Annotated in this window: 47 protein-coding genes and 1 pseudogene (2 of these 48 cut by a window edge); 30 read left to right on the top strand and 18 right to left on the bottom strand. The window is 47.3% G+C overall.

The window, feature by feature from the left end; translation table 11 throughout:
• From brxF to JD108_RS14960, 13 genes are all read left to right on the top strand, one after another.
• A protein-coding gene (gene brxF, locus JD108_RS15020) for a BREX-3 system P-loop-containing protein BrxF (protein WP_198826838.1) crosses the window boundary here: on the top strand, positions 1 to 212 show its end. It extends 247 nt beyond the left edge of the window; only the last 212 of its 459 coding nucleotides appear in the window; its start codon lies off the left edge, out of view; its stop codon occupies positions 210 to 212.
• Positions 213 to 235: 23 nt separating this feature from the next.
• Complete coding sequence (locus tag JD108_RS15015) at positions 236 to 3,916, top strand: DUF6079 family protein (RefSeq protein WP_198826837.1); 3,681 nt, start codon at positions 236 to 238, stop codon at positions 3,914 to 3,916.
• Positions 3,909 to 6,770, top strand: a complete 2,862-nt coding sequence (locus JD108_RS15010) for a DNA methyltransferase (protein ID WP_198826836.1) — start codon at positions 3,909 to 3,911, stop codon at positions 6,768 to 6,770. Before JD108_RS15015 ends, JD108_RS15010 begins: the two co-directional genes overlap by 8 nt.
• A 13-nt stretch (positions 6,771 to 6,783) precedes the next feature.
• Positions 6,784 to 8,670, top strand: a complete 1,887-nt coding sequence (pglZ, locus tag JD108_RS15005; RefSeq protein WP_198826835.1) for a BREX-3 system phosphatase PglZ — start codon at positions 6,784 to 6,786, stop codon at positions 8,668 to 8,670.
• Positions 8,671 to 8,677: 7 nt separating this feature from the next.
• Positions 8,678 to 9,388: a hypothetical protein gene (locus JD108_RS15000; protein ID WP_198826834.1), complete on the top strand. Its 711-nt coding sequence runs from the start codon at positions 8,678 to 8,680 to the stop codon at positions 9,386 to 9,388.
• A gap of 58 nt (positions 9,389 to 9,446) precedes the next feature.
• Entirely contained in the window at positions 9,447 to 12,656 is a 3,210-nt protein-coding gene (locus tag JD108_RS14995; protein ID WP_198826833.1) for a DEAD/DEAH box helicase, read from the top strand.
• A gap of 21 nt (positions 12,657 to 12,677) precedes the next feature.
• Positions 12,678 to 14,435 carry an ATP-dependent nuclease gene (locus tag JD108_RS14990; RefSeq protein WP_198826832.1) on the top strand — a complete coding sequence of 586 codons (1,758 nt, stop codon included), beginning with the start codon at positions 12,678 to 12,680 and terminating at the stop codon, positions 14,433 to 14,435.
• 82 nt (positions 14,436 to 14,517) lie between these two features.
• Complete coding sequence (locus tag JD108_RS14985; RefSeq protein WP_198826831.1) at positions 14,518 to 16,257, top strand: UvrD-helicase domain-containing protein; 1,740 nt, start codon at positions 14,518 to 14,520, stop codon at positions 16,255 to 16,257.
• A 133-nt stretch (positions 16,258 to 16,390) separates the two neighbouring features.
• The gene (locus JD108_RS14980; protein WP_025848869.1) at positions 16,391 to 16,723 is read left to right on the top strand and encodes a transposase; all 333 of its coding nucleotides are present in this window, start codon (positions 16,391 to 16,393) and stop codon (positions 16,721 to 16,723) included.
• Positions 16,714 to 17,505, top strand: coding sequence for a DDE-type integrase/transposase/recombinase (locus tag JD108_RS14975; RefSeq protein ID WP_198826830.1), 792 nt, complete (start codon positions 16,714 to 16,716; stop codon positions 17,503 to 17,505). The genes JD108_RS14980 and JD108_RS14975 overlap by 10 nt, the downstream gene beginning before the upstream one ends.
• A gap of 93 nt (positions 17,506 to 17,598) precedes the next feature.
• On the top strand, positions 17,599 to 19,110 hold the full coding sequence (istA, locus tag JD108_RS14970) for an IS21 family transposase (RefSeq protein WP_007780157.1): 1,512 nt from the start codon (positions 17,599 to 17,601) through the stop codon (positions 19,108 to 19,110).
• On the top strand, positions 19,107 to 19,826 hold the full coding sequence (gene istB / locus JD108_RS14965) for an IS21-like element helper ATPase IstB (RefSeq protein WP_007780154.1): 720 nt from the start codon (positions 19,107 to 19,109) through the stop codon (positions 19,824 to 19,826). Before istA (JD108_RS14970) ends, istB (JD108_RS14965) begins: the two co-directional genes overlap by 4 nt.
• A gap of 77 nt (positions 19,827 to 19,903) precedes the next feature.
• Positions 19,904 to 20,074, top strand: coding sequence for an IS3 family transposase (locus JD108_RS14960; protein WP_198826829.1), 171 nt, complete (start codon positions 19,904 to 19,906; stop codon positions 20,072 to 20,074).
• A 69-nt stretch (positions 20,075 to 20,143) separates the two neighbouring features.
• Here JD108_RS14960 and JD108_RS14955 read toward each other — a convergent pair whose 3' ends face one another.
• Positions 20,144 to 20,554, bottom strand: a complete 411-nt coding sequence (locus JD108_RS14955; RefSeq protein WP_198826828.1) for a hypothetical protein — start codon at positions 20,552 to 20,554, stop codon at positions 20,144 to 20,146.
• A 982-nt stretch (positions 20,555 to 21,536) separates the two neighbouring features.
• Here JD108_RS14955 and JD108_RS14950 point away from each other — a divergent pair.
• Positions 21,537 to 22,757, top strand: a complete 1,221-nt coding sequence (locus tag JD108_RS14950; RefSeq protein ID WP_198826827.1) for an IS110 family RNA-guided transposase — start codon at positions 21,537 to 21,539, stop codon at positions 22,755 to 22,757.
• Between the two features lie 113 nt (positions 22,758 to 22,870).
• On the opposite strand, the gene JD108_RS14945 is transcribed toward JD108_RS14950, so the two are convergent.
• The 5 genes from JD108_RS14945 to JD108_RS14925 all read right to left on the bottom strand — a co-directional run bounded on the left by JD108_RS14945 (position 22,871) and on the right by JD108_RS14925 (position 28,671).
• On the bottom strand, positions 22,871 to 23,611 hold the full coding sequence (locus JD108_RS14945; RefSeq protein WP_198826826.1) for a hypothetical protein: 741 nt from the start codon (positions 23,609 to 23,611) through the stop codon (positions 22,871 to 22,873).
• Positions 23,599 to 25,176 carry a sigma 54-interacting transcriptional regulator gene (locus tag JD108_RS14940; protein WP_198826825.1) on the bottom strand — a complete coding sequence of 526 codons (1,578 nt, stop codon included), beginning with the start codon at positions 25,174 to 25,176 and terminating at the stop codon, positions 23,599 to 23,601. Before JD108_RS14940 ends, JD108_RS14945 begins: the two co-directional genes overlap by 13 nt.
• 323 nt (positions 25,177 to 25,499) lie before the next feature.
• Complete coding sequence (gene sigK / locus JD108_RS14935; RefSeq protein ID WP_198826824.1) at positions 25,500 to 26,045, bottom strand: RNA polymerase sporulation sigma factor SigK; 546 nt, start codon at positions 26,043 to 26,045, stop codon at positions 25,500 to 25,502.
• Positions 25,981 to 27,642: a recombinase family protein gene (locus JD108_RS14930; protein ID WP_198826823.1), complete on the bottom strand. Its 1,662-nt coding sequence runs from the start codon at positions 27,640 to 27,642 to the stop codon at positions 25,981 to 25,983. Before JD108_RS14930 ends, sigK begins: the two co-directional genes overlap by 65 nt.
• Positions 27,643 to 27,912: 270 nt before the next feature.
• Positions 27,913 to 28,671 carry a hypothetical protein gene (locus JD108_RS14925; protein ID WP_198826822.1) on the bottom strand — a complete coding sequence of 253 codons (759 nt, stop codon included), beginning with the start codon at positions 28,669 to 28,671 and terminating at the stop codon, positions 27,913 to 27,915.
• Between the two features lie 275 nt (positions 28,672 to 28,946).
• Here JD108_RS14925 and JD108_RS14920 point away from each other — a divergent pair, with 275 nt between their 5' ends.
• A complete protein-coding gene (locus JD108_RS14920; RefSeq protein WP_198826821.1) occupies positions 28,947 to 29,108 on the top strand; it encodes a hypothetical protein in 162 nt (53 codons plus the stop codon).
• Positions 29,109 to 29,193: 85 nt separating this feature from the next.
• On the opposite strand, the gene JD108_RS14915 is transcribed toward JD108_RS14920, so the two are convergent.
• The 3 genes from JD108_RS14915 to JD108_RS22380 form a co-directional block, all read right to left on the bottom strand.
• Positions 29,194 to 29,994 carry an ExeA family protein gene (locus JD108_RS14915; protein ID WP_198826820.1) on the bottom strand — a complete coding sequence of 267 codons (801 nt, stop codon included), beginning with the start codon at positions 29,992 to 29,994 and terminating at the stop codon, positions 29,194 to 29,196.
• Positions 29,987 to 31,339, bottom strand: a complete 1,353-nt coding sequence (locus JD108_RS14910; RefSeq protein WP_198826819.1) for a DDE-type integrase/transposase/recombinase — start codon at positions 31,337 to 31,339, stop codon at positions 29,987 to 29,989. The genes JD108_RS14915 and JD108_RS14910 overlap by 8 nt, the downstream gene beginning before the upstream one ends.
• A 322-nt stretch (positions 31,340 to 31,661) precedes the next feature.
• Positions 31,662 to 31,844 (bottom strand): DUF6431 domain-containing protein, encoded by a 183-nt coding sequence (locus tag JD108_RS22380; protein WP_267459278.1) that lies wholly within the window; start codon positions 31,842 to 31,844, stop codon positions 31,662 to 31,664.
• Positions 31,845 to 32,034: 190 nt separating this feature from the next.
• On the opposite strand from JD108_RS22380, the gene JD108_RS14905 reads away from it, so the two are divergent.
• From JD108_RS14905 to JD108_RS14880, 6 genes and pseudogenes are all read left to right on the top strand, one after another.
• Positions 32,035 to 33,387 (top strand): ISLre2 family transposase, encoded by a 1,353-nt coding sequence (locus JD108_RS14905; protein WP_198826639.1) that lies wholly within the window; start codon positions 32,035 to 32,037, stop codon positions 33,385 to 33,387.
• A 497-nt stretch (positions 33,388 to 33,884) separates the two neighbouring features.
• Entirely contained in the window at positions 33,885 to 35,435 is a 1,551-nt protein-coding gene (gene istA, locus JD108_RS14900) for an IS21 family transposase (RefSeq protein WP_144083832.1), read from the top strand.
• A gap of 2 nt (positions 35,436 to 35,437) precedes the next feature.
• A pseudogene (gene istB / locus JD108_RS14895) lies at positions 35,438 to 36,204 on the top strand (IS21-like element helper ATPase IstB).
• A 369-nt stretch (positions 36,205 to 36,573) separates the two neighbouring features.
• A complete protein-coding gene (locus JD108_RS14890) occupies positions 36,574 to 38,070 on the top strand; it encodes an IS5 family transposase (RefSeq protein ID WP_198830144.1) in 1,497 nt (498 codons plus the stop codon).
• Between the two features lie 145 nt (positions 38,071 to 38,215).
• The gene (locus JD108_RS14885) at positions 38,216 to 39,712 is read left to right on the top strand and encodes an IS5 family transposase (protein WP_198826818.1); all 1,497 of its coding nucleotides are present in this window, start codon (positions 38,216 to 38,218) and stop codon (positions 39,710 to 39,712) included.
• Between the two features lie 714 nt (positions 39,713 to 40,426).
• Positions 40,427 to 42,157, top strand: a complete 1,731-nt coding sequence (locus JD108_RS14880; protein WP_228728161.1) for an IS1182 family transposase — start codon at positions 40,427 to 40,429, stop codon at positions 42,155 to 42,157.
• Here JD108_RS14880 and JD108_RS14875 read toward each other — a convergent pair.
• Positions 42,152 to 42,835, bottom strand: coding sequence for a GNAT family N-acetyltransferase (locus tag JD108_RS14875; RefSeq protein ID WP_228728160.1), 684 nt, complete (start codon positions 42,833 to 42,835; stop codon positions 42,152 to 42,154). The genes JD108_RS14880 and JD108_RS14875 overlap by 6 nt on opposite strands.
• Before the next feature lie 429 nt (positions 42,836 to 43,264).
• Here JD108_RS14875 and JD108_RS14870 point away from each other — a divergent pair, with 429 nt between their 5' ends.
• The 4 genes from JD108_RS14870 (at position 43,265) to JD108_RS14855 (ending at position 46,437) form a co-directional block, all read left to right on the top strand.
• Positions 43,265 to 43,768, top strand: a complete 504-nt coding sequence (locus tag JD108_RS14870) for a YhcN/YlaJ family sporulation lipoprotein (RefSeq protein ID WP_228728159.1) — start codon at positions 43,265 to 43,267, stop codon at positions 43,766 to 43,768.
• Between the two features lie 282 nt (positions 43,769 to 44,050).
• Positions 44,051 to 44,410 carry a hypothetical protein gene (locus JD108_RS14865; protein WP_198826817.1) on the top strand — a complete coding sequence of 120 codons (360 nt, stop codon included), beginning with the start codon at positions 44,051 to 44,053 and terminating at the stop codon, positions 44,408 to 44,410.
• Between the two features lie 253 nt (positions 44,411 to 44,663).
• Complete coding sequence (locus JD108_RS14860) at positions 44,664 to 45,158, top strand: cation:proton antiporter regulatory subunit (RefSeq protein WP_198826816.1); 495 nt, start codon at positions 44,664 to 44,666, stop codon at positions 45,156 to 45,158.
• Between the two features lie 55 nt (positions 45,159 to 45,213).
• Positions 45,214 to 46,437 (top strand): cation:proton antiporter, encoded by a 1,224-nt coding sequence (locus JD108_RS14855; protein ID WP_198826815.1) that lies wholly within the window; start codon positions 45,214 to 45,216, stop codon positions 46,435 to 46,437.
• A 73-nt stretch (positions 46,438 to 46,510) separates the two neighbouring features.
• On the opposite strand, the gene JD108_RS14850 is transcribed toward JD108_RS14855, so the two are convergent.
• From JD108_RS14850 to JD108_RS14840, 3 genes are all read right to left on the bottom strand, one after another.
• A complete protein-coding gene (locus JD108_RS14850) occupies positions 46,511 to 46,999 on the bottom strand; it encodes a cation:proton antiporter regulatory subunit (RefSeq protein ID WP_198826814.1) in 489 nt (162 codons plus the stop codon).
• 83 nt (positions 47,000 to 47,082) lie between these two features.
• Positions 47,083 to 47,436 (bottom strand): LOG family protein, encoded by a 354-nt coding sequence (locus tag JD108_RS14845; protein WP_267459275.1) that lies wholly within the window; start codon positions 47,434 to 47,436, stop codon positions 47,083 to 47,085.
• 85 nt (positions 47,437 to 47,521) lie between these two features.
• On the bottom strand, positions 47,522 to 48,223 hold the full coding sequence (locus tag JD108_RS14840; RefSeq protein WP_198826813.1) for a DUF2306 domain-containing protein: 702 nt from the start codon (positions 48,221 to 48,223) through the stop codon (positions 47,522 to 47,524).
• A gap of 594 nt (positions 48,224 to 48,817) precedes the next feature.
• Here JD108_RS14840 and JD108_RS14835 point away from each other — a divergent pair.
• Together JD108_RS14835 and JD108_RS14830 are read left to right on the top strand one after the other, a co-directional pair.
• A complete protein-coding gene (locus JD108_RS14835; RefSeq protein ID WP_198826812.1) occupies positions 48,818 to 49,807 on the top strand; it encodes a C40 family peptidase in 990 nt (329 codons plus the stop codon).
• A gap of 126 nt (positions 49,808 to 49,933) precedes the next feature.
• A complete protein-coding gene (locus JD108_RS14830) occupies positions 49,934 to 50,290 on the top strand; it encodes a transporter (RefSeq protein WP_198826811.1) in 357 nt (118 codons plus the stop codon).
• Between the two features lie 116 nt (positions 50,291 to 50,406).
• Here the strand turns inward: JD108_RS14830 and JD108_RS14825 are convergent, their stop codons facing one another.
• The 4 genes from JD108_RS14825 to JD108_RS14810 form a co-directional block, all read right to left on the bottom strand.
• On the bottom strand, positions 50,407 to 50,847 hold the full coding sequence (locus JD108_RS14825) for a GreA/GreB family elongation factor (protein ID WP_198826810.1): 441 nt from the start codon (positions 50,845 to 50,847) through the stop codon (positions 50,407 to 50,409).
• A gap of 282 nt (positions 50,848 to 51,129) precedes the next feature.
• The gene (locus JD108_RS14820; RefSeq protein WP_198826809.1) at positions 51,130 to 51,948 is read right to left on the bottom strand and encodes a FixH family protein; all 819 of its coding nucleotides are present in this window, start codon (positions 51,946 to 51,948) and stop codon (positions 51,130 to 51,132) included.
• Positions 51,949 to 52,183: 235 nt separating this feature from the next.
• Positions 52,184 to 52,651: a thioredoxin family protein gene (locus JD108_RS14815; RefSeq protein ID WP_198826808.1), complete on the bottom strand. Its 468-nt coding sequence runs from the start codon at positions 52,649 to 52,651 to the stop codon at positions 52,184 to 52,186.
• Positions 52,652 to 52,654: 3 nt separating this feature from the next.
• Positions 52,655 to 53,083 (bottom strand): disulfide oxidoreductase, encoded by a 429-nt coding sequence (locus JD108_RS14810; RefSeq protein ID WP_198826807.1) that lies wholly within the window; start codon positions 53,081 to 53,083, stop codon positions 52,655 to 52,657.
• 192 nt (positions 53,084 to 53,275) lie between these two features.
• Between JD108_RS14810 and JD108_RS14805 the strand changes: the two genes are divergently transcribed.
• Positions 53,276 to 54,331, top strand: coding sequence for a DUF4198 domain-containing protein (locus JD108_RS14805; protein WP_198826806.1), 1,056 nt, complete (start codon positions 53,276 to 53,278; stop codon positions 54,329 to 54,331).
• Positions 54,332 to 54,457: 126 nt separating this feature from the next.
• Positions 54,458 to 56,389, top strand: a complete 1,932-nt coding sequence (locus tag JD108_RS14800; protein WP_198826805.1) for a copper resistance protein CopC — start codon at positions 54,458 to 54,460, stop codon at positions 56,387 to 56,389.
• On the opposite strand, the gene JD108_RS14795 is transcribed toward JD108_RS14800, so the two are convergent.
• Positions 56,386 to 57,246: a metallophosphoesterase family protein gene (locus tag JD108_RS14795; protein ID WP_228728157.1), complete on the bottom strand. Its 861-nt coding sequence runs from the start codon at positions 57,244 to 57,246 to the stop codon at positions 56,386 to 56,388. The genes JD108_RS14800 and JD108_RS14795 overlap by 4 nt on opposite strands.
• Positions 57,247 to 57,308: 62 nt before the next feature.
• Here JD108_RS14795 and JD108_RS14790 point away from each other — a divergent pair, with 62 nt between their 5' ends.
• Positions 57,309 to 57,671 carry the 5' portion of an NAD-dependent deacylase gene (locus JD108_RS14790; protein ID WP_198826804.1) on the top strand. It continues 357 nt past the right edge of the window, so 363 of the gene's 720 nt are visible here — the first part of the coding sequence; the start codon lies at positions 57,309 to 57,311; the stop codon falls past the right edge of the window.

Genomic DNA, 57,671 nt, shown 5'->3' with positions numbered 1-57,671 from the left:
ATGTAGTTTTTCTTGACCATATTGAGTATTTATTTGATACCGAATTGAAGCAGAACCCTATTCGGTTGTTCGAAAATTTGAGCGGGAACAAGACGCTCGTAATTCACTGGCCAGGCACATTGGAGAACGGCGCTTTAATATACGCAACACCCGAACATCCTGAATATTATCAAAGCGATAACTCGTATTCAAGTTATGTTATCGAAATCTAATATAGAAGGGGTTATTGTGAAGTATGAAGTATCGCGAACTTGTTCAGTTTGAACCCATTCGCTCCATTATCGAATTAAGAACCGCTGATGATAGCATTATTGATAATTATGTCATTTCTAACCGGATGGCAGAAGTACTAAATGATATTATTATCGAACAACTACAATTTGATCGTCCTATTGACCATAAAGGGATTATGGTTGTCGGAAATTATGGAACGGGTAAATCGCATTTGATGAGTGTGATTGCTGCACTAGCTGAACATCCGGGTACGAGTGGCCGTTTGCAAAATCAGACAGTTGCAGCCAAGGCCAAAGAAATCGAAGGAAAGTTTAAAGTGCTTCGAATCGAATTCGACGGTATTGATATGCCGTTTCGCGAAGTGCTGTTTCGGGAGATGACGGAATACTTACAAAGCATTGGTGTTAACTATGAAATGCCAGAGCTTTCTCAAGTTGTCAGCAATAAAGATGAGTTCGTCAAATTGATGTCTGTTTTCCACGAGACATATCCGGACCATGGATTTCTTCTCATTATAGATGAATTGTTGGATTACTTGCGCAGCAGGAAAGAACAGGAACTGATGCTGGACCTTAACTTCCTCCGGGCCATGGGCGAGATTACACAGTCGACAAGGTTCCGCTTTATGACCGGCGTGCAGGAAATGCTGTTTGATAATCCGCGATTTGCCTTTGTAGCTGAGCAATTAAGAAGAGTTAAGGAACGTACGGTTCAGGCTATTATTGCTCGTGAAGATATTGAATTTGTCGTTTCGCAGCGGCTACTTAAGAAGAACGATACTCAAAAAGCTTATATCCGCGAACACTTGCAAAAGTTCGCTCCATTGTATGATAAGTTAGGGGAGCAACTTGAAAAGTATGTAGAACTGTTCCCGATTCATCCGGCTTATTTAACTGCGTTTCAGAAGGTCAAGATTGCGGAGAAACGCGTTGCTCTAACGACCATTAGCGATGAAATTGAAAAACTTCTCGATCAAGATGTTCCGGCAGACAGCCCCGGGATTGTTTCTTTTGATAGCTATTGGACCTATATACAATCCGATAGCACATTGCGTTCAGATCCGGATGTTCGGGAAGTCATGGAGAAAGCAGATGTCCTGCTGGACAGGGTCGAATATGCATTCCAAAAACCGTCATACAAACCGATGGCCAAACGAATCGTTCAGGCTCTATCTGTCTTCCGACTTACAACGGATGATCTGAGGGTTCGAATTGGAATGACACCATCGGAAATGCGGGACCAATTGTTCTTGTTCGATAAAAACTGTGATATGGACGTAGAGTTTCTCGATACTACCATTGAGTCAACACTGAAAGAGATATTGAAGTCTGTTAGCTATCAATTTATTTCCACGAATCAAGAAAATGGACAGTATTATCTTGATCTAGACAAGGATGTTCCTGTAGATGATCACATTGCAAGTAAAGCGGAAACGTTAAGCGGAGAGCAGTTAGATCGTTATTATTTTCAAGTATTAGAACGAGTGCTTGAATGTTCACCGTCTACATATGTTACGGGATATCGAATCTGGCAACACGAACTGGATTGGTATAGTCACAAAGCAACAAGGCCAGGTTATCTTTTCTTCGGTGCACCTAATGAACGTTCCACGGCTCAGCCGGAGCGGGATTTCTATATCTATTTCTTACAAGCATTCGATGTTCCAAAATTTAAGGATGAGAAGAAGCCGGACGAAGTTTTCTTCGTGCTTGATACGAAGGATCAGACGCTGTTCCATAATTTGAAGCAGTATGCCGGGGCTAAGGAAATGGCGTTAACGGCTTCAACCGCTACGAAGGGGTTATACGAAGAAAAAGCTAACCATTACATTAAGGAATTAACCTCGTGGTTCAAGGTAAATATGCCAACCGCGTTTAAAATGACTTATAGAGGTATTACGAAAAAGTTGGCAGATTGGAGCTTTACTGCACCCGCGCAAGCGACAGTTCGTGAAATCGTGGACACCGCGGCCGATGAATGCTTAACACAATGGTTCGAGGAGAAATATCCGGATTACCCTGTATTTCGAACAGACAGGACATGCCTGAAATGGGATGTATTAAAGACTACTTATATTCCGGAGGCGTTAAGCTCGATCCAATCAGCTACAAAAACTAAAACGGCTAGGGCGATTCTGGAAGGACTTGTATTGCTCGATGGCGATAAATTGAACGTTCAAAAATCCGGATATGCGAATTGGATTATGCAGCTTGTGAACTCCAAAGGTCATAATCAGGTTGTTAATGCTTCTGAGCTGCTGCATACGGAACGAATCGCCGGCGGGATAGAAGTAAAGAGAACGGTACAGTTTAAATTAGAGCCGGAACTGCTGGCGGTATTGTTGGTTACGCTTGTATATAGCGGAGATATCGTCATCACAATCAACGGCACGACTTATGATTCAATGAAACTCGATGAATTAATTCGTCTAAAGGCAGAAGGCATTATGGAGTTTTCTCACATTAAGAAGCCATCTGATTTGCCGTTAGCAGAATTGCGAGCATTATTTGATCTGTTTGCAATCAGTCATGGACTTCTCCAACCCCAATCCCAAACAACTGGGGTCGCACAGTTACAAGTGGAAGTGGAGAAGTTGTTAAAAGAGATCGTAAAGTTGGAGCAGGATATTAAATCCGGGATTCCGACATGGGATTTTCCGTTGCTGTCAGAGAACGAAATTAAAGAAAATCAACAGAAACTACGGAAGCTTAACGAATTTTTACAAAGCTTGAGTGTATATAACACACCAGCTAGATTGAAAAATTTCAAATACTCGATCGCCGATATCGAGACAATGCAAGAGCATATACAACTGGCTAAACAGTTAAGAGCATTAGAGCAAAAGGCGATCGATGTAACGCAAAAGGCGCAGTATATCGTAAATGCGCTCAATCACGTACAAGTGAAACATGAATGGCATGCGAAAGCCGAAGGGGCATTAGAAGACGTTCTCCATGCTCTGAAAGTGGGAGGAGATTGCCAGAAAGAGATTCAAAGCTTACAGAAGCTGAAAGAACAGTATATCGATCTGTATTACGCGATGCATAGCAGCGCTCGATTCGGTATTACCGATCAGAACAAGAAGGATCAACTATTGCAAGATGGCAGATATGCAACTTTGCGTCAATTAGCAAGCATCTCTATCCTGCCTTCAAGACAGCTGGAGGAATGGAAGTCCAAGTTGGATCAGCTAAAGTTCTGCTGGAATTTGAAGAAAGATGACTTGGAACATGCGGTGATTTGCCCTCATTGCCGATATCGCCCGAAGGATGAACCTTACATTCAGCAAGTCAGTATTTCTAAACTGAATGAAGAACTCGAGGAATTACTGACATCTTGGACGGAGACTGTAATCAGCACATTGAATGATGCCGAGATAAAAGAAAGTATTTCGTTACTTAATGCTGAACAAAGACAGTTAATTGAACAATTTGTCCAAGAAGGGAAATTCTCTTCCCCCGTAGACTTAAAACTAGTCCAAACTTTGAAGGACTTGTTTGAGGGGATTCGTAAAGTTGAGCTATCAGTAGATCAATTGGTCCAGATGGCTGGGAATGGCCATCCATTAACAGTGGATGAGTTGAGAAGCCGATTTGAAGCACTTGTCAGAGATCATATAGGAACCGGCAACGGTAATCGAGTTAGGATTTTACTGCGGAAAGGTGATATACAGAATGGCTGATAAGGTTGAACAACTTGAGTTCCCCGATGAAAATCAAACAGCCCAAACAGGTCCTGTGACCTGTTTGGGTATGACTTTTGAAAATGATGAAGCTCGCCGCGCTTACTTTATAGAAGAATTGAGAAAGAAGCTGCCGGAGCTCAGAAAGATAGAAGGATTCCCCATCGGTGAGGATGAGGATATACTTGCTCTGTCTGATCCGCCGTATTATACAGCGTGTCCGAATCCTTGGATAAATGAATTTGTGAAGTATTGGTCAAATGGAAGCAACAACTATCGGTTGTATAAACCTTATGCCGCAGATGTGACGGAAGGTAAAAATGATCCGATCTATAACGCTCATAGTTATCATACAAAAGTTCCACATAAAGCAATAATGAGATATATTTTAAATTTTACTGCTCCAGGAGATATAGTTTTTGACGGCTTTTGTGGTTCTGGGATGACTGGAGTAGCAGCACAGCAATGTGGAGATCTAAATGCAATTAAAGAATTAGGTTATAAAACAGATGATTTGAACAATGTATATTCATATAACGAAAGCGTTAATGAGTGGGAACTATTTTCTAAAGTCGGTAGAAGACATGCAGTATTAATGGATCTCTCTCCTGCTGCTACATTTATCGCATATAACTATACAAAGCCTTATAATGTCAGCAATATTGAATCTCAATTTAATAGAGAATTATTAAAACTAGACAACAATTACAGTTGGATGTATTTAACCCTCCATCAAATAAATGACGAAAATATTATTGATGGAATTTGTAGTAAGGTTGCAAGTGCTCAGGTTAAAGACATACCCGATATTTTGAATTCCAATAAATATACTTTTGGAAAAATAAACTATGTTGTTTGGAGTGATGTGTATTATTGTCCAAATTGTGGGGCTGAATTGGATTATTATTCATTAACATGGAACTATGAAGAGAAAAAATCGAAAACTAAAATAGTATGTGATTCTTGTGCAGCTACTTTTCGCAATCACAATGATTTAGAAAGAGTTTGGAATACTTATTACGATCATGCTATAAATGAAATTGTTACACAAATAAAGCAGGTTCCAGTTCTAATTAATTATTCTGTTGGCAAAAAAAGGTTTGAGAAAAAACCTGATTCCTTAGATATAATCCTTTACAATAAGGCCGGTCAATTATTAAGGGATTTAGAATTTCCAACAGATCCTCTTACTGATGGAGGTGAGATATCTCGCCCCAAAAAATTAGGTTTTACCCATGTACACCATTTTTATAATAACCGTTCACTTGCAATGTTATCACTTTCAATGAAAGATTTACAGGTAAATCAATCGGCAAAATTCTTTCTGCACGGTAGTATATTGCCGAAAATCAATAAAATGAATCGATATATGCCTCAGCATGGAAGTCGTGCATTAGTTGGGCCGATGGCAAACGCATTATATTTTCCGCCAATGCATGTTGAAAACAATGTCTTGGATCAATTACACTTTCAAGCAAAAAAAATCATAAAAGCTTTAAACGAAATGTCAGGAAGTATTATTTCTACTCAAAGCTCAACTTCTATACCTTTAGAAGATTCAACTATTGATTATATTTTCGTAGATCCTCCTTTTGGGGCAAATATAATGTATTCCGAATTAAGTTTTGTAAGAGAGTGTTGGCTAAAGGTAATAACAAATAATAGTAAAGAAGCTATTGAAAATAAGCACCAAAATAAGGATATTAATTTATACAGAAAACTAATGACTGAATTTTTCAAGGAAGCATATCGTATTTTAAAACCTGGTAAGTGGATAACAATTGAATTTTCTAATACACAAGCAAAAGTATGGAATGCAATTCAACAAGCTTTGCAAGACTCTGGATTTATTATAGCAAGTGTAGATGTGCTAGATAAAAAGCGTGGTGGCTTCCATGCCATGATCACAACGACCGCAGTAAACCAGGACCTTGTTATATCTGCATATAAGCCAACTGCTCATTATGAAAGTAAAATTATTAATGGACGTCAAGATGAACAATCAATTTGGGCATTTATAGAACAACATCTTGCTATGCTTCCCATTTACAACGGATCTAAAGGAAATGCTGAACAAATAATAGAAAGAACTCCCAGGGTTCTTTTTGATAGAATGATTGCTCATCTTATTAGACATGGCATTAATGTTAATTATTCATCTACGGAGTTTCAAACAATTCTTCAGCAGCGGTATCCAGTTAGGGATGGGATGGTTTTTCTTGACTCACAAGTCGCAGAATACGATAAAAAACGGATTCAAGCGAAAGAATTTGTCCAACTTAGCCTTTTCGTCTCAGATGAGAACAGTGCGATTGAATGGCTCCGTCAACAATTGCTCAAAAAACCACAAACACGGCAAGATTTGCATCCGAACTTCATGAAAGAAATACAACATATCGCCAAGCATGAACTTCTGCCGGAATTGGATGTTCTTCTTGAGCAAAATTTTCTGAAGTACGACGGCGAAGGAGAAGTACCGAGTCAAATCCATGCCTATTTAAGCAGCGACTATAAGGATCTTCGCTGTCTAGATAAAAACGATCCGAAATTGAAAGAGAAGGCGAAGAATCGGTGGTATGTACCTGATCCGAACAAACAAGCAGATTTGGAGAAACTGCGGGAAAAATCACTGTTGAGAGAGTTCAATCAGTATGTTGAAGAACTTTCGAACAGTAAGAAAAAATTAAAGCAATTCCGTACGGAAGCGATTCGAGTTGGGTTTCATAAGGCTTGGACCGAGAAAGACTATAAAACTATTGTCGATATTGGAAATCGTCTGCCTGAATCGATTCTGCAAGAAGACGAGAAGCTCCTGAGATATTATGACAATGCGCAGACGAAGCTTGGGCTATAAGGAAGTGAACGGATTGAACGGTTGGCGTCAAAAGGTGCTTGAATGTTTTCAAGCACCTTTCCCCCATCTTACGATCGTTAGCGATCCGGACCAATTGCTTGAAGATGAGAGCATCCTTTCCACATTAACGGGGCAAGGATTAGAAATTATAAAGCTTCAGGATCGAGCGTCATTTCGTTACGAAATGGAAAGCCGATTTAAGAACAAAGATCAACATGTAAATTGCGTTGTTGTCAGCCAATTGGAAGACTTAAGAGAAATCCCCTTTGATATATGGAGCAATGCACAGAAGGTTGAATTGCGGAAAAGCGGTCTGTTCCCCGGACTTTCTGCTCATATTGTACGCCAGTTGGATACACGAACATTGGACTTGTTATCCGGTATAACCATCAGTGGCACGGTATCTTCCGAACGGGCAACGATTGACTTTATCTTAAGACAAGTCTATGGGATATCCTATGATTCCGTGCATTCTCTATCCGATTGTCTGATGCTAGCCATGCGATATCATCGACTTCAGTGTGAAGTTCCAGAAGTGATACAACAATATCTGATTGACGATCTGAAACATCGAATAACGGATGTTCCTATTCAAGATTGGATATCCTCACATCACGCTTTTGTGCAGTATCTGCAGCAGGAGTGGCATGGATTTGTTGAAGACCATTTTCCGGAATCACATGCTTTTTGGGACCCCGAGGTACGTGCAGTGTTAAGCATGCTTTTCATCGAAGGCGATCTGTCCCCTGTTCCGATTAATCTCGATTCTTTCCCGGATGTGTTCTTCTGGGGCGTATCTTATGATGATAAGCGACAGAAAATCGAAATGCTGAAAGAAATAGAGCGACAGGTGGAGACGTTACTTTCTTCCTCACCAGATCGCCGCACCTGGATACAGATCGCTCGTCTCTTTGGGAAGGCAAAAAGTATCTTGTTAGAAGTGCAGCTTGAGGATGAGGACAGCAACCTATTAGTAGACATGGAGGAAAGAGTTGAGGCAGGTTTTGAACAGTGGTTATCGGATCACTATGGATCATTGGCTACGTTAACGGATCGAAATGCTCCGGTAATGGTGCATAAAACGGTTGAGGTGCTCAGGCTGAAGGGACAAGAGAAGGTTGCGCTTATTGTCTGTGATGGGCTGAGTTTTGTTCAATGGGCTCAAATGGAGCGGGAATTAGTGAAAGATTTTCAGTGTGAGGTCTATGGTTCATTCGCGTGGATTCCTACCCTAACTTCTGTATCCAGACAGTCTATTTTCTCTGGCGAAATTCCGCGATTCTTCTACGATTCCATTAACACAACGTCCAAAGAGGAAAAAGCCTGGAAGACAGTCTGGGAAAGAAATGGCGTTCCCTCAGTTTATGTTACTTACGAACGCGGTTTAGGACAAGGAGAATATGATCGATCCAATATTGCAGCATTGGCCAAATCGAACACCAAAGTTGCCGGCCTTGTTATCGATACGATCGATCAACTCACTCACCATACCATACAAGGCCAGTTAGGCATGTATGCTGCAATTGACGTGTGGTTGAAACAAAGATATTTGCAAACCCTTCTTTTGGACTTGTTGAACGCGGGTTTCAATGTTTATCTTACCTCCGATCATGGAAACAAGGAAAGTAAGGGGGTAGGGCGAACAAATGATGGGACACTTCCTGAAACCCGTGGGGAGCGCGTAAGGGTATATCGCGATGTTGTCCTAAGGGATCAGGCCGCAGTACAATATTCAAGTAAACGATGGTCAGGTACGGGATTGCCGGATGACTATTACGTCCTAATCGCTCAATCAGGAGAAGCCTTCGTTCGTGAAGGTGAGATTGTGGTAAGTCATGGCGGTGCAAGCATAGAAGAGGTTATTGTCCCTTTTGTCCACATTCAAAAAAAGATAATGTAGGTGTACGATGAAAAAAGCAGTCGGTTTCGATCAAAAAATTCAACTTCATCAGCTTGATTTTATTGCGAATGAAATCCCTAGAATGTCATCAAGGGATGCATTGTACCAATTGGTTGATGAACGGCTCATGGCCGATATTGGAGGAGCAAAATCGCGTGCGAATGCCCGTTCGATTTTGTTTAAAATTTGGTTCTTAGTTTCAGACGAGCATATCGAGCTTCGTGACAGGGCGTTGGAGATGTTTCAACATGCAACGCGGGAAGAAAAGATTGTGCTTCATTGGGGCATGTGTCTCCTTGCGTATCCTTTCTTTAAGGATACGGTAGAGCAGCTAGGCTACTTGTTTCACTTGCAAGATGAGGTGACTAGCGAACAGATCGGCCGTAAGATCAAAGGGCTGTACGGTGAACGGCGGCGGGTTGAAGTATCTGTGAATGCCGTACTTAGTTCACTTCGCTCCTGGGGAGTCCTAGAAATGGGGAAGCGTAATTCTCATACCATGGCAGCGAAAATAAATATTTCATCGACGGAATTAAAGAAATGGCTCGTACAAGTCATACTTATCGTTACAGGTAAGACCGTCATTGAACTAAATCATTTATCTGGAGAGCCCTGTATTTTCCCATTCGAACTAAGTGTACTGGAATCTGAGCTTTCGGGTAATCATTTGGAGATTACACGTCAAGGAATTGGACGGTTATTAGTTGGGCTTAAATAAACGCTAACTCTGCTCGCGTGCGCCGCGGCAGAGTCTTTTTGCAAAGTGGGTGATGATTATGCTAGTCAAAGGCGATATTGTACGTGCTCCCCAGTTTCCGGAAACGGTGGAGATTAACAGCGTTGAACTGGTAGACGAGTATTTTGTTAATATTTCAGCTATTGGACGGGAATCGAATCAATATTACGAATTGATGATCGAACGAAGCGATTTGGAAAACTTTAAGAGGATAAATGAGTCTGTTACATCAGAAATAGTAAACGCGCAAGAGTTGCAACAATATCTACAGTATTTTGTTTTCTCAATGGATACAAAGTATTCCTCCAAGAGGGCTTTGGGGAATAAAAAATTGATCCCGCTCCCTCATCAAATCGAAGCTGTATATAGTCGTATGCTTCAAACTCCTCAAATTCGTTTTTTACTTGCGGATGATCCAGGGGCAGGCAAAACGATCATGTCCGGCATGCTCATAAAAGAGTTGATGGCTCGTGATCGTATCCAAAGGGTTCTGATTCTTGTTCCGCCACTTGTACTAAAGCAGTGGCAAGAGGAACTCAGTGAGAAGTTTGGGGAGCAGTTTTTTATTATCAATCGTTCTACCGTCAAACAATATGGGTCTGAAAATCCTTTTTTTAAGCATGACTTATGCCTGTCCTCCGTATATTGGGCGGCACGAGAAGAAGTGAAAAGTATGCTTAGCGAAGTCGATTTTGACCTTGTTATCGTGGATGAAGCACATAAAATGGCTGCATATACACACGGTACGATCAATAAAAAGACGTCCAAAACGAAACTCTATCAACTTGGTGAATTGTTGTTGCGCCGTAGTGAACATTGTGTTTTACTCACCGCTACTCCGCATAAAGGCGATATGGAAAACTTTCGTCACTTGATGAAATTGGTTGATGGAGATATTTTCTCGAGTCTATCTGTCAATGAAACGTTGAAGGAGAAAGCTAATCCATTTATTATTCGAAGATTGAAAGAGAATATAAAGAATTTTGACGGGACACCACTATTTCCAAAGCGTACAGTGAAAACGATTCAATATGAACTCTCTAAGCCAGAGTTACAGCTATATGAGGATGTAACGAACTACGTACGACATTATTTTAATCGGGCTATTAATTCTGGAAGCAATAGTACAGCGTTTGCTATGATGCTTCTTCAACGCCGTCTTAGTTCGTCTATTGCGGCAATCGATTTGTCACTACGACGTCGCAGAAAACGATTGCAGCATTTATTAGAGCTGACAGTAAAAGAACGTAAAAAATTTATCGATAAAACAAAAACTATAAATATAGACGAGTATTCCGATGAAGCATTGGATTTGCAAGAAAAGATAGAACAACAGCTTGAGCAAGCCGTAGACCAAGTTGATACGGAGGAGCTTCAAATTGAGATCGACCAATTGTCTCGATTAATCAAGCAAACAGCTTACTTGAAGTCTAATGCAATCGAACGAAAATACGATGAATTGGAACGGACTTTATTTGGTTTAAATGGTTTGCTGAACCAAGGGGAGAAACTGCTCATCTTTACGGAGTCTGCCGATACACTGGAGTATTTGGAGAAGAGACTACTAGAGAGACTCCCAAGAGTGGCCAAGATCATTGGTAAATATTCAATGGATGAGCGAAGAAAGCAAGTAGAACTATTCCGTAATGAATGTCAAGTAATGATTGCCACGGATGCCGGCGGCGAGTCGATCAATCTGCAATTCTGTAATCAGATGATTAATTACGACATCCCATGGAATCCGAATCGATTAGAGCAACGAATGGGTAGAATCCATCGTATCGGCCAGAAAAACGACGTAGCTGTATTTAACTTGGTGGCATCCAATACTCGGGAAGGCGATGTCATGATTCGTTTGCTGGATAAGATGGATCGTATGCGCAACGACCTTGGATCGGATCTTGTATATGATTTTATCGGTGAGATATTTAATGGTGAAGATCACGATCTTCCTTCACTCATGCAAGCTGCAATTTTAGAACGCGAAAATCTAGATGACATAATAGCATCCATGGAACGATCGATATCGGAAGAGCACCAAAGATTGCTAGAGTTTGTCCAACAAGAGCGATTAGCCGAAGATGCATTTGATTTGCCGAAAATGAGACGTGAACAGCATGACATAGCCGTATCGAAACTGTCCCATCGTAGTTATGCTGAATTTGCCGAACAGGTGTTGGTCAGGAACAACATTCGGGTATATTCATCACAACAGGAGAAAGTAAAGCGGATTGATCGGTTTCCTAAGTACATCAGGGACTTATGCCGAATCCATAACTTACCATATAGTCAAATGAATGAGGCAGTTCGTTTTACACCGTACTCCGAATATAGTGATGAAAATGTAATGCTGCTGTCCGACGATCATCCATTATTTCGACTGTCTATGTTACTAGCTCAGAAAGATCAAAATAAATTGACAGTTCAGCGGTTTATGGTCTCATACCCCATTCCAGAGCCGATGACAGTGGACGTTTATTCAGTCAATGTCGTTGATGGAACTGGTAAAGAGCTTGATGGTGAAGTCATCTGCATCGCTAGAAAAGAAGATGGCTCGGTGTTTAGACTCGATAATTATTGGCTATTTCAGCAGCAGTTTATTGGGGAGCCAATGGTATTGGATGTCATTGATGATAAGTCCATGCGTTCAGCGGCGGTTCAGCAAGCCATTGAGATTAGAGATCATGTAAGGGCTAAGCGCAATCAATATTTAAACCGCGTTCATCAGTATCTTGATCAAACATTTACGAAGCAAATACATGAGCTGATGGACCGCAGAGCTGAATATGAACGAGATAATCATGATAATCGCAACAGTGCTTTAATCAATCAATTGGATGCAAGTCTTATTGATATCGAATTGCGAAAAGAAAACCGGCTAACCCAGGTTGAACGACAAAAAAATATTACCATGAAACCGCCGAAACGAATCATGCAGCTAGAAGTAGTTCCAAGAGGAGTTTCGGAGAGGCTTTTATCTGTGGACTACAAAGAGGTTGTAGAAGCCTACGAACGCCAACATGGTCGGAGCAATGTGAAAATGTTTGATCCATTGGCGAGAGTCGATTTCTATAGTGAGCGTTTTAACGGTGAGCCGCGCTTCATTATTTTGACGGACAATAGAGACTTCTTTCCGTCAGAGGAATACCTTGAGGATTTGGCGGACATTGCTGAGTATACGTATGTTTATTATATTCAAGGTTACATGGTGTTGGGTGAGCAAAGACTGGCTCGTCGTATCCTTGTATAACCCCTAATTGGAGGTAGTGGGATGAGAATAGCAAAAATAAAAATTGAAAGATACAGGGGAATTAAAGAGTGTGAAATTTATTTAACTGGTCGTACAGTTCTAGTAGGAGATAACAATATCGGAAAATCAACAATATTAGAAGCGATTGATCTTGTTCTTGGTCCTGAGCGGTTATCAAGGTCACCTGTCATTGATGAGCATGACTTTTATGCGGGTGAGTACTTGGATAAGGAAGGAAATCCGGTTGAGATAAATATTGAAGTTATTATTGTTGATCTAAGTGATGAACAACAAAGGTATTTTCGAAATCATCTCGAGTGGTGGGATAATGAAAATAATTTATTAATTGACGGCCCTCCGCCGGAATCAACAGATAAAGAAAGCGTAGTAGCAGCTATCAGATTGGGTTTCAAGGGGAATTACGATGCTGATGAGGATGACTTTACGGGGAGAACATACTTCTTATCTCCTAAAAAAGACGATGGTACATATGAACCGTTCAGAACAAAAGATAAGAGGGTATGTGGATTTCTATTCCTAAGAACACTTCGTACAGGTTCTCGGGCATTAAGTTTGGAACGGGGCTCGTTACTTGATATAATTCTACGCTTGAATGAATTGCGTCTTCCTATGTGGGAAGATGTCTTGAAACAGCTGAGAGATATATCAGTTGCTGAAAATCCTGAACTAGGTATTTCTGGAATCTTGGAATCTGTACAAAATTCCGTGCAATCATTTGTTCCATCGGATTGGGCTGATAATCCTCATTTGCGAGTTTCAGATTTAACTAGAGCGAACTTAAGGCGAATACTTACTGTCTTTATGGCTACAGGCTCAATTCGCGATGATGGAACAGAATATGCAGCTCCATTCCAGCATCAAGGTACTGGTACCATTAATGCTTTAGTCCTTACGCTATTATCCATGATTGCGGAATTAAAACAAAATGTAATATTTGCTATGGAGGAACCTGAAATTGCGATACCGCCATATACCCAAAAGCGTATCATACAAAGTGTAAGTTCTAAGTCAGCACAAGCTATATTTACCTCGCATTCTCCATATGTACTTGAAGAATTTGATCCTTCGGAGATATTAGTCATCAATCGTGTAGGTGGGAAATTGACAGGAGTTCCAGCTAAATATCCACCATCAGTCAAACCTAAAAAGTATCGGGATGAATTCCGAAGACGATTCTGTGAAGCACTGTTGGCCCGCAGAGTATTAATTACTGAAGGTCGCACGGAATATGATTCTTTCCCAGCTGTTGCAAGAAGATTACAGGAACTGCATGGAGAAGAATACAAGACATTTGAAGAACTTGGTGTTGCTATAGTAAATGCTGAAGCAGAGTCGCAAGTAGCACCGATCGGGGAGTATTTCCGAAAACTTGGTAAAACGACATTTGCAGTTTTTGACAAGCAAAGTGATGAAAATAGAAGGGCTATTGAGAGCGCAGTGGACTATCCCTTTGAAGCACAAGAAAAAGGATTTGAGGATGTCATACTTGAAGGGTCTAAGGGAGAAGCACTTCGTCGTTATGCCCTCATGTTAGTTAACGATGGAGACTGGCCTTCACATATGAGCGCCCAAAAACCCACTGAAACAATTCCACTTGATGATTTAAAAAAAGCACTCAGAGAATTCTTTACAAAATCGAAGGCAAATGGAAGTGCGGCTGATTTTCTAGGTCAATGCTCTAAAGATGAAATGCCAGAATTTCTTGTGAGCATAGTAAAATCAATTCAAGTTATAATCGAAAAGAGATCTAAAAGGTAAAACTATCGTGGATGTTGACGGGGAAGATGTAGATGAAACATCAGAACATATAGAAACAGAGTAGGAAAGGGGGCTTCTAACTATGTTTGAACTCTCAGAGCAGAAAAAACAATTATTAAAGACTGAGGGGAATCTTTTAGTTCTGGGAGGCCCTGGTTCAGGCAAGACTACGATTGCATTACTGAAAGCAAAACGGATAATTGAAGAAGAAGGAATTAAAAGAGGTCAGGTTATATTATTTTTAAGTTTTGCAAGGGCGACTATTTCTCGTGTTGAAGAACAAGTTGGTCTTCTTATTTCTGATAAAATACGAAGCCACCTCGAGATTAATACATATCATGGTTTTATATGGAATTTGCTAAAATGCCATGGTTACCTAATAAATTCCAATGCCCCAATTCGTCTCCTCCCTCCGCCAGAAGCAGCATCAAGATTTGCAAATATTTCGGGTAAACAAGCTCGTGAGGAAGAGAAGTATAGGCTTTTCAAAGAAGAGGGAATTCTTCATTTTGATTTGTTTGCGAGAATTGGTGCCGATCTCCTATCTAGAAGTAATGCATTAGCTAAAGTTATATCGGCTGCCTATCCGGTTGTTATTCTTGATGAATTCCAAGATACAAATTCAGATGAATGGGAGTTTATTAAAGCTATTGGGAAAAGGAGCAGGCTAATTGCCCTTGCTGATGCCGAGCAACGTATCTATGAATTTAGAGGAGCAGACCCTGCACGAATTGGAGAATATATTAAAGAATTTCATCCAACTCAATTTGATTTCGGTATAGAGAACAATCGTAGCAAAGACACGGATATAGTGCAATTTGGAAATGATATTTTAAGTGGCAAAAATATAGGTAGGAAATATAAGAATGTGCACTTTTTAGGATATCCTTTTCGTCAAGGATATCCTCACATAGATTTAAAGTTTACAGTTTTAAAGGCACGTAAAAAAATAATCGATGCTGGTCGGAAGGATTGGTCAATAGCAGTTTTAGTACCTTCTAAGAGGTTGATGTTGGAGATTTCAAGCTGTTTTAGTACAGTTCATACTCTTGCCAATGGCAATGTAATACCCCAAATTAAACATGAGGTGGCACTCGAAACAGCTGGCCCATCTTTAGCAGCGATATTGATTGCGGGGGTTCTTGAATTGGGCTCACAAAAGCAAACAAATGCAGATAGACTTATTGGTGATTTATGTGAACACATTCGAGGAAGAAAAGGAGATGAAACTCCAAGTAAAGCTGATCTTGATTTTTCATCAGCACTTCTTGAATATATTAAATCAGGAAAGATCCGCGGCAAGAATAGACAGTTGGCAATTCAGGAATGTCAAAGAATAATGTCTGAAAGTACCAAGATTGAGTTTACTGGAAATCCAGGTGGAGATTGGATAACTGTACGGAATTTAATTAAAAGTTCCACATCCGGTTACCTTAAACAGGTGGAGAATGATGCTCATTTTTTAAGATTGTTGCATAAGGGTTCGATTCTATCAATAAACTTGAGTAATCTATGGAAGGATTATGGAAACTATTCAGGGGCGACAGAAGCCGTCCGAAATGCTCTTCTTCAAGAACATTTTTCAACTTCCACAAGGGTATGGAAGGGTGTTCATGTAATGACAATTCATAAGTCCAAGGGTAAGGAGTTTGATGAAGTTTTTGTATACGAAGGGCGTTACCAAGGCAAGATAGTTCGACATGATGCAAGTAAAAAAGAAATGGATCAAGCACGCATAAATCTAAGAGTTGCGGTTACTCGTGCTAAACAGAATGCAACTATCGTAACACCGAGCGATGATGTATGTATTTTATTGAAATAGTATTGCAATGTGCCTAAGGGATGTCATCACTAGCGGCTAGTGGAGGGAATTCTTTTAAGCCCCAAAATTGGATTTGAGTCATACCCCCTTATCTTGTTAAGCTGATATCAGAAGAACAGAGGGGGATATTTTTATGCAACGGAGACGCTATTCAATCGAGTTCAAACAACAATTGATCCAGGAAGCCCACGAAGTAGGAAACGCTAGCCAAGTAGCCAGACGGCATGGGATAGACCCTAAAATGCTGTATCGATGGATACGTGACTCCAAACACGCAGATTGGCAGAATACGTCTTCCGAAGCTAAAGCTGTAACAAGCTATACACCAAGTCCAGGAGAGTTTCGGGAACTGGAAACGGAGAATGATAAACTGAAGAAATTACTGGGAGAAAAGGACTTGGAAATCGCGATCCTTCGTGATCTTGTAAAAAAGGTGAACCCAGCTTATCGGACAAAATGGAAATAGCCGACAAGTGGATACAGCTGGGGTACACAGCCAAACTAGTGCTACGTATTGTCGGCATCCTGGAAGCAACCTACTATTACCGAAAAAACAAAGCCTCCCAAAAACCTCGCGTTTATCACGGAGGAAGACCTATACCCGGTTATTCGTTGTCAAAAGACGGACAACCTGTCAGTGACGAACAAATCAAAGAATGGCTATCCGAGCTGATTGCCGATGAAGAATCTGCTTATGGATATCGAAAGCTTACCGTCTGCCTACGGCGAGACCACCAACTGGTCATCAACAAGAAAAAGGTTTACCGCTTGCTGAAAGAAGAAGAACTCCTGCAACCACAACGACAAAAGAAAAGGAAACATCCTCGAAAGTTGGCAAACAACCGAGAGATTACCGCTCCGAATCAATTGTGGGAGATGGACGTAAAATACGGATTTATCGTAGGAGAACAGCGTTTCTTTTTCCTGATGAGTCTCATTGATGTCTATGATCGAGCGATCGTGGACTACCATTTCGGACTGACCTGCGAAGGAAAACATGCTGCTCAGATTCTCCAACGTGCTTTGTGGAAACGGCAGCAATTCAATTGTGATGATCGCCCTGTTATCCGTACGGATAACGGTCCACAGTTTATTAGCCATGCCTTTGAAGAAGCCTGTCAGCATTTCCAAACGGTGCATGAGCGAATTCCTCCAAAGACACCCAATAAAAACGCTCACATTGAGTCATTTCACAGTGTTTTGGAGAAATGTTTATGGCATGATTTAAATGTACTAAATGGCAGCTAATTTATGCTCATATTAAAAAGAGCCACTTGCCAACATCTATTAAAAAACATACACTCCCCGTTGGGCATAACGTTCATGGGAGGTATATAGGAGATGTTAGCAATGGCTGAAGTCAATTATATCAGACATGAAACAAACACAAAAGGTCGCTCCTACTCTTCTGTTGCAAGACAGATGAATATGGATCGCAGGACAATCAAGAAGTATTCGGAGATGGAGGATTTCAATCAGGAGGTGAAGTCTGTACAGACAAGGAAAGCCAATGTAATGGATCCGGTTAAACCAATCGTTGATCAATGGCTACTTGAAGATATGGGGAAGAAAAAGAAGTTCAGAAGAACCGCAAAGCGAATCTATACTCTTCTCGTTTCGGAACATGGATTCCAAGGCTCTGACCGTACGATTCGTGCCTATGTGGCGAAAAGGAAAGCCGCCTTATTGGACGAGAGCAATGACACTGCCTTACCGTTAGAGGCGAAGGCCGGCACAGCACAGGTAGATTTTGGGGAAGCTCCTTTTAAGCACAGGGGAAAAGAGGTCATCTTGCCCTTCCTCGTCCTCTCATTCCCTTACAGCAATTCATTCCTGTTTCAAGTGTTCCCTTCCCAAAACCGGGAGTGTTTTCTACAAGGACTGACGAACATGTTCGCCTTTCTAGAAGGCGTGCCGCATACGATCCGTTTCGATAACCTGTCACCTGCGGTGAAGAAAGTGCTGCCAAACGGGGAACGGCAAGTAACAGAGGAATTCGCTCGTTTTGTTGCCCATTATGGCTTCCAATATGAATTCTGCAATCCGGGAAGCGGAAACGAGAAAGGGCACGTGGAAGCGATGGTCAAATACATACGAAACAACTATCTGTTGCCGGAAATCCACTATGAAGACCTGTCGGTCTTGAATGAGAAGACCCTGAATTGGAGCCTGGGGGATCGGAAACGTTGCCACTATGAAAAGGATACCCTGATTGCCGAACTATATTTGGAAGACAAGGAGCGCTTCCTCCAACTGCCCGGTAAAGCGTACGAATGCGTTCGGTTCGAGCAGGTCAAAGCGGATAAATACGGAATCGTCCGTATTGACCAAAAGCAATATTCCACTTCGCCACGCTTTGCGGGACAAGCGGTCTTGGCGAAGATCTCATTTGATACGATCTCGCTTCTGAACGAGGAAAATGAAGTGATCGTACGCCACCCCAGATTATATGGGGAGACAAAGAAGTCGATGGACTGGCAACCTTATCTGACCTTGATGGCAAAGAGGCCAACCGCTTTGAAATACAGCTCATTCTACGATCAATTGCCGGAGGAATGGAAAGCCTTTTTCGGTGAATGTACAGTCGAGGAGAAACGGAATGCTCTCCAACTTTTATCCGTCATATTAAAGGAACAGGATTTCGACATATCTCTACAAGCCCTACGGATTGCATCCGAACATGGACATCCTACCACGGAATCCATCAAGCACGTCTATTATCAGCTTGTGAATGGACGAGGCATTCGAGAAACACTGTCGCTTCCGCCTTCAGTGCCATCAACTAGAAATTCAAGCAGAGGCCTCTCTCATTATGATCGGTTGATGATTATGCCAGGAGGTGAGCAGCGGTGAGAAGCCTCATTGAAGAGCATGCCAAGCGTTTGAAATTAAGTTGGATACGGGAGAATTATCACGCGGTGGAAGCTGAAACACATGAAGAATTTCTGCTCTGCTTATTCGAAAGGGAAATACAGCAACGAGAGGAACGGAAGCTCAATCTCCTTCTCAGTCAATCCTGTTTGCCGGATATATCTGGCAAGCAGCTAGAATGGCACGGTATTCATATGAATGGAAACATTACAAAGGAAGAAATCTTGCAAGGCAGGTTCATAGAGAGAAAAGAGAATTTAATCCTATATGGAGGCGTCGGGGTCGGGAAAACGCTTATGGCAGCCTTGGCAGGCTGGAACTGCATCCAAAAAAGCCAAAAACGGGTGCGCTTCTATACAGTCGCTCAACTCGTGAACAGCCTGTTAGAGGTTAACGAGAAAGGAACTCTCGGTAGGCTGTTTAAACAAATAGAGAGCCTGGATCTATTAATTCTTGATGAATTAGGCTATGTACCCCTTCACAAGCAAGGAGCAGAATTACTGTTTCAAGTGATCAATCTGTGTTATGAAAAGCGTAGTGTCATCATAACCACGAACTTACAGTTCGGCCAATGGAATCACGTTTTTGGCGATCCAATACTGACGGAAGCATTCATTGATCGTCTCATTCACTATTCGCATTTGATTGTTTTTAATCGTGATAGTTTTCGTCATAAGGATTCACTGATGAATCGATGATACCCTGGTTGGCAAGTGTGCATTTTTAATTGCCAAACGGTACATTTTCTACTTGCCAAATACAGGAGAAAGAATGTTTGCAGCGGAATGAATTTCAGAGCTATCAAGAAGCCTATGAAATCGTGACAAACTATCTGCTCTTTTATAATCAGCGACGGATTCATGGAAGCTTGTACGATTTATCACCTGTAGAATTTGGTAAAGCCTTTGCCTTGCAACTCATTACACCATTTGTTGTGAAAGTGTAGTATGGCAAAGGATTGCAGAATGATCCCTACTTCAACCTAGCTGACAAGCAGGAAGGAAAACGTCTGGGGTCAAGTGATCTCCTTGACGCTAGGCGTTTTCCTTCCTAGACTCCTAGGTGGTTGAAGGAGGGAAGAAGCATATGAAAATGCGAAAATAAGGGTGAAAGACTCAAATTTTAAGGGGTTAAACCGATAATCCTCCAGTTTATCACCATCTGTATCTGCTTTATTTATATTTGTTCCCAGATCTTGTTCCTCCAGGTTGGTTAAACCATCGTTATCTGTGTCTTCATTTCCATCCGGTATACCATTTCCGTCACTGTCTTTTTCCTTTGGATTTAGTATTTCCATTTCATAAATATCTTTCAAGCCATCACCATCTGTGTCAATTTCATAGTAATCAGCCCTTTCTGATTCAAATGCAAGAACGTTAGAGGACATTTCAGTTGTACTAACTAAAACCGTGAGTAAAATTAGCAAACAACCTTTTTTAATTTTTTCACAAAATTACCCCCTGGTATATTTAACCAAATACAACATATTTATACTATTTTATAGCAAATCAGTAAACAAAAATTACCTAAATTCCCTATAATTATGAGAAATATTTCCAGCTTCTGCGCTTGAGTGCTACATTCATTCGGTCAATACTGCATCACCCGTGCAGCTTGTTAGTTTCTTACCATACAATTTTCCCCAAAGGTATCTCCAACAAATTACCGTTCCATTACTCTATCAGCCGTCTCTCGTGATCAAATCACTTCATAACCTCAAGCATGAGTACAAGATGTGCTTCGGCTTCCTTTTTCCAAAAAAAGAAAAAACCAGTCATTTCCCCACTTTGGGGCTGATGATTTGGATTCCATGGCGACAAATCACCATGTTTGCCTCCTCTCTCGTTTTCAGGTTGCAAAAAAACCCGTTGTTGTGGGCTTATCTTTCTTTCTCCTTCACGGATTTCGATGGTATAATATGGGTATTATTAGACACATTTACTACCAGCGGGGGCATTTCTTTTAAGGTGAGGGGTAAAATATGTGGTTTCTGATGGTTCCTATTTTGCTGCTTATTGCCGTGTCCTTGATTGGGTTGGCAGCTCTTTCGAGATGGAACTCAACTAAATCCAAGGTTTCTCTATATACTTGGGTTACGTGTGCAATTTTTGTAGCGATCATGTTGTTTATTGGTTATAACTACTAATGATGTATTTCTATTTAGACACCCATGCCGCTGCCGCGGCACCATCAGATGATGAAAATAGGGTGCGTACGGTATAATGGACTTGCGGCTGGCGAGGGAGGTCGTGGAACTATGGTGCTTTCGAGCCCGTGAATTAGACAGAACCCCAGCGACCAGGTGCACCACAGATTGTTGCCCCTTTCGGGAGCACGCAGGATAGAATAATCGTTCGACGGTTGCTGCACCAGCCCTCAATCCATACCGCCGCAAGGAGTTCTGCTGTATGGACGTCGTTTATACCCACGTATGCGGGCTGGACGTTCACAAGAAGAACGTGGTGGCCTGTGTGATCACACCTGAAACCAAAGAAATCCGGACCTTTTCTACTATGACCGATGACCTGATCCTACTTGTCGATTGGATCAAAAGCAAAGGGTGCACCCATGTCGCGATGGAAAGCACCGCCTCGTTCTGGAAGCCCATTTACAACTTGTTAGAGCTTGAGGAGATTCAAACACTGGTTGTAAACGCCAAGCACATGAAGAATGTGCCCGGACGCAAGACGGATGTCAAAGATGCCGAGTGGATTGCCGGACTGCTTCGTCACGGTCTGCTGCAAGGTAGCTTCATCCCAAGCCGCGATCAACGGGAACTGCGAGAGTTAATTCGATACCGACGCAGCCTCATTGACGAACGCGCACGAGAAGTCAACCGCGTTCAAAAAGTGCTTGAAGGCGCCAACATCAAACTGTCGTCTGTCGCCAGCGATGTGCTTGGGAAATCGGGTCGAGCCATGATTGAGGCGATGATCGCCGGAGAAGAGAACCCTGAACTGCTCTCGGAACTGGCACAGCGGCGATTGAAAAACAAAAAAGAAGATTTAAAGCGAGCGCTGAATGGGCTGATGGGAAACCATCAAAAACTGATGCTGGCAGCGCAACTGCGGCACATCGACTATCTTGACGAAGAAATCGGCAGACTGGACGAAGAGATCAAGAGGCGCATGCTCCCTTTTGAAGAAGACCTGGAACTGCTGGACACGATTCCCGGAGTGGCGAGAAGAACGGCTGAAACGATTGTAGCCGAAATCGGCACCAATATGGATCAATTCCCCTCCGCCGCTCATTTGTGTTCATGGGCGGGGCTGTGTCCAGGTCAAAATGAAAGTGCCGGTAAACGTAAATCAGGAAAGACCCGTAAAGGGAACAAGAAACTCCGAAGCACTCTTGTTGAAGCTGCACGCGCCGCTGGGAGAACGAAGAATACGTACTTGTCCAGTCAATACCATCGGATTGCCGCACGTAGGGGAGCCAATCGAGCAGTAGTAGCCGTAGCTCACAGCATATTGATGATCGCGTATTACATTCTCAAGCGCAGACAACCTTACATTGAATTGGGCCCGACTTATTACGAGGAACGCAAACGCGACACTATCATCAGACAATCTCTAAAGAAACTTGAATCCTTGGGGTTAAAGGTCACAGAAGAATCAGTAGCATCTTGAGCCTTTAGTGACTATATTTCGTCGTTTTAACCCTAACCATTTTTTGTAAGGTTCAGGGTCAACTTCGTGCTGCCTTTTTCAGTTCGTGCTACGAGTTAATTTTCAGGATAGATTCAATCAACTTTTTCGTTATTGATCTCGGACAATGTCAATGGACTAGTGTTCATCCATTCGGCCAACTTGTCTGTGCCGACTCTGTTCATATGATGCCACACCATCAGAATCACTTGATAAACTGCGATTAACCAAACCCATCCCGTTTTTTTCCACCCAATATTCCGGACCGTTTTCGACATCGTGAGGAACAAATTTACCCCATTGCTATTAAAAAACGGCACTCCATAGGAGTGGTAAAGATTGTATTTCAGATGATGATGGTTGGAGAGAGAACCAAAGATCTCTTCCGCGGATAAATCCTGCATGATCGCACGCCCCACCCCGAGGGCAAATTGCGTCGTTATATTTCTTAGGATGAACACACTGCCCGTAAACTGTTCGGAAATCGCTATTTTTTGTTCGACAAAACGATCCGTGTCAACCAGGACAATCAGGTCTCTCTGGTCAGCGCTTTCGGTTATCGAACGGATCCGTTGGGCAAATGCTTCTTCCGGAATATCGGGAGACAGGTCGATGGAATCATACAGTTGATGATCAAGCAATCGATTGACGGTATTTGCAATACTCGTTGCGGCAGAATATCCGTTTCCAACAATGATGGCTTTCGTGCGAAACGTCTTTGACTGCTGCATGCTTATCTTGATGCATAAGGCAAGGATGATAAAATCAGCGTACTTGAGACGGACTTCGAGATTGATCGAAAAGAGTTGAAACAGATTCTCTGTCAGAGAATACACTTGCGGAAACTCACTTGCAAGAAAGCTTCGAATCGCTTTGATTCGTTTCCAGATATCGCGTTATCCATATTCATAAAATTCATTCTTCTGAAAAAATGAAGAGAGAGAAAATGGCGCACATGATTGGGCAGGGCTACATCCCAGGCGGATAAAAAGTTGTCTAGGATATGAGTGATGGTTGCGTCCAGAACGGATAACTGGATGTTTGACCCGATGCTTTTTTGCTCCTCAACCAGCACATCCATGTATTGTTTCAACTTCTTTTCCATGCCCGCTGCTGTCTGATCCGCCTGCTGATTGGCAGCAAAGAGATAAGCATGATACACATGTTCATATGCTGTCTGCACATGGCGAGAGGTGGCTTGTTTTTCTACCAACCGCTGAATTTTTTCATATCTGAAGTTTTTGGATATCCGGATTCGTTCGGGAGCCAGTTTCCACTCCCACCCGTTTGAATGACGGTTGCGATTTGAGGCGTTGACGATCTTGTCCGGCAGATCGCTGCATTGTACAGCGATCACATCATCGGCATCCTGCTCACAAAAGAGGAGATACGCTTGGGCACAAGCGTACTTGATCGCGTTTTTCAACTCTCCGATGTTGCCTTCAAATTTATGATGCAAAAGCACTTTGAAAAATTCTTGGCCGACAATCAGATCGCGGCCTAACATGCGAGACTCATTGCTGAGGCAATGGCAGATCAGGTGCACAATTTCTTCCCTGCTTCGTTCCTCCAGAGCCGGCATATGAATGTGGATGGGAATACGCCGCAATAGGGTTTCAAGAAATACATCTTTGGGACGCTCTGTGGTGGAAAAAATTAACCGAACCTTGCTCCTTCTGTTTTTGGAACCTTCGCCTAGCCGATTGAAGATCCCTTGATCCATAAAGATAAACAGCTTCTCTTGACCGCTGGAACTGAGACGATGGGCTTCATCGAGCTCTAGAATGCCAACTCGGTCATGGTCCGCTCCGGTAAAAGCACCTTTTACATACCCAAAAAGCACGCCCGTCAGCAATTCTGGATTGTCTGCGTAATCCGCACAGTTACATGTAATAAACGGAGCATTCTCCATAATCAGTTTTTTCTGTAAACAGAACGTGTGCATATGCTTTGCCAATATACTTTTGCCGGTCCCGGTAGGTCCGCTTATTAAAAGCGGCAGCCCCGTCCCAGGATAATACGCCGCCGCCTTGCACTGTTTTATTTGCGTTTTTAGGCTTTTATCATGGCCGATGATGGCGGAAAAGGTATCTTTCCTTTCATGATTCTGCTGGAGAAAAGCAGATAACTGATCAACGCTTGAAAACAATGCGGGGATATGATCAACATGAAATCGCATCTCCAGCTGTGTGCGGCTCAAATAATAGACGGGTCTTGTATTGATCTTCGTCAGTTCGCCTGTGCCGTACAGTTTGTTCAGGGTGGAGCTAGCAATGCTTCGAGGAATGTTAAGCTCTTGCGCCATAAACGAAGTCGAAAAGCGATAAAACTGCTCCTCATCTGTGATGTCGACTACAGCGCTGTTTTCGCAGATAAGCTCATACAATCTTTCTTCATACAAACTAGATCACCCCAATATTTAATCTGCTGTCCATGAGAGAATACTACAAAATTAATATAAAGGTGGGGATGAGTCAACTAAGGGGGAGGCCACTGCCGTATGACCCCTTCGTTTTTGTTATCCTTCTTTCATGGCATCTGTACGAAAAATGACAAAGCGGCGTGGAGTGTTGTCCACGCCGGGATCTCATTGTCCCTGATTCGCTGGCAAGAAAAAGGCCCACCCCTTAGCGGGAATATCCCCCTTCGCAATCGTCCCTCAAGACAGCGAAGGGGCACACATGCCAAGAAGTGAGCGCGTATCAACTCCCGAAGGAATGAACACTATCTCCCCTGTGCCTGCTTCGTCCGGTAAAATTCATTGAACAGCTTCATCAAGGCCCGTTTTTCGATCCGGGATACGTAGGAACGGGAAATGCCCAGCTCGCGGGCGATTTCCCGCTGCGTCTTTTCCTTGTCCTGATCCAGCCCGAATCGACCGATAATCACTTCTTTTTCCCGGTCGTCGAGGATGTGAATATGCTGGTAAATTTTGTTGGATTCCAGTTTCAGTTGCACTGCATCCACCACTTCGTCCGTTTCGGTGCCGAGCACGTCGATCAGGGTGATTTCGTTTCCTTCTTTGTCCGTACCGATGGGATCATGCAGGGAGACATCTTTTTTTGTCTTTTTCAAACTGCGCAGATGCATCAGGATCTCATTTTCAATGCACCGCGCAGCATAGGTAGCCAGCTTTGTCCCTTTATCAACCTGATAACTCTCAATCGCTTTGATTAACCCGATGGTTCCAATGGAAATCAAATCTTCACTGTCTTCTCCGGTGTTCTCGAACTTTTTGAGGTTGTGAACACGAACCGATGTCATCCTCATGCTGAAGAAACTGTTGCCGTTTCAACTCGTCAAGGGCGCCGACTGCAGTAATCTGTACTTCGTTCCCGTCGTAGCGAATAATAACTTCATCAACCAGGGTCTCCAGGATATGTCGCTTCTCCTCAAGGGTAAGCTCGTCGCCGGCGCTCTCGATAAAGTTTCGGACAGCCTTGGAGACCTCGGCAATCCGATTGGCCGATATTTCCTTCTCCGCTTGTTCTGACAACTGCTTTTCGTACCCGGCAAGCTCTTGCTCCAACGACTTTAGTCCGGCATTAATCTTTTGCATTTCGGTAAGCATCTCCTGCTCATCAATGACCTCCCGCTTGAACATGATTTTGATTTTTTCCTTTTCCTTCTCCTTCTGCTCCAGCTGACGTTTGATGTGGTCCGCGGCGGATTGAAGTTCCAGGTTAATCTCATTCGATTTGCTTTGCAGCCGCTCCATATAATCATCGGGATTAGACAATGTCTCCAAAATGAGCTGCCAGACGTAATGATCCAACATATCGGCGCGCAACGTTTGAGTTGGGCACTTCTCAACTCCTTCACCATACTTCTTTGGGAAGAGGTTTGGACATCTGTAGCAGGTGTAACGGATCTTTTCTCCCGTTTCTTTATTTACCCGGCCTGTATAAGTAGTTGCTTGCCACATTCTGCCGCAATGTCCACACCGGATCATGGATTTTAACAAATACTCATACTTTACATTTCCTGACCGTTTCATGTTTTTCTCTTTCTGCACCTGGGCTAATTCAAACAGTTGCGGGTCAATGATACTTGGCACGGTAACCTCGATCCAGTCCTTTTCCTCGCGAAAGGCATATGTTTTTTTCGGTGTGCCGTTCTTGGTTTTCTCCCCGCGAATCTTCCGGGTTTCTCTACGATTGTAATAGAACTTGCCGATGTACACCTCAGAAGTAAGAACCCTTCTAATGGAACTGGCGCTCCAGTTCCTGCTTTCCCCTCGTTTGGGTACCGCCCCCAACGCATAGAGTCGATCCCCGATTTCACGAAGCGTATAGTTCTCATGAACATACCAGTGGTATATCTTCTGGACAAATTCGGCTTCCTGCGCATTGATAATCAAGGTATTTTCATGAAGATCATATCCATAGGGAGCCACACGCATGGGCATGATCTTCTTATCTTTTTCCACCGCTTTGAGTCTTCCGCGTACCGTCCGCTTCTTGATTAAAGACAACTCGTATTGTGCTATGGAACTCATCAGGTTGAAAAAAAGCTGCCCTTCCGGCGTATTCCGGTATTCCGTGTCCACGAACACCAGCTCGATATTGCTCCGCTCCAGCTCACGGCAAAGGATTAATTTATCCGTCAAGTCCCTGGTCAACCGGTCGGGGTGGGTAACAATCAAGCGACGGACCAGCCCTTGCGCAACATCTTGTCTGAATTCATTCATGGCGGGCCGATCGATATCTTCACCTGTGAATCCTTCTTCGCGATAAACTTTGATCATGGATTCGGGAATTCCCAAGTCTTTCGCTTTCCGCATGCAAATCTCAATTTGTGCATCAAGGCTTGTGCCCTCTGATGCTTGCATGCCTGTAGAAACCCTTGGATATATGGCCGTATACATGGAGGTTCGCTCTTCTCCTTTCTTATCACTATCACTTTCCAGTATGGACAAAGAGAGAAACAAAAAAACCGGCTTATTCAGTCGGTTTCAAGATCAAACGCTTTAGGATGTAATCGATAACGGCATTTTTGGCCTCTGCAGCGGATAAGGTGTTTGAGATTTGTGCTGTATCACTGCATAAAGTATGAGGCACATATACGATTTTGATTGTCGGCATTCGCTCCATACTTTTCACCTCAATACACCTTATTCCATATGCTGATTGTCCTATCACAATCGCATGTCGTTTTGGATATACTTGAACTCCGATTCCAAGACCCGAGCAATAGCTGATTCATTTTCCGCCCCAATGAATGTCCAGTACCGGTGCCCAGGTACAACGGATTGGGTAATGAATCCTGACCATGTTAAGGACCTCGATTTTAGAGCGGACATGAGTTTGTCCAAACTTAATAGGTCATTTTGATATAGATCAACGACGATCACATCGGTTCGTGATTCTAGACGGATATAACATTCTTGATCCGTGTTTGTCTGGATGACATATCCTTTTACATCTCTATTACGATCTTCAGCCATTCTCAATAACGGAATCAGGTCTTTCATACAAGTTAAAGCTATCCCGCTAAAATCATAATTTTTAAAGTTCCATCGCTCCATAACAAGCCTATCCTTATAAGCCCAATCAAAAGGAACACGGTGGATGATGCCAAATTGGGCCAGTAGCTCATTGCTGAATCTCCTAGATTTCAAAGGGTTTGTTAAGTCGAAAATTGTAGAAGAAGATTCCGAAAAATCTCCCAGCAAGAGTGTTTTTAACTCCGCTGTCCTTAAACTAAAGGCATGTATCAATGCTTTTCGACGATAAGGCAAGGATAGTTTCCGTAGCAGAATACCAAAAGTTATTGGGTCAGTAGCTGCCAGTTCTTTCACCTCATACCAGTCTCGATCATGCCTGCTGATATAAGTGATTTCGTCTATTTCACCATGGATGAATTTTAAGGCTAGTTGAAGAAGGTCTTCCTTCAACCTAAGCTTTACACTCCATCAACTTAATCCCGTATCAAAGCACTCATCATCAACTCTCCACAAATGGAGCAGATTCTTGTTTCTTTCGACCGAAATCCTCGCATAACCCGAAAACCCAACGAGCTTTTGCTCCATTTGTGGAGCAACCAGGACAGAAAACGAAAGCAAATGATACCTTTAGATCAATGATGTGGACCATCGGGCCCCACCTCCTTTCTTAAGCAAGAGCTGCTGTCTGAACGGTCAAAGAAACAGAATCTGAGGGAGAGATGTAGATGGATAACGATCAGAATATTAAAGATATCGATATTTTGGGATTCATGTATTCGGATCATTGGAAGCAAAATGCGAAAACTATTGCAGAGATTGCTTCTTATGAGAACTCTACTTCGCAAGAATGTTTACAAACTGTCCCAACTGGCAATTGTTACTGCTAATACATAATGTCCACCAGTTGACGGGATAAGTTGTCCTGCTGGTGACGGACAAGATGTCCGACTGAATTAATGAAAAAGGGGAGAATCACGATAATTCTCCCTGTATGACACGCTTGACCATATGATCGTCGATGATCCGATGTCTGTTCTGTGCGCCGTAGATGAGGCAGTGTGTACACGCCTTGTTGATCATCCGAGCGGCACCGCTGGAGAAACGGTAAATGTCGTCGATCGCACTATCCGTAAAAACATCATGCTCTGCACCGGCATAAGTCATATGCCGCTGAATATAAGCGCCCGTCTGGGCTCGATCATAGTAGGGCAGCTTTCTCTGCAGGTCGATACGTTGACGGATCGCAGCATACGCCTGAAGATTCAGGCGATCCCATAGTTCGCTTTGGCCCACGAGAATGAGCGCCATCGGGCTCTGTGCATCCATCTTGAAATTAAGCAGAAAGCGTACTTCCTCCAGCATTTCGCGGTCGAGCAAATGAGCCTCATCGATGACAACAACTGGCTGTAGCCGATGAATGCCGCGCATGAGCTCGATCTCGCGATGAAGCTGGCGTTTGGCGTCGCCTCGGTAGAACTTTGACTCGCAGCCGAGTTGCTCAAGCAGCCCTTTGTAGAAGTGTCTCGGCGTCAGCTTGGAGTCCGACAGGTAGAGCACCTTGTACTTGGCAGGGTCGAGCAATTCGGTAAACCGGCGAATCGTCGTTGTCTTGCCTGTTCCGCAGTCGCCGGTAACAACGGCAAACCACTGCCGCTCAGCTGCGTACGTAAGACGTCCGAGCGTCTCTTCCAGTATGTCCGACTCGTACAATTCACTCGTTGGAATATCCCTCGAAAATGGAGAACAATGGAGCCCGTAAAAGGATTCAAACATGGCTGTCCTCCTTCTTGACCCGGCGGTAGGCTACAGCAGGTACCTGCTGAGCCTTTCGATCCCGGCTGCGCTCTTCTGCAGCAGCAAGCAACCTTGAGGCGTCAGCTGGCAATCTGTTCAGGTGGTCCGGTAACGGCGGACGCTTTCCCGCGCGTTCGCCAATGATGAGTTCCCGAACACGCCACGGCGTATGCCCCTCGTACTCGATCGTAAGTTCCGTGATATCCGCAGGGTCGAACACGACATCCACCGTGCGGCCGATGAATGAAAGGCCAACCTCATACTTGCGATCCATGAAGCTGATGCAACCCGACTTGTCGACCTTACGTGTCTCGCAGTGTAAGAAGGCATTTGCGAGCGTATCTGGATCGACGAAACGGAGCGCCTTCTTGTCGCTGCGAAAAGCTGATTCTGGACTGCGTTTGTTTTCGAGCGCTGAATGCGGCTTGTTCTGGTAGCACTCCGACAGCCACACCGCAAATAGCTCATTCAGCCGCTCCAGTGTCTTCGGTTTCTCAAGCGCTGCCTCACTTAGAAACGCGTCAACAACGCGATTGAAACGTTCGACCTTCCCTGTAGCCTCCGGCGAGTAGGGCTTCGCAAACAACAGCCGGATGCCGAGCTTGGAGCATGCACGGGTCATCCACTTGGTACGATATTGCTTGCCGTTGCCGAAGTAGACCGATTCGGGTACGCCGAACTTCTGAATCGCCCGGCGGAAGCAGTCCTCCACAATGGTCTTGTCCATGACCGGATAGAACTCACTATGCAGCACAAACCGCGTCGCGTCGTCGATGAACGTGACAAGGAACACTTGCTTCATGGCACCATCCGGACCTATGGGCAAATACGGACCGTATTTGATGTCCGAATGCCAGAGACGATTGCGATAGCGCTGTTGAAAACGCCTTGCGGCCACACCTGATTCAGCATACATACGCATGTGGCGTGTGCTGTAGCCACGCTGAGCTAGCTTCTCCTGGAGGGTACTGCGCTTGATCTCACCAGGTTGGATACGTCCTTCCCATTCGAGGATTTGAATGAGTTGGGCAACGCTTCTGCTGGGTACCTCACGGCGCAGCAGAATGGCCTGCTCTAATACCTCCGGCGGAATCGTTGCGTCTGACGGTTGCCGCCCTTTGCCTTTCGGCTTTAGCCCCCCAAAACCGTCTTGACGATACTTTGCCAAATACCGGCGTAGCGTCCGCTCGGAGATTCCTGTCTGCTCACAAATCCTAGCCTTGATCTCTCTCGCCTTGGCAGGGTCAAGTCCTTCTGCCAAAAGCGGAGACAGCAGTTGTACACGCTCCGCCGCAATGGCCTCGGCTCTCTTTTGATCTTTCATATCCTTAGCACCTCACTTGGTAGACTTCGAGATGAGTCTACCGCAGGGCTAAACGGACAAGAATGCAGAACGGGTATGTACCCACAAATTTGAATTGACGATGGGGCGGACAATTCTCGCCAGCCAGCCGGGGGCATCCCCGACGTAGTGTCCGATACAATGATGTGCAGACTGCGAAGATACGGACGATTTCTCCACAGGGTTCTGAGTGAAGCGAATGGTGATCGATGCCAAACATCCGAGCAAGTAGGTGTACTGCGCTTGGAACCAGTTCCTCCAGCGCAACAGGGTTGCATCGTCTGCTGCTACCGTAGATAACGTTTCAGCGTCTGAAACGATTTGCTCGATACAAGCCATAATCGTATCGCTTGTACGGCACCACACAATCCGGAAGCTCATGGTGAATCTTCTGGCACTGGGAACAACGCAACCGACGGATGACAAGCAGGCGGACTTCTCCGCTCTCACTTGCGACCTTCCTCCTCCGGCTACCAATAACGTTCATCTCTTCTCCACAGCAAGGAGAGGGAACCACCTCTGCACATCGAACGAAAAACGCCGTATGAGTAAAATGTTCGTGGGCAAACCGAAAAGAAATTTTTGAAGAAAAATCAGTTGGAGGGTATAGAAAAGGGCTTCTCTTCTTGGTAAAGTGTAAAGCGCCAAAACCAAACACACCAAGGAGGAGAAACCCTGTGAGCAAGTTTACCACGGAATTTCCCACAATGAAAGAGCTTGAAACGTTGTTGTTTCGAACGTTGCAGGAACAGTTCGCTGCCGGTATGGCTTATATTTTGGAAGCGTTGGACGAGTATCTGATGCATCAACGGGATCATTCACGCTTTCGGCTGAAGGACCAACGAGAAGTCCAGATCGACACGCTCTTTGGTACGGTTCGATTCAAACGGCGATTGTATCAGGATCGCGTGAAGGGTCAACATGTGTATTTGTTGGATCGTATGCTGGCCTTTGACGGGCGGGAGAAGCTAAGCCCGTTTTTGGAAGAGATAGCGATCGAATTTGCTAGCCAAGGCCCCTCGTACCGGGACAGCGCAAAACGCTTGGAAGCGTTACTGGGGTATCGGGTACTGAGCCATGAGGCCATTCGGGACAAACTAATCACGCGGGTTGAACAAGCATCAACCATCGTGTCGAAAGCGACCCGAAGGTCGGTTCGCGTATTGTTTGTGGAAGTGGATGGACTTTACACCTCATTGCAGAGGCAACGCCAGCGGGGAATGGAAAATCGAATGGCGATTGTGCACGAAGGATGGGAACAAGAGGGGGACCGAGTGCGGCTTAGGTCGAAACGCCATTACCTGCATACGACGAAGGGAGAGTTCTGGGAAGGGTTTGGCGACTTTCTGGTTCGTCATTACGACATGGATGAAAACACATGGATCGTAGTCAATGGGGATGGGGCCAATTGGATTGGAGAATGCGAATCCTACTTTCACCGCTGTATTTACACACTGGATCGCTTTCATGTGGCGCGAGAATTGCGCCGATTCCTGGGTCAGTTGCCAGAGACGTGGCAGACGGTAAGGCAGGCGTTGGCGGCCTTTGAAGCGGATATCTTGCTGGCGACAGTAGAGTCCGTACCGGAGGAAAAGATTCTGGAAGAGCACCGGAACGAATGGCGGAAATACGTGGCCTATTTACGGCGGCATCGAAGGCATCTTATCGACTATCGAAAGGTTCTGGGTGAAGCTGGTATCGACACGACGGGCATGCGTCCAATGGGGAGTGCGGAAGCGCAAATGCGGGTGATGGCAAAAAGGACCAAACGAGGCGGCTACAGTTGGAGTGTACGGGGAGTACAAGCGATGTTGCGAGCCATTATGGCACGACAAGAGGGAAGTCGTTTGAGCGGCCAGGCGATAGCGAAGAAGCAAGTGTTACAGCCCAACCCAATGGTCCGAGTGAAGGACTTGCTACGGGAAGTGAAAGAGCAGGCAAAAGGCTATATAAACGGGACGATCCGCCTGTTGCACGGGCCATATCAAAGCAGCCCTACCGGGCTGGCCTTAAAAGCCCTTCGCGGATGAGGCAAAAATCGAGTGGAAGAAAGGAATCATACAAAAATAAAACGCTTTCAAGAAGAGGAAACCAGAAGTCTTATTTTGGAGACAAAAAAATCCTGCCCACTATGGCTTGACTCACACAAAACGCCGGGCAACTTCTCAACAAGCTCATATTTTGATACAATGATCATATTGTTTTGGGGGGATGCATCCCGTGAGCCTGTTGCCTCAGGCCCACATCTTGGGAGGCATCCTTTTCCATTTCTGAGATATGGTCATTATATTCGGCATATTTCGGACAGGCAATCCCGTCAGCAATTGGGCATTGTCTTTCGTCAGCAACACAAGTAGCCATTGATCAACGATTGGTTTAACCGGATCCATTTGTAACTGCTAAACTAAATTCAACAGTATCCGCCAAATAGAAATGAACACTTTTTTCTTTCACTTGGTAACCCAGTTAAGCTATGATTACTTGTTCAACATAGCTTGGCTGGGGGATGGGAAAGGTGGAAAAATTACTGTTGTATCTTCAGGTTCATCAATTAAAAGAGCAAGGATTTAAGGTGGCAGCCATCGCAAGGAAATTGGATCTGTCGAGGAACACGGTCTATAAATATCTAGATATGACTTTTGAGGAGGCATCAGATTGGGTCAATTCCCTTGGTAACAGAAGCAAAAAGTTGAATCCCTACCGGGATAGGATTCTCAGTTGGTTACATGAACATCCAGATCTGTCTTCTTCTCAGGTCGAGGACTGGTTAAAGGAGAAATATCCTTCCATTAAGATTGGAGGAAGCACAGTTCGATCCTATGTTAGTGAGCTAAGGGAAATATACCATATTCCGAAAATTGTACATATTCGTGATCACGAAGCAGTGGACGAGTTGCCAATGGGCCAACAGGCTCAAGTGGATTGGGGAGAAGTCACGGTTAAAAATATGGAAAAAAAGGACGTGAGATTATACTTCATCACTTTTGTTCTCTCCCACTCCCGTTTCAAGTATGTAGAGTGGCAAAGCAGACCCTTTACCACAAGGGATGCAATCAGATGCCATGAAAACGCATTCGTATTTTTCGGAGGAATGCCAGAGGAATTGGTTTATGACCAAGATCACCTGATCACCGTAAGTGAAAATGCAGGAGACATTATCCTGACGAGTGAATTTCAGTCTTATAAGCAAGAACGTGGATTTCGCCTTTATTTATGCCGCAAGGCAGATCCGCAAAGTAAGGGCAAGATAGAAAACGTAGTGAAATTCGTGAAAAGAAACTTTGCCAAACACAGGGTTTTCTCCAATATCGATGCATGGAACGAACGGTCTCTGGCCTGGCTATCACGGACAGGCAATTACAATGTGCACCATACAACAAAAAAGAGACCGGTTGAAGTGCACGCCCTCGAAAAGCAACACTTGAAGCCAGTCTCTCCCCTGCTCTCTTTCGAGAGCAACCGTGGATCCAGTATAACAAGAACTGTCCATAAGGACAATGTGATTAAATATAAATCCAATCGGTACTCCCTTCCTTTAGGGACATACCGTCCAAGGGGAGAGAATCAAGTATTTATCGAGATTCATGAAGAGGAACTGATTGTCAGAGCAACTCCGCAAGGAGAAGTTCTTGCACGACATCGGCTTTGCCACGGAAAAGGAGAGCTTATAAAAAGTAGACAGCACTCACGTGATCGATCTAAAGGGATTCATGCTTATAAGGAGACCATTATCCGCCAATTTCACGATCAAGAAAAAGCAATGCTGTTTATTCATGAGATAAGCGTTCGGTATCCGAGGTATGTACGTGATCATTTGCAAATCGTTCAATATGCCATCACCCATTTCCAACCTGATATTGAGGAAGCCTTGGATGTATGTGTAAAAGACCATTTATGGAGTGCAAATGACCTCCGGGATGTTGCACAGCACCTTTCCCGACTAAAAGATACCAAGCCCTCCTCAGAACCTCGTTTCGATCAAGCAATACCAAGCAACTTCCGCAACCTCTCCGCATTACAAGCCACTTCACCAACGAGGGAAATGGATAAATATTTAAAAATACTAGGGGGCATTTGACGTTGAACAGCACCGTACAGACCATGCAAAATTACTTCCGCCATCTTCGGATGGCGGAGACAGCCAATGAACTGCCTGAATTCCTTCGTAAAGCTGAAAAATTCTCTTGGACCTATCAGGAATTTCTAGAAGAACTCTTAACCTATGAATTGAAACGGAGAGAAGCAAAAAATGCGGAGAGGAGATTGAAATGGGCCAAGTTTCCCTATCAAAAGACCTTGGAAGAATTCAGATCGATGAGCAAAAGTCAATCAGTTCCCGCCAAATCAAACAGTTGAAGGAACTGAATTGGCTAGAACAACAGTACAATCTGATCCTTCTTGGTCCTCCAGGAGTGGGCAAAACCCACATTGCAATTGGACTTGGGTTAGAAGCGATACAAAAGGGTTTTCAAGTTACCTTTTCAACCATGGGAGAGTTGATCCATCTATTGAAAACCCAAGAGTACCTCACAAAATCACAAACGCAGCTTAAAAGAATAAACGAATCCGATTTGGTCATTATTGATGATCTCATGTATATGGCAATGGATCAAAGGGAGGCAAACCTATTTTTCCACCTCATAAACAACCTGTATGAACGAAGTTCAATCATATTAACATCCAACAAAGGACCCGAACAGTGGGGAGAATTAATAGGTGATCAAGGAATTACGACGGCTATATTAGATCGATTGCTTCACAGAGTGGAAGTGATCCAACTAAACGAAGAAAGCTACAGAATCAAATACAGGAGCTCTATTTTCGGAGAAAAAAGTGTTCAATCTTAATGAGCAAAAAGTGTTCAAAACTACTTGACGGTTACACCATTACATTGGCTTTCCTTGTCTGTACAGACTTCACCTCCTGATTGAAATCCTCCATCTCCGAATACTTGTGAATGCTAATCTAATAATTGACCACCTAGTGGTACATCGCTCATAAAAAAGTTGACCACCTGAGCACCTCTTTCCTGTATCTTGTAGTTGTCTAGACAACAAGATATAGGAGGAAAGGAAATGCTTCAGATGGCTAATTAGGGCTTGCTGAACGAATTGAAAATTGAGTAACCACAAGGGTTTTACCTCGTTTTCATCGAAATCATGTGCAAGGAAATCAACGATTTCCCTATAAATTCCTTGCACATGGAGCGGATATGGATGTACGAATATATCTCTCATCGTGAAAACCAATTGCTTCTTCCCGATGATTTTTTCTTGCCATTTGGCGGCAAGTTGAATAAAGAAAATCGCTGGGTCAAGATGGCTCAGTTGGTGCCGTGGGCTTATGCGGAGGAAAAGTATGCCAAGTCCTTCCGTAAATCGTTTCGTGGACAAAAGGCCGTTTCCATCCGTGTCGCCCTTGGGGCACTCATCATTCAGGAACGCTTGCAACTGTCGGACCGTGAAACGGTCCAGCAGATTGTCGAAAACCCGTATCTGCAATATTTCATCGGGTTGGAAGGCTATCAGGATCATCCACCGTTTCACCCGTCGCTCATGACGCATTTTCGCAAACGTCTGGGCGAGCAAGTTCTCCGTGAAATCAACGAGATCATCGCGGTCGAGGCCGCCAAATCAACACCAGATTCCGACCATGACGATGAACCAAAATCCGGTACAACATCCAAAGGCAAACGTACGACCAAGCGTCGCTCAACTTCCGAAGAAGATCCGAACCAGGGTGTCTTGTTGCTGGATGCCACGTGTGCCCCGGCGGATGTGGCGTACCCAACCGATTTGAACTTGCTGAACGAGGCGCGTGAGAAACTGGAGGAGATCATTGACACGTTACATGCCCCACAGATCGGTTGTGCCCGCAAACCCCGGACATATCGCGAGAAAGCTCGAAAACAGTTCCTGGCCGTGGCCAAACAACGTCGTGCAAGCGGCAAGGTGATTCGTCGAGCGATTGGCAAGCAACTCCGGTATGTAGCACGTAACCTTCGGATCATCCACGACCTGGCCTCGCGGCAATCGCTAACGCTTCTCAGCCGGAAGCAGTATCGCGACTTGCTTGTGATTCAGGAACTGTATCGACAGCAACGCATGATGTTTGAATACAAAACGCATCAAATCGAAGATCGAATCGTGAGCATCCGTCAACCGCATATCCGCCCGATCGTACGCGGCAAAGCGAAAGCGCGAGTGGAGTTTGGCGCCAAAATATCAGTCAGCATGGTGAACGGCTATGCTTTTCTGGAGCGTCTGTCATGGGACGGCTTCAACGAAGGTGTGACACTGATCCAATCACTCGAAGCGTACAAGAGGCGCTTCGGCTGTTACCCGAAGGCGGTACTCGCCGATCAAATCTATCGCACCCGGGAAAACAGGGCATTTTGCAAAGCTCACGGCATTCGTCTGAGCGGTCCAGCACTCGGCCGTCCGGCACAAGGCGAAGAAGTGGCAAAACAACGGCGAGTCGCAAGGCAAGATGCGAGCAAACGCAACGCTATCGAAGGCAAATTCGGTGAGGGCAAACGCAAGTATGGGCTTGGCCGTATTCGAGCATGCCTTGCAAAGACGAGCGAAACCGTCATCGCGCTGCAACTCCTGGTGATGAACCTCGAGCGCAGGCTGCGAGTTCTTTTTGCTCTCTGGTTGACCCGAATGTTTTCAAGGAAAAATCCTGATTTTCGTTCCATTTGTGTAGTTTGAAAACCGTTCAGCAGCCCCTAAGTAGGGGCTGCTGAACAGATAAAAAATACTGTAACCACAAGGGTTTTGCCTCGTTTTCATCGAAATCATGTGCAAGGAAATCGACGATTTTTCTTCAAATTCCTTGCACATGGAGCGGATCTGAATGTACGAATTTCTCTCTCATCGTGAAAATCAACTGCTTCTCCCTGATGATTTTTTCTTGCCATTTGGCGGCAAGTTGAGTAAAGAAAATCGCTGGGTCAAGTTGGCTCGGTTGGTACCGTGGGCACATGCAGAGAAAAAGTATGCCAAGTCCTTCCGCATATCGTTTCGTGGACAAAAGGCCGTTTCCATCCGTGTCGCTCTCGGGGCACTCATCATTCAGGAACGTTTGCAACTGTCGGACCGGGAAACGGTCCAGCAGATTGTCGAAAACCCGTATCTGCAATACTTCATCGGGCTGGAAGGCTATCAGGATCATCCACCGTTCCACCCGTCGCTCATGACGCATTTTCGCAAACGTTTAGGCGAACCGGTTCTCCGTGAAATCAACGAGATCATCGCGGTTGAGGCCGCTAAATCAATTCCAGATTCCGACCGTGACGATGAACCAAAATCAGGTACAAAATCCAAAGGTAAACGTACGACCAAGCGTCACTCAACATCCGAGGAAGATCCGAACCAGGGTGTCTTGTTGCTGGATGCCACATGTGCCCCGGCGGATGTGGCGTACCCAACCGATTTGAACTTGCTGAACGAGGCGCGTGAGAAACTGGAGGAGATCATCGATACGTTACATGCTCCACAGATTGGTCGTTCCCGCAAACCACGGACTTATCGGGATAAAGCTCGAAAGGAGTACCTGGCCGTGGCCAAACAGCGTCGTGCAAACGGCAAGGTGATTCGTCGAGCGATCGGCAAGCAACTCCGGTATGTAGCACGTAACCTTCAAATTATCCGCAACATGGCCTCACGGCAGCCGCTGACACTTTTGAGCCGGAAACAATATCGCGACTTGCTTGTGATTCAGGAACTGTATCGACAGCAACGCATGATGTTTGAACGCAAAACGCATCAGATCGAAGATCGAATCGTGAGCATCCACCAACCGCACGTCCGCCCGGTCGTACGCGGCAAAGCGAAAGCGCGAGTAGAGTTTGGCGCCAAAGTATCGGTCAGCATGGTGAACGGTTATGCTTTTCTGGAGCGTCTATCATGGGACAGCTTCAACGAAGGGGTGACGCTGATCGAATCTGTAGAAGCATACAAGAGACGCTTTGGTTGTTACCCGAAGGCGGTACTTGCCGATCAAATCTATCGCACCCGGCAAAACAGGGCATTTTGCAAAGCGCATGGCATTCGTTTGAGCGGTCCGGCGCTTGGCCGTCCCGTACAAGGCGAAGAAGCGACAGAACAACGGCGAGTCGCAAGACAAGATGCACGAAAACGCAACGCCATAGAAGGCAAATTTGGTGAGGGCAAGCGCAGGTATGGGCTTGGCCGTATTCGAGCATGCCTTGCGAAAACAAGTGAAACCGTCATCGCGCTTCAGCTCCTGGTGATGAACCTCGAGCGTAGGCTGCGGGATTTTTTTGTCTCCTGGTTAAACCGTCTTCTTTCCTATAGAATTCCTGCTTTTGGAAACATTTTTGAAGTTTGAAAACCGTTCAGCAGCCCCTAAGTAGTAGGTATTATAGTAAAACTGGACACTATCCATCAGCTAATGAAGATATTGAAGACGGTGCAGTTAATATTGACTCTGCACTTGGCTCTGACCATGATCCTGAATCAGACTATGGTAGGGCTCCGGTCCTAATGAATCGACGTTTTTTGCTGTGGCACATGACATACGGTGATCATAGTAAAATGCGGAAATATGATGATTTAGTCTATTATGTTGTTCGATCATTGGATGGAGCTTATGATAACTATTCGAAAGATTAATCTGGAATTATAATGGAAAACGACACTGATAAAGTCGTGGATGCTGTCCAGACCAAACAGGAGACAATGAGATTTACCATAATATCCACATTCTGGGCGATCAAAAAACGAAGTAATTATCGGTCGCTTAGAATTGGATTAAAACAAGGAAAATATGAAGTGAGAAATCGCCCGCGAAGGTGAAACGCTTAGCGCGTCGCATCTTCCCAGCGAAAAAGGGGCTGTCCAGAAAGTCAGCATAAACTGACTTCTGGGCGCCCCGTTTTTGTTGAATGTAAAAAATAAGCACAAAAAAACCGTCTTTTCTTGTAAAATGGAAGTTACCACACTACCAATTCAAGAAAGGACGATTTTCTTGCGTAATCGGACGACTACTAATCATGATTATACCATGCAACTGGCTCTTCCTCTACAGGATGTGGAAGAAAAAATGATGCCCACGCGACATCTTGCCCCTACCTTCAAACCGTACGACAACAAGCAGGCTCAGATGATTCTGGATTTGGAGATGTATGTTCCCACCCATCATGTGGCTCGTGTCATTGATGAAATGATCGAAGCCATTCCGGATCAGCAGTTGTTTGCTCATTACACGGGCGGAGGCCGCAGTTCCTACCATCCCAAAATGATGCTTAAGGTGATCCTTTACGGCTACTCACAAAAGGTTTATTCCTGCCGCGGTATTGAAAAGCTGTTGCGTGAGAACCTCCCGGCCATGTGGCTGGCGGCGATGCAGCAGCCTGACTTCCGTACCTTGAACGATTTTCGCGGCGTGCGCATGAAAGCGTTCATGGACGAACTGTTTGAAACGATGATCCGCAAGCTCATCGCGGACAACTACATTTCGATGGAGCAGTACTTTTTGGATGGCACAAAGATTGAAGCCGATGCGAACAAGTACTCTTTTGTGTGGAAAAAATCCACGCTTCGCTTCGAGGAAAAGCTCAAGGAAAAGGTGCAGGCCACCCTTGCGCATATTCATACGCTCACGCAGCAAGAAGCTGGCGAATATGCAGCGGCAGACCCGGAAGAGCTCCCTGCCAAGCTCGAAGAAGCAGCGGCCGTGCTGGAGGAAAGAGTCGAAGGCTTAACCGAACAGCTCACGCAGACCAGCGGCAGCGAAGAGCGGAAAGCCTTGCGCAAAGCGCGCAGTGCCTTGAAGAGGCCGCTGAAACAGATTCGGAAGGATTTCCTTCCTCGCTTCGCCAAGTATGAGCAGCAGAAAGCCTGCTTTGGCGATCGCAACAGCTACTCGAAAACCGATCCGGACGCCACGTTTATGCGCATGAAGGAAGATCACATGAAAAATGGCCAACTGAAGCCAGGCTACAATGTGCAAATGGCCACGGAAAACCAGTTTGTTTTGTTCTACAGCATCCATCAGCGTCCTACGGATACACGATGCTTTATTCCGCATATGGAGCGATTGGCGGCGTCTTCGTTGCCGATGCCCAAAACCGTGATTGCCGACGCTGGCTATGGCAGCGAGGAAAACTACTTGTATGCGATGGGCGAAGAAAAACAGCCGCGATTTGAGTTTCTCATACCCTACGGCAACTATTTGAAGGAGAAAACCCGACGATACCAGAAGGACATCCGGCACGCTTCCAACTGGACGTATGAAGAGCAGGATGATCGCTTTGTTTGCCCGAATGGTCGATACGTTCGCTTTAAGAAATACCAGACGAAAAAAAACGCTTCTGGCCTGGAGCAAAGCTTCAAGATCTATGAATGTGAGGATTGTAGCGATTGCCCGCTCAAGCTCTCGTGCACCAAAGCAAAAGGGAATCGCCAGGTACACTGGAACACGATATGGGAAGAGTTAAAGGCAAAGGCCAAAAGAGCCCTTGAGGATGACGAGAAGTCCGCGATCTATGCTCGGCGTAAAGTGGAGGTAGAAAGCGTGTTCGGTCACCTCAAGGGCAACCGGTCGTTCCGACGGTTCTCCTTACGGGGGCTGGACAAGGTTCACGTCGAGTTTGGGATTGTGGCATTGGCCCACAATCTATTGAAAGTGGCAGGCATCCGCCTCGCTACTTTCCTGCAAAAGCAGCCGCACAAAAAAGTTGGACGGAAAACATTACGTTTTTCCGCCCAACTTTTTATTTTGGGGACTTATTGGACAGCCCCTTTTTTATTCGCGAATTTTCGTTCTTCATAACGATAGATAATATTCAATCCGGTTTGCAAACGGCTGGTACCCAGCGCGCAAGAAGGCGTTGGCCATCGGTCTGTTTTGGACATCCGTGTCGGCACGGATATACGTTTCCCCCGCTTGAACCAGGATGCTGGTCGCCCGATTCAGCAGCATATCGATATACCCGCGCCCCCGTTGTTCCGGGGGCACGCCGATATAGCCAATCGTTGCAAATGTGGGGCTCTTTGCCGGCATAAGCAGTCCAATCAGCTCGCCGCTTTGCGCGTACGCAAGTTGCCACCAGAGCGGATCGTGCTGCATCAGCTGCATCTCTCGAAAAAAGTACCGGGCGTGTTCCAGCGGTCCCTTTGCTTGTCGGGCAAGGGATATCTGGTTGTCGTACGTACCTGCGCTAATCTGCATGATCGCTTCGACGAAAGCATCATCTCCGATTTCGGGCAAGCTCCGGAAGATGATCTTCTCTCTCCCTGGCAAATGAACAGCGGTACCCGCATCCTGGCTGCTCTTTGTCCATTCAAAGCGGGAGGTCTTCCTTTGCAGGCGAAAACCAAGCTGCTCCAGGACCAACTGCCGTTTTTCAACATGATCCTGACACTGGGGGGCCATCGCCGGCGTATCCAGCATGTACTCAAGCAGTCGGCCCGGCGGAATCTGGACGGCAGCTATGGTTTCACGCAGCAATGTCCTGCCGATATCCAGACAGTCGTCCTCTTCCCAGGGCAAATCCCACAAAACAAAAGCGAGCGGACACGCCTCGCCCGGAAGCGTCCAAAACGCGATCCGCCCCAGCCAGCCAATTCCTCAGGGTGGATAGGACGAACCGTAATCATTGGTGAATCTCTCCTTTTCAAACAAGAATGGGTGCCACATCAAGAGAGATCCCCCCTTTCGTGTTTTGATTGATTGTCATCATAAGAATGGAGATGTAACTAGCAAATATGATATTGAGTGTTACGTCCTGATGTTACCAAATGGTGACAAAGGGTGTCAATCTGAAGTTGTAGCGTGATCTCCGTCGGGGAGCGCACAAGACCCGTCGTATTTTTGACGCATACAAAAAAAGGAGAGGGAAATTCTAAGGGTACGCATGATTACGAGGAGGTCCATCCATTGCGTACCATCTGTTCTTTATTGGCCATCAGCATGCTGCTGGCGGGATGTGCCCAGCAACAATCTCAGCAGCAGCAGAATCAGCAGCAGTCCCAACAACAGCCGCAGCAGCAATCAAAGCAGCAATCCAAGACCCAGTCTGCCGCACAGGACCCGATGTGCAAAAAGATGCCTGTCCGTCATTTTGATGCGGAGCAAAAGGCGAAGTCGATCACGCAAAAAGTGAAAGGGATCGACAAGTCCGTAGCGGTCCAGATCGACAACGACTTGAACGTGGCGATCCAGGTAAGCAACTTCAACCGCTTCCGACTGGAAACCATCGAGAAGGAAGTCGCACAGAAGCTAAAGAAATCGTTCCCGAAGACAAAGATTCATGTCACTTCGGACAAAAAGCTGATCAACGAATTGCAAAAGCTGAGCGATTCGCCATGGTATGCCAAAATGGAAGCTGCCTGCAAGCAAAAGAAAAAGCTCAAAAAAATTGAAGACGACATGAAAGGCTAACCCTGCTTGCATCGGAGTTGACAACTGCAAGGCGGGGGACGGACAGCGCTCTTTTTTCCAGCAAAAAGGGCGCCGTCTTTTATCCGCAGCAGGTTTGGACAGGTCTAAGGCACTCCTTCATTTGACTTAATTGGATGATAATGATACTCTTTTTTTGTATACATTTCATTATGAAATAATGATATAGTGATCCAATTCAGTCTATGAAAAAGCGGCGAAGGAATTAGCACGGGAGGACACGGACAGCCCATTTCGGAGATTTTTGGCAGGAGGTGCACACAGATGATCCAATCAAACAACTCAAGATGCATCTTCCTATCCTTCCTGAGCCTGTTTGTCCTCTTAGCCTTTGCTTTTGCCCCCTTTCTCGCTCCGAACGGGATGTTGACGCATGAGGAATCCACGAGCATCACAGCGGTTCCCTACGGCAAACACGTCGTAAATCTGCGTCATTCATCGCCGATGAAATTCCTCTATTCCCTGCTGCGAGAGGCCGTCAACGCGATGAGTTTGACGCTGCTTTTCGTCTCAGCCATCCTCATACCACGTTTTAATCTTCGGACTTTCATTCCACAAAAAATGAAAAGTCTTCTTTTGATGCCCATTAAATTCACCTCGACGTATTTCCTGAATGCCGCGTAGCCTGCTGATTGCCTTACGGAAGGGAAAATCCATAGGAAACGACAGAGGTTCCGAACTCTTTTTCAGCGTGCGGGAATGTGAAACGAATCACAAGCCGGGCAGTTGAAAAAAGGGACCCCTTGCTTTCCTATGGGCAGCAGCAGGCTTCCGGACACCCTCATCGGCAGGCGGAATTCCTGACGGAAAAAAATCAAGGTGAATATATCGGTTTTCTGGGGTATACGATCGACTATGACAATGGAGGTATGGTTACATGAATATTCGCGAAATCCACTTGCCTGGAATCGGAAAAAAATTCCAAATGGACACGCAGAATGGAGACAAGTTGGTGATTGTTATCCACGATAGCGGTCGGCGCGAGCTGTATCATTTTGAGCCGGACGATCCGGAGAGCAGTGTCTCCATGGTAGCCCTCGATGACGAAGAAGCCAGACAGGTGGCCGGGATTATCGGAGGGATGGTATACAAGCCAAAAGCGCTGGAATCGATTGACATGAGTCTGGATGATTTGGTGATCGAATGGCATAAAATCGAGGCGAACGCCAAATGCATCGGGAAAAGGATCGGCGAGCTGGACATCCGGCAAAAAACGGGCGCCTCGATTATTGCAGTGGTGGAAAAAGATCATAAAAAGCATATCAATCCGGGACCTGACTATATGTTTACCGCTCATTCGATGCTGATCGTCGCAGGTGAGCGCAAGCAGTTAAAAGCATTGCAATCCTTCTTGCTCGGCGGACGGGAGTAGCTGACCCTCCTTTCCTTTTCTAACCGTTAATCTGAGACTGAAAAAGGAGGAACATATGGATACAGTCATATTTGAGATAGGCCTCGCGCTAGCGTTGATATCAATCGTGGGTTTGCTTTCCAATAAACTACGCTTCTCGGTCATCCCTTTTTACATCCTGGTGGGAATGGCAGTCGGACCGCACGCCCCTCATTTTGGAATCTTTGACTTGCGATTTATTGAAAGCTCCATGTTTATCGAGTTCATGGGTCGGCTCGGCGTACTGTTTCTGCTGTTTTACCTCGGGCTGGAGTTTTCCGTAAGTCGCCTGGTCAAATCGGGGAAATCCATTCTTGTGGGCGGTTCCGCTTATGTGGCGCTCAATTTTGTCTCCGGTCTCTTGCTCGGCTGGATGATGGGCATGCCGCTTAAAGAGACGCTGGTAATCTGCGGGATCATGACCAGCTCTTCTACGGCGATCGTGGCCAAAGTGCTGGTCGACCTGAAACGGACGGCCAATCCGGAAACGGAGATCATCATGGGCATGATCATGTTTGACGATCTGTTTATCGCCGTGCACATGTCGATCTTGTCGGGCTTGGTGCTGAGCGGTGCCACTTCGTTGAGCGGCGTCCTGTTGACCTCGCTGTCCGCGCTGCTGTTTATCCTGATCTTCCTGATCGTGGGGAGATACGTCATCAAGTACGTGGACCGGCTGTTTAACGTCAAGTCGACGGAGCTTTTCCTCATCCTGGTGGTGGCGGCGCTGTTTCTGGTTGCGGGCTTTTCCGAGACGCTGCACGTCGCAGAAGCGATTGGCGCGCTGATGGTCGGGCTCGTCCTGGCCGACTCGAAGCATGTGAAGCGAATCGAAGGGCTGGTCTTGCCGTTCCGGGATTTCTTCGGCGCCATCTTCTTCTTCGGCTTCGGCTTGACGATTGATCCGATGTCGCTGGGAGGCGCGGTCTGGATTACGATCGTCGCGGTCATTTTGACCTTGATCGGCAATATGGTGGCTGGTTTTCTCAGCGGGCGCATCGCCGGGATCTCCAACAAGGCTTCGGTCAATATCGGCTTTACGCTCGTCTCGCGGGGGGAGTTTTCCATTATCATGGCCAATATCGGCAAGGCGGGGGGCCTGCTTCCGGTCGTGCAGTCCTTTGCCGTGCTGTATGTGCTGATTCTCGCCGTGCTGGGACCGCTATTGACCAAAGAATCGAAAACGATTTACAACTACTTCGAAAAGCTGGGGCAGAAGTGGGGGAAACGAAAGATCGAGCGGGATCGCAGCGCCTCCTGACGAGGCACGGTTATGCAAAAGCGGGGCAGGTATCCTTTTTCCGATACCTGCCCCGCATTTTGTGTACAACCGTTTAGCCGTTTTGCAGCAAAGTCTTCAACGTTTTCAGATGGGCCCGCTCGCCGGCTACGACGAGCAGCGCATTCGCCGTGAAGACGTGATCGGGTCCGGGATTGATCTGTTTTTTCTCCTGCGAATCAATCACGGCGATGATCGTCGCACCGGTTTTTTGGCGGACATCGAGCTCACCGATCGTTTTGCCGATACAAGCGGCTTGCGGGGGGATCTTGTACCATTCAATGACGAGGTCATTCAGCGAAAGATTGACGGTTTCCAGGGCTTTCGGCTTGTAGCTCATGCCGCCCAGGATTCCGGCTGCTTGCAGGGCTTCATCGTCATCCAAAGTGACGGATGAGGTGCACTCGTCATCGTTGCCTGCATCAAAGAAATACAGTTCCCTCCTGCCGTTGTCATGGATGACAACAACCAATTTTTCTCCCATTCGGGTCTCCATTTGAAATTTTCGACCGATTCCAGGCAAATCGGATTCCCAAATGTTCAAAACGGCAGCCTCCTTTATTATCAACATGAGATTGCCCCTTATTATACAGGAGTAGGGCACAAGATGCTAGAAAGGGAGGGGAATCATTCCATGCCGCACGAAAAAAAGCTACTCGCCTTGCTCGCTCTGGCTCCATTTATTGGCGAGCGTCGGGCGCTGGTGGCTGCCAGTTTGTCCAGAAGTCCCGCGGGCATACTGTCCACGAGCAGCAGCTCCCGATGCGTAGCCGGCATAAATCCCGCGGAGACGGCCTGTTCCACTAGTTGCACCAGCGGCGTATAGTAGCCGTCGATATTGAGGATGCCGACAGGCTTTTGATGAATGCCCAACTGTCCCCAGCTCAGCGCTTCAAATAATTCCTCAAACGTACCGTATCCGCCTGGCAGCGCGATGAAGGCGTCGGAGAGCTCCGCCATTTTTGCTTTTCGCTCATGCATATCGGCCGTCTCATAGAACTGGGTTTCATGAAAGTCCTCCTCGGTTGCTTTTCCCAGTCGTCGCTGGAGACTTTTGCCCACGCTTCTATTTGTTCGGGGCAATCGGTTTTTTGAAAAATTTCTTCCGGTAGTAGATGCTCATGCCGACGATCACGGGCACGATGAAGATCGTCGGCAAAAACCAGAGCAGCGGATTGACAGATTCCAGCTGGAGCAGACGGGGTGCGCCAAAGACGGTAAAAGCGGTAATCGTCGCGATGCAGCAGCCCATCATGCCGGACAAATGTTCAAACCACCAGTGCATCTTGTTGGCCGGCGGACGCAGCCAGTAGAACAGCTGAGTCCCTCCCAGAAAAATACCAACCAGTGGAAACCATGTCAACAGCGGAAAGGAAATGACAGCGCCATAGCCGCCGATGGCCAGGCTGGAGACGAAGAGAAGCCCGGGAAAGAGCAGATCTACGGGATGGCGGTGAGCGGCCACTCGCTTTTTAAAGCGCAGCACTCTCAAGCCGTACCAGGCGGTTGCCGAGCTGAGCAGCGAGATGTAGTTCAGAAACCAGGCAAAAGCGACCGAGTCTGCGGTCCGATCCGGATCAAAGCCGATCCGCCAAACCCCCATGTAGAGAGCGGATACGGCTACCGTGGCCATCGCGGCTACGTACACCCAGCCGACACGAACGTGGGCTTTTCCGCCCTTTTTGGTGACGATCGGGATCCAGAAAACCAGGAGAGCGAGAAAGCCCGCAAGAATGTGAAGGATACGAAAAATGGCGAAGCCAAGCATGGATTCTTCCTCCTTGAAGTTGAATAGAACTATTTAATCACAGTTTTCCAGAAATTTGTACAACGTTCATTATACAAACCTACGGTCGGTTTGTAAAGTACAGACGTTACCGTAGGGGAACTGGGATTCTGGATAAACCTGTTTGCGGCAGGGGAGGGTAAAGCGTAGATCATGCCATTTTGCTCAAATACGGAGGAAAGATCATCATGCTGCGATCCAGAATCCTTCTTTCTTTGGCGCTGCTTCTGCAGCTTCAGCTGCTCCCGGCCTGCACGCGGACAGAGGTGAGGCAGGAGGGGGCACCCTCGGCCCAGGTCCAGACAAAGGGCAATCGGCCCAATGCTGGAGCCTGGCAGGTAACTTTTCCATCACTCCGTACGCGAAAAAAGGCTTCGCCAATCTCTTTTGGCGAAGCCATGTTTTTTATGCGCGTGGACTTCCAGCTATTTTCCAATCGTAGGGCTATGGTCATCGGACTATGTAATCAAATCCTTGGTTGGAAAGATTTACAGCCTTATCGGCTTGTCTTCTCTTGCATTAAACTGGTTGCGTACCCAATGAGATGGGAAAAACACAACGAGGAGGACAACGCGAGTGACGAAACGAGATTGGATACAGAAATCGACGATAGCCGTCATGCTTGGCACATCCCTCTTGATGTTCGCAGATGGCGGACAAGCCGCCGCGGCTGCAAGTGATTCACAATCTTCCGGCAAAGCTGCACAGGTGGTCTCCCTGGCACAATCGCTGGTCGGCAAGAGTTACCAATATGGAGCAGAGGGCCCGACCCGTTTTGGTTCGGCCGGCTTGGCTACATATGTATATGAAAAAGCGGATGTGACGATTGGCGATACCATTAGCAAGCTGTACGCGAGCGGCAAAGCGGTCAGCAAAACGGCGGCCAAACCGGGCGATCTGCTCTTCTTTTCGTCCAATGGAAGCGGCGCCCCAAACTTTATGGGAATCTATCTGGGCGATGACAGCTTCGTCTACTCCTCTCAGAGTGAAAGGAAAGTCGTCCTGCGAAAGCTATCGGATTATACCAGCAAACTGGTGGGCGTACGCAGCTTTTTGAGCGATGAGAGCGGAGCTGCACCAAAACCTGGAGAGCCAACCGCCAATCCGGCAGACGATGCGGACCTGTCCAAAGGCGAGCGCGTCATCGCAGCCGGGAAAAAATACCTGGGTACGCCGTATCAATACGCCTCTACCCGCTCCACCAAGACAACCATGGACTGCTCTGAGTTTACCATGTGGGCTTACAAAGAGGGACTCGGGATCGACATGGGACGAGGCGGAGCCAAATCGCAGGCCAATTACGTCAAACAAAACGGCCATTACACGACGGATATGAAGCAATTGAAAAAGGGCGATCTGGTCTTCTTCATGAGCTATCGCGGCTGGAAGGCGTCCGACTACAAGGGCGTAGATCCGAGCAAACAGAGCATCACGCACGTCGGCATCTACATGGGCGATGACAAACTGCTCCATACCTTTTCCAAAGAATCGGGCGGCGTCAAAATCACCAACTTTTCCGACACGCACTGGGAGTACCGATTTATCATGGGCGGGCGGCCCTACTAAGCGGGGAGGGACAGGTGAGGAGCGGTAAAAGCGGAAAAATGGACGATTGACGGGCGGCATTCGCACATGCCTTTTTGCTCTTGGCTGCATCTCTATATAGGGAAACTTATAGGAGGTGTAGCAGTCATGGGTTATCCGTATCCCCCGGGCAGCAGCGCGTTTCCACCTGGCAGCAGCGCCTTTCCGCCCGGCAGCAGCATGTATCCCCCTGGAGGATTTCCTCCCCCTCCGTCGGGCCCGCCCCCAGGCAGAACGCCCACTGCCCCGCGTACCTTGGGTCAGCAGCAGTATCGCATCGTCGATCCGGGTTCCTTTTATCCTTGCCTGTATCGGTACACGTATGTGTGGCTGCGCAATGGGCGCAACTTCTGGTTTTACCCCGTATTTGTAGGCCGCAACTCCGTAGCCGGCTATCGCTGGAATGGCTATACATGGCGCTATTACGGGCTCGATTTGCACAGAGTCGTCTACTTCACCTGCTAAACAGGCAAGACCAATAGCAAGCCGCGGCCACCTGAGCGAGGATGGCCGCGGCATTTTTCCAGTTGTATGGTAAATGCAATCGACATGAGTTCCTGAGATTGCTGTTGTTTTCCACGTTACCAGTCGACAAACCGAATGGAGCGAACCACCACTTCCTGGGCTCCCATCGGCATTTCCAGACGGATGGGTTCGTTGACAGGATTCATGAGCAGTTGGCGTCCCATCGGGGATAGGAAAGAGATCCGTCCCAAATCAGGGTCAGTCTGTTCGGGAAAGCAGATCGTCAGGCTTTCATCGAGCCCTTCATCTACATAATGCAAGGTCACTTCAGATCCAATCACTACTTTGGGCAGTGTGGACGTATCGCTTCCTGAGGTATCCTTGAGCAAGGATTCAACCGTCGAAACATATTGGTCAAGCCATTGATTGGCTTTTTGGCGTTCGTTGTGCTTTCCGGCAAAATGAAGGTCCAAAAAGGGTATGCGTTGTTCGTCAAAAAAAACCAATTGCTCCACCAGGCGGCGGTGCATGGAATTCGGCAAAGTATTACGGTTCACCGTAATCAACTCCTGTTCGTATTGGAATGAACCACCGGTCAGAAAAGACTGCGAGTCGCCACGGAGTTCGCCTCATTTTCATCGTATTAGTCCCCCCCGAATAAAAGAATGTGGCCCCTTGCTCCAGATATGCAGGGGACCATACTACCATTTTACCTAAATCCTAGAAAAAAACAATATCATTTCCAGAGGGCGGCCGTGGGATTGCTCTGAACCGGCGGGAGTCCAATGCAAAGGCCTCTCCGCCGCAAAGGGGAGAGGCCCGTTTCTGTTTGCTTTGTCTTATTGCACTGATACGGGGTACTCCCGGTGGTCGTGAATATCCCCCTTTTCTACATGCACCTTTACCGTGTAGCTGCCGGACGCAGGGAAGATGGCGGAGTTTGCCGTGTATTCCCCGGCCTTCGTTTCGCGGGCGTCGACGAACTCATGCTTGTCCCCTCCTGCCAGCCAATACTCAAAGCGCACCTTGGCGTCCGTCAAAGGCTGGTTATTCTGGACCAGATGGACGGTAAGCGTGGCAGCCGTGTTGGCTTTGATGACATCAGCAGGCTGGAAGTGCATGTCCACGCTGGGGCCATGATGGTGCTCGCCCGTTTCGGAGCTGCCGTGCTGGTGAGTGCCGCCGTGCTCATGGCCGGCGCTGCTACCGGGTTGGGCGGCAGGCTCGTCCGCATGGCCTGCTGCCGCGGAGCCGTCCGCCTCGCCATCCGGTCCCTTCACCGAAAAGCTGTACTTTTGCATATTGTGAAAATCGCGAGCGGTGACATGGTACATGACATTATAGGTTCCCGGTTCGGAAAAAGCCTTCTGTGCCGTATACACCCCGTCCTGTTGGTGCACGGCGGGGATGGTTTCATGCTGCTCCTGCCCCTCTTTCCAGATTTCAAACTCGGCTTCTTTGGCGTCATCGACGGCTTTGCCATCCTGCGTTACGGTAATCGTAAAGGTAGCCGCTTCGTTCACGGCGACTTCCTGCGGTTCGATTTTCAGCTCGACTTCGATTGGCGTCGAAGAGGGGAGGGCCTCCTCCTGCTTGCTGCAGCCAGCTCCGGCGATCAGCGCCAGGGAACCGATCAACGCAAATACATATCGCTTCATCTACTCTCCCTACCTTCGTCACTTTGGCTTTGGTACACACATTCCGGTGTATTCTTGCTTCCTTCAACATTATAGGCAAAAACGCAGGGGAGCAGATGACTCAAACGGGCTATTTCGCAGGCTGTGAACGGCTGAATTCACATAACTGCCACCTTTTGCGGCATTGCCAGTTGCGGCGAAGCCCAAGTTTTTCCGATAGAATCAGGAAGGCCTCCCGATACAGGAGGCCTCTTCTTTATTGTTTTTGTTCCTGGAACCACTGTTTCAACTGGTCGGCATCCTGACCGCCTACCAGGCGAGCCACCTCTTGTCCCTCTTTGTAGTGAACGAGAGTCGGCGTGTACTCGATGCCATAATCATCCCAACTGGCGGTGAATTCCAGCAGATTATGCTTCTTCACATCGACCTTCAGCTCATCGGCGACGGGGACCAGTACCGGTGTCGTAGCCTGGCAATGCTCACACGTCGGGCTGTAGAAGTAGACGAAGAGCTCTTCCTTTGCTTTCAGCTTGGCCTTCAGTTCAGCGGGAAGGATTTGATTGCCGTAGTTGGGATCATCCAGCTGTTCGACGGTGGCTGGATGAAGATTGCTTTTGCCAAAGGGATTGCCTTCTGCGGCTTTCCGGTTGGCCATGTCTGAGTAGACGACCGCTCCGATCAAAAGGACGGCTGCAATGATTGACAGGATGATAACCTTTTTCATGTCTTATTTCTCCTCCCCAGTTTTGCGAATCAGAACAAGCAGAATCGTAATGGAAAGAAAGGCGATTAACGCCAAAAACGGAATGGTAATGAAGCCAAGCCAGTTGATGTAATCCGTATTGCATGGAATGATGCCGCATGCCGTCCCGAGCTCGCCAAGGGCAGGGACCTTTTGGATGGCGTAGTGGTACAGCGAAAATCCGCCCCCGATGATGGAAAGCACCAGGGCGTATGTGGCGATTCCATAGTCTTTTCTGGCCGCGGCGATGCCCAGCAGGATGACCAGCGGGTACATGAAGATGCGCTGGTACCAGCAGAGCTCGCAAGGGATGTACTTCATTACTTCCGAGAAAAACAGACTTCCTCCGGTTGCGATGAGAGAGACGACCCAGGCCGCGAACAGGGCTTGCTCTCTCTTTTGTTCTCGTTTCATGTCAACACCTCGTCCATTATCTTACCATAATTACAATAAGGAAGTGACTTATGTTTTGTAACGACTTTTGAAAAGGTGACGACATCTGTAACAAAAGATAGCCCGGTTGGGTCATGTTCAGCTGACAGGACGAGCCATATACTGAGACTGACTGTCAGATGAATGCAGAAAATGGAAAGGAAGGAATGCCGAATGAAAAAACGTTTGACACTCATACCTGCACTCGCATTGGCCTGCCTGCTGGCTTTGCCGGTGTCGGCGCACGATGGCTGGTCCCAAACCCACAGCCCGATCATCGCCGCAGGAGAGGTCTCCTACGTGGAGCTGCTGCTGGGCAACCACTCGAACCATCACGCCAGCTACCGCATCGAAGGCCGATGGAGCACAGATACAACCAAAGTATACGTCATTTCGCCGAATGGAAGCAAAGCCGATATTACCGCGACGCTCTTTTATACCGGGGAGGAACAGGAGGTAGCCGAGCCGGGGAAAAACAATTACTTCGTCGCCTCGTTCTCCTCGTCGCAGCCCGGCGCTTACATCGTCTCCGCAGAGGGAGACAGCATCTTCAAACAAGGAGAGACAGCGAGCCGCACACTGCGCAGCGCCAAATCATTCGTGGCGGTCAGCGACATCCCTATGCTGCAGCGCGTAGCGGGGCTGAAAGGCTTCTCCCAGCCCGTCAGCACAGATCGGGCGGAGCTGATTCCCCAGTTTAACCCAGCGGCCGTCACGCCTGGCCAGGAGGTAAGCGTTCAACTGCTGCTCAAGGGACAGCCGCTAAAGGATACGGAAATCAGCGTCATCCGCCGCAGCACGAGCGACGCGGCTGTCTATAAGACGGACGAGCAGGGCAGGATCACATTTACGACCGGGCCGGCGGACTACTATCTGCTCCGCGCGAAGCCGAAGACAGATGAAAAAGCAGCGGGCCAATACGATACCACCAACTATGAAGCAACGATGACATTTACGGTCCAAAATGGCAAGTTCACGCTCCCTGCAGCGGCTGATGAGCAGACGCCGTTTGTCTATCTGAACGGCAAACAGATCGAAGTTCCCGGCCTGTCCATCACGGACGGCAAAACCATGGTCCCCGCCGAATTTGTCAAAACGAATCTGAACCCTGCCTTCACGGGCAGCGGCCAGGTCGAGCTGCAAAAGGCAGCGGCTGAGGCGGGCGCTGCCACCGAATGGCTGGCACCGGTCGGCTCTTTTCCTGCCGCCATTGCCATCAGCAAAAAATAGGGACTGCAGGGGCGAAGGGGGAAAGCCGCTGCCGCCCGCGGTCGTACGTATGGATTGCGATTCGAAGCCGTCGAAGAATTTCGGCGGCTTTCTGTCGACTGCACATCAAGGGAAAGGAGCATCGATATGAAGAGAGTGATATGGCTATGTGCTCTGTGTTTGGGGCTGGCGATCGCAAGCGCTCTCCTGGCAGGCGTCAGCGCGCACGCCTACGTCGATCAGTCGTCGCCGCAGCAGGAGGCCCAGCTGCAGGAAGCGCCCACAGAAATTCGGCTCACCTTTACCGAGGAGATCAACGAAAAGGTAAGCACGCTGGTGCTGAAGACGGAGGCGGGGAATGTCATTTCTGATTCGTTTCGAGCCGAAGGAAAAAAGACATTGGTGATGCCGATCTCTTCCTTGGAGAAGGGCATCTACCGGGTAGAGTGGCAGGTGCTCTCCGTGGACACCCATGTCACGGAAGGCTCCTATCGCTTTGCCGTGGGCGTGGCGCTGCCCAAAATTCGGCCGGCGGAGACGGTGTCGCTGGATGAAGTGCCAGCCGCAAGCAGCGCTCCGCCGCTCTCCACCGCTTCGGACAGCCAGGCTACTGCCGGGCAGGGGACAGGCGCTGCGGGAGGGCAGAAAGCCTCGGAGATGGCCGGCACAACGGCGCCTCCTGCGGGTTCGTCCGGCTCAAATGCGGCCGGATCGGCGCAACTAGCGTCATCCGGCGAGCAGCAGGAAAGATCCCCGGCGCGCGAAAAGGCGGACGCAGCAAAGGACGCCACAAAAGACGCCACAGATTCCACAGCGTCAGCGGCCGCCACGAAGTCGTCAGCGTCAACCACCGCCCCTGTCACGGGCAGCAGCCCCGATGACAATTCCCGCAAGCCTGGTTCTGCGGATACGCCCGCCAGCTCCCAAAATCAGCAGGCGACCTCAGAAGATCCGTCTTCCACGGCGCCAGCTCAGTCTTCATCGCCGGAGGGTCAGACCGCCCCGGAACAAGAGCCGCATGTTCCATCAGAAGACGCGAGTGCCGCCGAAACCACTCTGCATCCGGCAGATGTGGCCGATGCGGAGATCGTCGCGGAGAAGTTCGTCCCGGCTTCCGCTCATGATCACAAACGCCATGAACAGTGGAACAGGGCGCTGCGCATGGGGGATGTCCTGGCAGCTGCCGTCATCGGCACCCTCGTATTTCTCTCGCGCTGGAGCGGATTTGTCAGCGCCATTCCGACGCCAAACCGGAAGCGGCTTGCGGGCATCGTCCAGCTGTTCCTGTTAGGAGCTGTGCTCTGCTTTACAGTCAGCGGCGGGATTCGCATCTACTTGCTTGCCGACATGCTCCGATTGGCGGGGGGAGTGGGTGAAAACATTCGGATGATCCTCTGGAATACATCGACGGGTACGATCGGATGGGTGCGGCCTCTGCTCGGTTTGCTCCTGATCATGGCGCTTCGGGCTGCGTGGAAGAGTTCCGCTTCGTCCGGCTCTCCAGCAGTTGCCTGGCCGGGGAGAGCTGCCGCAGGGCTGACGTTGGCACTGTTTGCCACATTTCCGCTGACGGGCCACGCGATGGCCGGCCAAGAGCGGCTGACGTCGGTCGTGTCGGATGTTTTGCACATGACGGCAGCTGTGGTATGGATCGGGGGCTTGTCCGGTTTGGTTGTGCTCTCTTTCCGTCTGGCCGTGAATGCGGAGGGCCTGGCATTCATGCACAAGCTGATGAGCCAATTCGCGCAGCTGGCGCTGTATGCGGTAGCCATCATCACGGGGACCGGGCTGGTGCTTGGACTTTTGCGCTTCTCCCAGCCGGGTGAACTCGTGACGACCTCCTACGGCCTGCTTCTTTTGGCCAAGCTGCTCGCTTTTGGCATCGCGCTGCTCATCGCCGGATATCATCGTACCCGCGTCATGCCGCGACTCGCCAGCCTTTCGTCACTACAGGAGAGAGACGCAGCACGCATGGCGAAGACTTTGGCCTGGACCCTGCGCATCGAGCTGCTCGTCGTTTTGGCGGCGATCCTGCTGGCAGGACTGCTGTCCGCCACGCCTCCCCCGATCATTCGCTAGGTGACGCGGATCTGCGGAGAGGAGCGGACTTCCCGAATGGGCACGTAGATGTATTGAAGCGACGGCCAGCTCACCAGGAGGATGCCCCCTTCAATGGACGCGGCTCCGCCGTCGATCCCGATCATCTTTCCGCTCCGCCAGGGGCCTTGACCGGCGTAACCGGGCAGCCGGTTGACCGGCGTATGGCCAAAGACAATCAGGGTCTCCCCCTGATAATGGTTGTAAAAGGGTTCGCGAATCCAGAGGAGGTCTTCGGGCCGCTGCCGGGACAGGGGCAGACCGGGACGGATACCCGCATGGACGAGCAGGGCAGGTTCGGTGCCGGTGCCGGAATCGCCGGGAAGCTCTAGCGCGAGGGGCAGCGCATCGAGGGTGGCGAGCAGTGCGGGATAACGGGCGAGGATCTCCTCGCGAGCGGCCTCCTGCGTCTCGGCAGATGGCACTCCGCCGAGAAAGGCGCGGCGCATCGGATGCTGTCCCAAAAAGGAGCGCACCGTTGCATCCCCGCCGTTCAAACGGAGATAGAGATCGGGATCAATGGCGCGGCGCAGCCAATCCTGAAACATTTGCTCGTGGTTCCCCTTTGAAAGAAAGACCTGACTCGGGTATGCTTGCCGCAGGTTCAGGAGGAATTCCAGCACTTCCTTGGACTCCGGGCCGCGGTCGATCATGTCGCCGATGACGTACAGCCGATCCTGCCTCTCCGGGGAAAAAGATGCACGGTCGAGGGCAGTCCGCAATGCCTGGTATTGACCGTGAATGTCCGAAACCAGATAGATGTTGTTCATGTCGCTCTCGCTCCTCCCCGTCTGTTCATTTCCGTAGCCATCCGTAGCGCCCTTGTGTACGGCTTTCACTCCAGCATGACTTCCTATAAAATATGAATAACCGTGATTTTTCGTGAGAGGATGGGAGTACAGTGGAGCGATTGCGAAACTGGCTGCGCGAGTCGCGCCATACCGTTGTCTTTACCGGCGCGGGGATGTCGACGGAAAGCGGCCTGCCCGATTTTCGCTCGGCCCGGACGGGGTTGTGGCAGGGGAAGGATCCTGCTCGGCTCGCCAGTACCCAGGCGATGCGTCATAATCGGGAGGAATTTCTCGCGTTTTACCGGATGAGGATCGAAGGGCTTCTCTCCTGCAAGCCCCACAGCGGCCATCACCTTCTGGCCGAATGGGAGCGGCAGGGGGTGATCCAGGGAATCATTACGCAAAACGTGGACGGCTATCATCAGCATGCGGGCAGCCAGCGAGTCGCGGAGCTTCACGGCACGCTGACGACG

Source organism: Brevibacillus composti, assembly GCF_016406105.1.
Taxonomy (GTDB): domain Bacteria; phylum Bacillota; class Bacilli; order Brevibacillales; family Brevibacillaceae; genus Brevibacillus; species Brevibacillus composti.
Note: the sequence above shows the minus strand (reverse complement) of the source record. Positions and strands in the feature narration are given on the sequence as shown.

Bases quoted from the DNA above. Each gene is read 5' to 3' on its own strand.
- JD108_RS15015 (WP_198826837.1), top strand. From the start codon at position 236: ATGAAGTATCGCGAACTTGTTCAGTTTGAACCCATTCGCTCCATTATC.
- JD108_RS15010 (WP_198826836.1), top strand. From the start codon at position 3,909: ATGGCTGATAAGGTTGAACAACTTGAGTTCCCCGATGAAAATCAAACA.
- JD108_RS15000 (WP_198826834.1), top strand. From the start codon at position 8,678: ATGAAAAAAGCAGTCGGTTTCGATCAAAAAATTCAACTTCATCAGCTT.
- JD108_RS14995 (WP_198826833.1), top strand. From the start codon at position 9,447: ATGCTAGTCAAAGGCGATATTGTACGTGCTCCCCAGTTTCCGGAAACG.
- JD108_RS14990 (WP_198826832.1), top strand. From the start codon at position 12,678: ATGAGAATAGCAAAAATAAAAATTGAAAGATACAGGGGAATTAAAGAG.
- JD108_RS14985 (WP_198826831.1), top strand. From the start codon at position 14,518: ATGTTTGAACTCTCAGAGCAGAAAAAACAATTATTAAAGACTGAGGGG.
- JD108_RS14980 (WP_025848869.1), top strand. From the start codon at position 16,391: ATGCAACGGAGACGCTATTCAATCGAGTTCAAACAACAATTGATCCAG.
- JD108_RS14975 (WP_198826830.1), top strand. From the start codon at position 16,714: ATGGAAATAGCCGACAAGTGGATACAGCTGGGGTACACAGCCAAACTA.
- istA (WP_007780157.1), top strand. From the start codon at position 17,599: ATGTTAGCAATGGCTGAAGTCAATTATATCAGACATGAAACAAACACA.
- JD108_RS14950 (WP_198826827.1), top strand. From the start codon at position 21,537: ATGGACGTCGTTTATACCCACGTATGCGGGCTGGACGTTCACAAGAAG.
- sigK (WP_198826824.1), bottom strand. From the start codon at position 26,045: ATGAGGATGACATCGGTTCGTGTTCACAACCTCAAAAAGTTCGAGAAC.
- JD108_RS14930 (WP_198826823.1), bottom strand. From the start codon at position 27,642: ATGTATACGGCCATATATCCAAGGGTTTCTACAGGCATGCAAGCATCA.
- JD108_RS14920 (WP_198826821.1), top strand. From the start codon at position 28,947: ATGGATAACGATCAGAATATTAAAGATATCGATATTTTGGGATTCATG.
- JD108_RS14915 (WP_198826820.1), bottom strand. From the start codon at position 29,994: ATGTTTGAATCCTTTTACGGGCTCCATTGTTCTCCATTTTCGAGGGAT.
- JD108_RS14910 (WP_198826819.1), bottom strand. From the start codon at position 31,339: ATGAAAGATCAAAAGAGAGCCGAGGCCATTGCGGCGGAGCGTGTACAA.
- JD108_RS22380 (WP_267459278.1), bottom strand. From the start codon at position 31,844: ATGAACGTTATTGGTAGCCGGAGGAGGAAGGTCGCAAGTGAGAGCGGA.
- JD108_RS14890 (WP_198830144.1), top strand. From the start codon at position 36,574: ATGTACGAATATATCTCTCATCGTGAAAACCAATTGCTTCTTCCCGAT.
- JD108_RS14885 (WP_198826818.1), top strand. From the start codon at position 38,216: ATGTACGAATTTCTCTCTCATCGTGAAAATCAACTGCTTCTCCCTGAT.
- JD108_RS14880 (WP_228728161.1), top strand. From the start codon at position 40,427: ATGATGCCCACGCGACATCTTGCCCCTACCTTCAAACCGTACGACAAC.
- JD108_RS14865 (WP_198826817.1), top strand. From the start codon at position 44,051: ATGATCCAATCAAACAACTCAAGATGCATCTTCCTATCCTTCCTGAGC.
- JD108_RS14860 (WP_198826816.1), top strand. From the start codon at position 44,664: ATGAATATTCGCGAAATCCACTTGCCTGGAATCGGAAAAAAATTCCAA.
- JD108_RS14855 (WP_198826815.1), top strand. From the start codon at position 45,214: ATGGATACAGTCATATTTGAGATAGGCCTCGCGCTAGCGTTGATATCA.
- JD108_RS14845 (WP_267459275.1), bottom strand. From the start codon at position 47,436: ATGCATGAGCGAAAAGCAAAAATGGCGGAGCTCTCCGACGCCTTCATC.
- JD108_RS14840 (WP_198826813.1), bottom strand. From the start codon at position 48,223: ATGCTTGGCTTCGCCATTTTTCGTATCCTTCACATTCTTGCGGGCTTT.
- JD108_RS14830 (WP_198826811.1), top strand. From the start codon at position 49,934: ATGGGTTATCCGTATCCCCCGGGCAGCAGCGCGTTTCCACCTGGCAGC.
- JD108_RS14820 (WP_198826809.1), bottom strand. From the start codon at position 51,948: ATGAAGCGATATGTATTTGCGTTGATCGGTTCCCTGGCGCTGATCGCC.
- JD108_RS14815 (WP_198826808.1), bottom strand. From the start codon at position 52,651: ATGAAAAAGGTTATCATCCTGTCAATCATTGCAGCCGTCCTTTTGATC.
- JD108_RS14810 (WP_198826807.1), bottom strand. From the start codon at position 53,083: ATGAAACGAGAACAAAAGAGAGAGCAAGCCCTGTTCGCGGCCTGGGTC.
- JD108_RS14805 (WP_198826806.1), top strand. From the start codon at position 53,276: ATGAAAAAACGTTTGACACTCATACCTGCACTCGCATTGGCCTGCCTG.
- JD108_RS14800 (WP_198826805.1), top strand. From the start codon at position 54,458: ATGAAGAGAGTGATATGGCTATGTGCTCTGTGTTTGGGGCTGGCGATC.